Origin of the sequence: Rhizobium sp. NZLR10 (assembly GCF_019685125.1) — a bacterium.
GTDB lineage: Bacteria > Pseudomonadota > Alphaproteobacteria > Rhizobiales > Rhizobiaceae > Rhizobium.
Genome location: NZ_JABDWE010000013.1, coordinates 56838 through 113620, shown reverse-complemented (window position 1 = coordinate 113620; position 56783 = coordinate 56838). Strand labels below are relative to the sequence as shown.

Annotated in this window: 52 protein-coding genes and 1 tRNA gene (2 of these 53 cut by a window edge); 25 read left to right on the top strand and 28 right to left on the bottom strand. The window is 61.5% G+C overall.

Annotated elements, in window-relative coordinates:
- The 3 genes from HJB82_RS19910 to HJB82_RS19900 form a co-directional block, all read right to left on the bottom strand.
- Positions 1–1883, bottom strand: partial view of an acyl-[ACP]--phospholipid O-acyltransferase gene (locus tag HJB82_RS19910; protein WP_221141122.1) — the 5' portion only. It extends 1513 nt beyond the left edge of the window; only the first 1883 of its 3396 coding nucleotides appear in the window; the start codon lies at positions 1881–1883; the stop codon falls past the left edge of the window.
- 93 nt (positions 1884–1976) lie between these two features.
- Positions 1977–2258, bottom strand: a complete 282-nt coding sequence (locus HJB82_RS19905) for a YiaA/YiaB family inner membrane protein (RefSeq protein WP_003588051.1) — start codon at positions 2256–2258, stop codon at positions 1977–1979.
- Between the two features lie 49 nt (positions 2259–2307).
- The gene (locus HJB82_RS19900) at positions 2308–2994 is read right to left on the bottom strand and encodes a PspA/IM30 family protein (protein ID WP_221116947.1); all 687 of its coding nucleotides are present in this window, start codon (positions 2992–2994) and stop codon (positions 2308–2310) included.
- Between the two features lie 112 nt (positions 2995–3106).
- Here HJB82_RS19900 and HJB82_RS19895 point away from each other — a divergent pair, with 112 nt between their 5' ends.
- The 4 genes from HJB82_RS19895 (at position 3107) to HJB82_RS19880 (ending at position 6549) form a co-directional block, all read left to right on the top strand.
- Entirely contained in the window at positions 3107–3712 is a 606-nt protein-coding gene (locus tag HJB82_RS19895) for a TetR/AcrR family transcriptional regulator (protein ID WP_221141119.1), read from the top strand.
- A 422-nt stretch (positions 3713–4134) separates the two neighbouring features.
- Complete coding sequence (locus tag HJB82_RS19890) at positions 4135–4365, top strand: type II toxin-antitoxin system Y4mF family antitoxin (RefSeq protein ID WP_221141116.1); 231 nt, start codon at positions 4135–4137, stop codon at positions 4363–4365.
- Positions 4362–5630, top strand: coding sequence for a type II toxin-antitoxin system HipA family toxin (locus HJB82_RS19885; protein ID WP_221141114.1), 1269 nt, complete (start codon positions 4362–4364; stop codon positions 5628–5630). The genes HJB82_RS19890 and HJB82_RS19885 overlap by 4 nt, the downstream gene beginning before the upstream one ends.
- Positions 5631–5769: 139 nt before the next feature.
- Positions 5770–6549: an SDR family NAD(P)-dependent oxidoreductase gene (locus HJB82_RS19880; protein ID WP_221141105.1), complete on the top strand. Its 780-nt coding sequence runs from the start codon at positions 5770–5772 to the stop codon at positions 6547–6549.
- 2 nt (positions 6550–6551) lie between these two features.
- Here HJB82_RS19880 and HJB82_RS19875 read toward each other — a convergent pair whose 3' ends face one another.
- From HJB82_RS19875 to HJB82_RS19850, 6 genes are all read right to left on the bottom strand, one after another.
- Positions 6552–8795, bottom strand: a complete 2244-nt coding sequence (locus HJB82_RS19875) for a DUF262 domain-containing protein (RefSeq protein WP_221141103.1) — start codon at positions 8793–8795, stop codon at positions 6552–6554.
- A 217-nt stretch (positions 8796–9012) separates the two neighbouring features.
- On the bottom strand, positions 9013–12201 hold the full coding sequence (locus tag HJB82_RS19870) for a type I restriction endonuclease subunit R (protein ID WP_221141100.1): 3189 nt from the start codon (positions 12199–12201) through the stop codon (positions 9013–9015).
- A gap of 39 nt (positions 12202–12240) precedes the next feature.
- Complete coding sequence (locus HJB82_RS19865; RefSeq protein WP_221141099.1) at positions 12241–13509, bottom strand: FRG domain-containing protein; 1269 nt, start codon at positions 13507–13509, stop codon at positions 12241–12243.
- Positions 13506–14837, bottom strand: a complete 1332-nt coding sequence (locus HJB82_RS19860) for a restriction endonuclease subunit S (RefSeq protein WP_221141098.1) — start codon at positions 14835–14837, stop codon at positions 13506–13508. Before HJB82_RS19860 ends, HJB82_RS19865 begins: the two co-directional genes overlap by 4 nt.
- Positions 14830–16389 (bottom strand): class I SAM-dependent DNA methyltransferase, encoded by a 1560-nt coding sequence (locus HJB82_RS19855; protein ID WP_221141096.1) that lies wholly within the window; start codon positions 16387–16389, stop codon positions 14830–14832. The genes HJB82_RS19860 and HJB82_RS19855 overlap by 8 nt, the downstream gene beginning before the upstream one ends.
- Positions 16390–16547: 158 nt before the next feature.
- A tRNA-Gln gene (locus tag HJB82_RS19850) sits at positions 16548–16621 on the bottom strand.
- A 164-nt stretch (positions 16622–16785) separates the two neighbouring features.
- Between HJB82_RS19850 and HJB82_RS19845 the strand changes: the two genes are divergently transcribed.
- Genes HJB82_RS19845 through HJB82_RS19835 form a run of 3 tightly spaced genes read left to right on the top strand, consistent with a single transcriptional unit; the run spans position 16786 to position 19876 of the window.
- On the top strand, positions 16786–17703 hold the full coding sequence (locus HJB82_RS19845) for an MBL fold metallo-hydrolase (RefSeq protein ID WP_221141224.1): 918 nt from the start codon (positions 16786–16788) through the stop codon (positions 17701–17703).
- Positions 17700–18158, top strand: coding sequence for a thiol-disulfide oxidoreductase DCC family protein (locus HJB82_RS19840; protein WP_221141094.1), 459 nt, complete (start codon positions 17700–17702; stop codon positions 18156–18158). The genes HJB82_RS19845 and HJB82_RS19840 overlap by 4 nt, the downstream gene beginning before the upstream one ends.
- Complete coding sequence (locus HJB82_RS19835) at positions 18155–19876, top strand: SDR family oxidoreductase (protein WP_221141092.1); 1722 nt, start codon at positions 18155–18157, stop codon at positions 19874–19876. The genes HJB82_RS19840 and HJB82_RS19835 overlap by 4 nt, the downstream gene beginning before the upstream one ends.
- Before the next feature lie 920 nt (positions 19877–20796).
- On the opposite strand, the gene HJB82_RS19830 is transcribed toward HJB82_RS19835, so the two are convergent.
- On the bottom strand, positions 20797–21705 hold the full coding sequence (locus HJB82_RS19830) for a DUF1499 domain-containing protein (protein WP_221132229.1): 909 nt from the start codon (positions 21703–21705) through the stop codon (positions 20797–20799).
- 367 nt (positions 21706–22072) lie between these two features.
- Here HJB82_RS19830 and HJB82_RS19825 point away from each other — a divergent pair, with 367 nt between their 5' ends.
- Positions 22073–22462 (top strand): hypothetical protein, encoded by a 390-nt coding sequence (locus tag HJB82_RS19825; RefSeq protein WP_207583270.1) that lies wholly within the window; start codon positions 22073–22075, stop codon positions 22460–22462.
- 29 nt (positions 22463–22491) lie between these two features.
- On the opposite strand, the gene HJB82_RS19820 is transcribed toward HJB82_RS19825, so the two are convergent.
- Complete coding sequence (locus HJB82_RS19820; RefSeq protein ID WP_207583269.1) at positions 22492–22737, bottom strand: hypothetical protein; 246 nt, start codon at positions 22735–22737, stop codon at positions 22492–22494.
- A gap of 103 nt (positions 22738–22840) precedes the next feature.
- Here HJB82_RS19820 and HJB82_RS19815 point away from each other — a divergent pair, with 103 nt between their 5' ends.
- Together HJB82_RS19815 and HJB82_RS19810 are read left to right on the top strand one after the other, a co-directional pair.
- Positions 22841–23035, top strand: coding sequence for a hypothetical protein (locus tag HJB82_RS19815; protein WP_221141090.1), 195 nt, complete (start codon positions 22841–22843; stop codon positions 23033–23035).
- Between the two features lie 366 nt (positions 23036–23401).
- A complete protein-coding gene (locus tag HJB82_RS19810) occupies positions 23402–23677 on the top strand; it encodes a hypothetical protein (RefSeq protein ID WP_221132230.1) in 276 nt (91 codons plus the stop codon).
- Between the two features lie 45 nt (positions 23678–23722).
- Here HJB82_RS19810 and ppdK read toward each other — a convergent pair whose 3' ends face one another.
- Positions 23723–26431, bottom strand: a complete 2709-nt coding sequence (gene ppdK / locus HJB82_RS19805; RefSeq protein WP_221132231.1) for a pyruvate, phosphate dikinase — start codon at positions 26429–26431, stop codon at positions 23723–23725.
- A gap of 643 nt (positions 26432–27074) precedes the next feature.
- Here ppdK and HJB82_RS19800 point away from each other — a divergent pair.
- The 3 genes from HJB82_RS19800 to HJB82_RS19790 are packed head-to-tail and all read left to right on the top strand — an operon-like array spanning position 27075 to position 31133.
- Positions 27075–27959 carry a hypothetical protein gene (locus HJB82_RS19800; protein WP_259669777.1) on the top strand — a complete coding sequence of 295 codons (885 nt, stop codon included), beginning with the start codon at positions 27075–27077 and terminating at the stop codon, positions 27957–27959.
- Positions 27956–29035: a toxic anion resistance protein gene (locus HJB82_RS19795; RefSeq protein WP_221141088.1), complete on the top strand. Its 1080-nt coding sequence runs from the start codon at positions 27956–27958 to the stop codon at positions 29033–29035. Before HJB82_RS19800 ends, HJB82_RS19795 begins: the two co-directional genes overlap by 4 nt.
- Positions 29028–31133 carry a hypothetical protein gene (locus HJB82_RS19790; RefSeq protein ID WP_221141086.1) on the top strand — a complete coding sequence of 702 codons (2106 nt, stop codon included), beginning with the start codon at positions 29028–29030 and terminating at the stop codon, positions 31131–31133. The genes HJB82_RS19795 and HJB82_RS19790 overlap by 8 nt, the downstream gene beginning before the upstream one ends.
- A 62-nt stretch (positions 31134–31195) precedes the next feature.
- Here the strand turns inward: HJB82_RS19790 and HJB82_RS19785 are convergent, their stop codons facing one another.
- From HJB82_RS19785 to HJB82_RS19765, 5 genes are all read right to left on the bottom strand, one after another.
- Positions 31196–34657: a chromosome segregation SMC family protein gene (locus HJB82_RS19785; RefSeq protein WP_221141084.1), complete on the bottom strand. Its 3462-nt coding sequence runs from the start codon at positions 34655–34657 to the stop codon at positions 31196–31198.
- A gap of 102 nt (positions 34658–34759) precedes the next feature.
- Positions 34760–35530: a DsbA family protein gene (locus HJB82_RS19780; protein WP_405049050.1), complete on the bottom strand. Its 771-nt coding sequence runs from the start codon at positions 35528–35530 to the stop codon at positions 34760–34762.
- Between the two features lie 155 nt (positions 35531–35685).
- The gene (locus HJB82_RS19775; protein ID WP_183696222.1) at positions 35686–35955 is read right to left on the bottom strand and encodes a type II toxin-antitoxin system RelE/ParE family toxin; all 270 of its coding nucleotides are present in this window, start codon (positions 35953–35955) and stop codon (positions 35686–35688) included.
- Positions 35939–36163, bottom strand: coding sequence for a DUF6290 family protein (locus HJB82_RS19770; RefSeq protein WP_207583263.1), 225 nt, complete (start codon positions 36161–36163; stop codon positions 35939–35941). Before HJB82_RS19770 ends, HJB82_RS19775 begins: the two co-directional genes overlap by 17 nt.
- 70 nt (positions 36164–36233) lie before the next feature.
- Positions 36234–36731, bottom strand: a complete 498-nt coding sequence (locus HJB82_RS19765) for a DUF721 domain-containing protein (protein WP_207583262.1) — start codon at positions 36729–36731, stop codon at positions 36234–36236.
- 108 nt (positions 36732–36839) lie between these two features.
- On the opposite strand from HJB82_RS19765, the gene mutY reads away from it, so the two are divergent.
- From mutY to HJB82_RS19750, 3 genes are read left to right on the top strand one after another with little or no spacing between them, the layout of a single operon-like run.
- Positions 36840–37943, top strand: coding sequence for an A/G-specific adenine glycosylase (gene mutY, locus HJB82_RS19760; RefSeq protein ID WP_221141082.1), 1104 nt, complete (start codon positions 36840–36842; stop codon positions 37941–37943).
- Positions 37944–37945: 2 nt separating this feature from the next.
- A complete protein-coding gene (locus HJB82_RS19755) occupies positions 37946–38560 on the top strand; it encodes an HAD family phosphatase (protein WP_221141080.1) in 615 nt (204 codons plus the stop codon).
- Positions 38561–38564: 4 nt separating this feature from the next.
- Positions 38565–38930, top strand: a complete 366-nt coding sequence (locus tag HJB82_RS19750) for a nuclear transport factor 2 family protein (protein ID WP_221141078.1) — start codon at positions 38565–38567, stop codon at positions 38928–38930.
- Positions 38931–39049: 119 nt separating this feature from the next.
- Here HJB82_RS19750 and HJB82_RS19745 read toward each other — a convergent pair whose 3' ends face one another.
- The 3 genes from HJB82_RS19745 to HJB82_RS19735 all read right to left on the bottom strand — a co-directional run bounded on the left by HJB82_RS19745 (position 39050) and on the right by HJB82_RS19735 (position 41005).
- A complete protein-coding gene (locus HJB82_RS19745) occupies positions 39050–40204 on the bottom strand; it encodes a site-specific DNA-methyltransferase (protein WP_221141076.1) in 1155 nt (384 codons plus the stop codon).
- 124 nt (positions 40205–40328) lie between these two features.
- Positions 40329–40679: an antibiotic biosynthesis monooxygenase gene (locus tag HJB82_RS19740; RefSeq protein WP_221132238.1), complete on the bottom strand. Its 351-nt coding sequence runs from the start codon at positions 40677–40679 to the stop codon at positions 40329–40331.
- Entirely contained in the window at positions 40676–41005 is a 330-nt protein-coding gene (locus tag HJB82_RS19735) for an NIPSNAP family protein (RefSeq protein WP_221132239.1), read from the bottom strand. Before HJB82_RS19735 ends, HJB82_RS19740 begins: the two co-directional genes overlap by 4 nt.
- 71 nt (positions 41006–41076) lie before the next feature.
- On the opposite strand from HJB82_RS19735, the gene HJB82_RS19730 reads away from it, so the two are divergent.
- Positions 41077–41763, top strand: a complete 687-nt coding sequence (locus HJB82_RS19730; protein ID WP_221141074.1) for a helix-turn-helix transcriptional regulator — start codon at positions 41077–41079, stop codon at positions 41761–41763.
- Positions 41764–41924: 161 nt separating this feature from the next.
- Here HJB82_RS19730 and HJB82_RS19725 read toward each other — a convergent pair whose 3' ends face one another.
- From HJB82_RS19725 to HJB82_RS19715, 3 genes are read right to left on the bottom strand one after another with little or no spacing between them, the layout of a single operon-like run.
- The gene (locus tag HJB82_RS19725) at positions 41925–42587 is read right to left on the bottom strand and encodes an NADPH-dependent F420 reductase (protein ID WP_259673842.1); all 663 of its coding nucleotides are present in this window, start codon (positions 42585–42587) and stop codon (positions 41925–41927) included.
- 5 nt (positions 42588–42592) lie between these two features.
- A complete protein-coding gene (locus tag HJB82_RS19720; protein ID WP_221116916.1) occupies positions 42593–43534 on the bottom strand; it encodes an SDR family oxidoreductase in 942 nt (313 codons plus the stop codon).
- A 52-nt stretch (positions 43535–43586) separates the two neighbouring features.
- Positions 43587–44222: an NADPH-dependent F420 reductase gene (locus HJB82_RS19715; protein ID WP_207583251.1), complete on the bottom strand. Its 636-nt coding sequence runs from the start codon at positions 44220–44222 to the stop codon at positions 43587–43589.
- Positions 44223–44381: 159 nt separating this feature from the next.
- On the opposite strand from HJB82_RS19715, the gene HJB82_RS19710 reads away from it, so the two are divergent.
- Entirely contained in the window at positions 44382–44960 is a 579-nt protein-coding gene (locus tag HJB82_RS19710) for a TetR/AcrR family transcriptional regulator (protein ID WP_221116914.1), read from the top strand.
- Positions 44961–45136: 176 nt separating this feature from the next.
- On the opposite strand, the gene HJB82_RS19705 is transcribed toward HJB82_RS19710, so the two are convergent.
- Entirely contained in the window at positions 45137–45736 is a 600-nt protein-coding gene (locus tag HJB82_RS19705) for an NADPH-dependent F420 reductase (protein WP_221141072.1), read from the bottom strand.
- Positions 45737–45812: 76 nt separating this feature from the next.
- Positions 45813–46547, bottom strand: coding sequence for an SDR family NAD(P)-dependent oxidoreductase (locus HJB82_RS19700; RefSeq protein WP_221141070.1), 735 nt, complete (start codon positions 46545–46547; stop codon positions 45813–45815).
- 220 nt (positions 46548–46767) lie between these two features.
- Between HJB82_RS19700 and HJB82_RS19695 the strand changes: the two genes are divergently transcribed.
- The gene (locus HJB82_RS19695; RefSeq protein WP_207583247.1) at positions 46768–47661 is read left to right on the top strand and encodes a LysR family transcriptional regulator; all 894 of its coding nucleotides are present in this window, start codon (positions 46768–46770) and stop codon (positions 47659–47661) included.
- Between the two features lie 143 nt (positions 47662–47804).
- Here HJB82_RS19695 and HJB82_RS19690 read toward each other — a convergent pair whose 3' ends face one another.
- Both HJB82_RS19690 and HJB82_RS19685 read right to left on the bottom strand, forming a co-directional pair.
- Positions 47805–48227: a hypothetical protein gene (locus HJB82_RS19690; RefSeq protein ID WP_221116910.1), complete on the bottom strand. Its 423-nt coding sequence runs from the start codon at positions 48225–48227 to the stop codon at positions 47805–47807.
- A 387-nt stretch (positions 48228–48614) separates the two neighbouring features.
- The gene (locus HJB82_RS19685; protein ID WP_221141068.1) at positions 48615–48833 is read right to left on the bottom strand and encodes a hypothetical protein; all 219 of its coding nucleotides are present in this window, start codon (positions 48831–48833) and stop codon (positions 48615–48617) included.
- Positions 48834–49195: 362 nt separating this feature from the next.
- On the opposite strand from HJB82_RS19685, the gene HJB82_RS19680 reads away from it, so the two are divergent.
- Both HJB82_RS19680 and HJB82_RS19675 read left to right on the top strand, forming a co-directional pair.
- Positions 49196–51022, top strand: a complete 1827-nt coding sequence (locus HJB82_RS19680; RefSeq protein WP_207583243.1) for a methyl-accepting chemotaxis protein — start codon at positions 49196–49198, stop codon at positions 51020–51022.
- Between the two features lie 165 nt (positions 51023–51187).
- Positions 51188–51877 (top strand): HAD family hydrolase, encoded by a 690-nt coding sequence (locus HJB82_RS19675; RefSeq protein WP_207583242.1) that lies wholly within the window; start codon positions 51188–51190, stop codon positions 51875–51877.
- A 195-nt stretch (positions 51878–52072) separates the two neighbouring features.
- Here the strand turns inward: HJB82_RS19675 and HJB82_RS19670 are convergent, their stop codons facing one another.
- Complete coding sequence (locus tag HJB82_RS19670; RefSeq protein ID WP_207584265.1) at positions 52073–52714, bottom strand: hypothetical protein; 642 nt, start codon at positions 52712–52714, stop codon at positions 52073–52075.
- Positions 52715–52990: 276 nt separating this feature from the next.
- Here HJB82_RS19670 and thrC point away from each other — a divergent pair, with 276 nt between their 5' ends.
- The 4 genes in view from thrC to HJB82_RS19650 are tightly spaced (at most 26 nt apart) and all read left to right on the top strand, a layout consistent with a single transcriptional unit that may run on beyond the window.
- The gene (gene thrC / locus HJB82_RS19665; protein WP_221141067.1) at positions 52991–54415 is read left to right on the top strand and encodes a threonine synthase; all 1425 of its coding nucleotides are present in this window, start codon (positions 52991–52993) and stop codon (positions 54413–54415) included.
- Between the two features lie 3 nt (positions 54416–54418).
- A complete protein-coding gene (locus HJB82_RS19660; protein ID WP_207583240.1) occupies positions 54419–55717 on the top strand; it encodes a pitrilysin family protein in 1299 nt (432 codons plus the stop codon).
- Positions 55718–55743: 26 nt separating this feature from the next.
- Positions 55744–56358, top strand: coding sequence for a GNAT family N-acetyltransferase (locus tag HJB82_RS19655; protein ID WP_207583239.1), 615 nt, complete (start codon positions 55744–55746; stop codon positions 56356–56358).
- On the top strand, positions 56355–56783 hold the start of the coding sequence (locus tag HJB82_RS19650) for a sensor domain-containing phosphodiesterase (protein ID WP_207583238.1). The gene runs 2484 nt beyond the window's last position; the window shows 429 of its 2913 coding nt (coding positions 1–429); it begins with the start codon at positions 56355–56357; the stop codon falls past the right edge of the window. Before HJB82_RS19655 ends, HJB82_RS19650 begins: the two co-directional genes overlap by 4 nt.

Genomic DNA, 56783 nt, shown 5'->3' with positions numbered 1-56783 from the left:
GTCGATGAGGTGTCGGCAGTCTGGAACATCAGGTTCGACATCACCTGATAAAGTGCTGCACCCGCCGCGGCGCGGCGCTTGCGGCCCTTCAGCTCCGGCGGCACTTCGAGCTTCACCGGCTCGAGAATGGTGACCTTGACCTTGGGAAACAACCGGCGGCGGATCTTGCCGTTGTCGAGATAGGAGAGATAACTCTTCTCCAGCCCGTCGATCCTGACCGGCACGACCATCGAGCCGGTCTTGTCGGCGACCATGGCGGCGCCATCATAGACCTTCATCAAGGTGCCGGTCACCGTCAGCCGGCCCTCGGGGAAGATGCCGATCGGGTTGCCGTCCTGCACCACCTTGATCAGCGAACGCGTCGCCATCGGCTTGGTCGGGTCGAGCGGCAGGAACTTGCACATTTTCAGGAAGGGGCGCACCCACCAGGCCTGGGCGATCTTGTAATCGACGGCGAAGGTCGGCTCCTCCTCGGTGATGGCAAGCGCCAGCGCACCATCGAGCAGGCTGACATGGTTCAGCGCAATGATCGGCGCGCGGCCGGCCTTCTTGATATTCTCCAGGCCCTCGACCTCGAGGCGCATGAAGGCGCGGAACAGGATCGAGATGAAATCGCGGAAGGGATTGGTCGGCAGCGTCTTCAGCATCAGCCAGGCGACGGCGAAATTGATGATGCCGAGGCCGATCAGGATCTGAGGAATGGAGGCGCCGAGCGCCTGGATGGCGGCGACGAGGCCGAGGCCGACGGTGATGAACAGCGCCGACAGCACATTGGCGGCGCCGATGACGCGGGCGCGGCGGTCCTCATGCGCCCAGGTCTGCAGCGCGGCGAAGGTGGGAACGGCGATGAAGGCGCCCGAAATCGCCATGCCGGCGAGATCGATGGCGACGCGGATGGTATTTTGACCGGCAAAGAAATCGGCAATCGTCGTTGCGTGGACAGCCGATGCCAGGCCCCAGAGGTTCCAGGCGAGGTCGAGGCTGAAGAGGCCGAGCAGCGCCGTTCCCACCGGGGCCGGCAGCAGCACGATGCGGCCTGACGACATCCAGGCGGCAATGCCCGAGCCGACGGCGACGGCGATGGCAAAAACGGTGAGATAGGCGGGAACGACCAGTTCGGAGCCGCCGAGCAGCTCGGTCACCATGGTCGGCAGGATCGACAGCACGAAAGCGCCGACCAGCCAGAACCAGCAGTTCATCAGCGCCGAACGCCACAGCCGCTTATCCCTACGGATTTCCATCACCAGCGTGTAGCTGGAGCGGATGACATTGCGGTCGATCTGCAGATCCGGCGCCTTCGAGCCGGTGGGAGGGACCATCCGGCTGGCCAGCCAGCAGAGCACCGACAGCCCCATCATCATCGAGCCGAACAGCAGCACATTGTCGCCGCTCGAGAAGGCGAGCGCGGCGATGATGGTGCCGGCGAGGATGGCGATGAAGGTGCCGCCCTCGATCCAGGCATTGGCCTTCGGCAGGTCGCGGCGTTCGAGGTGATCGGGCAGGATGCCGTATTTGATCGGACCGAACAGCGCCGAGATGACGCCGAAGCCGAAGAGGGCCGCCATCAGCACAAAGATCGAGGAAAAGCCGAGGCCGACCACGGCAAGCGCGGCAATGCCGATCTCGCAGCGTTTCAGCAGTTCGGCGATCTTCGCCTTGTCGTGTTTGTCGGCCAGCTCGCCGCCGAGCGCCGACAACAGCAGGAAGGGCACGATGAGGATGACGCCGGCAAGCGTCACCAGGGCGGCGCCCTCGCTGGCCGACATCTTGAAGAGAATGAGGAACACCAAAGTGTTCTTCAGAAAATTGTCGTTGAACGCGGTCAGGAACTGGGTCCAGAACAGCGGCGCGAATTTCCTGGATGTCATCAGCTTGTTTTGCACGGGCGCTTTCCTCTATCGGCTGGCAGAGAAGGCCACAGAGTTGTTACGCAATGGTTGAGTGCGAAAACAACTCTGCGCTGTGGTTAACGAAGGTCAATCTTCGTCGCTACGATTGAATTTGACGAGCAGTTTTTCGGTGCGGGCATCCTCGACCTTGCGGATCAACTTTTCGGATTCGGCATTGTCGCGCAGCGTCTTGGTGATGTTCACCGTGGTCTGCACCAGCATCAATATGCCCATGGCGAGATAACCTTTGCCCCAGAGATCGAGCGGCATCATGTACAGGCCGAGCGCCAGCATGAAGGCGGCCGAGCCGAAGGAGATGTAGGAGAAGCTGACCCAGCTGGAGGAGTGTTTCTGGAAACTGTCGTTCATGATCGTAATCCCTATGTTCGATGGATTGGATGGTTGGATGGATGCGGTTTCAAGCGGCCGGGGTGATGCGGCTCTTCAGCCGGGCCAGCACGTCATCGGCGGATGAGTGGAGGGCGGCGCCGCAGCCGGCATTGGCAAGCTTTTCGATGATACCGGCCGGGCGGATCGAGCCTTCCATCTCCTTCAGCGCGGCCGCCGTCAGCTCGTTCTGGCTCTGGCGGATGCGCAGGCGGGCCAGCGTCTCCTCGGCGTCGTCGAGCGTCGCAAGGCCCGGACCGGCGACGACGACATCGAGCTTCTGCGCCTCCTGCGTCGCCCGGGCCAGCCGCTCGCCGCGCTGCAGCGCCTGCAGCCGCGCCTCGGAGGCCCGGACGATCGCCTTCAATTTGTCGATTGATGTGGTGAACTGGGCCTGCGCCTGTTCCGAGGCATCACGCTCGGCTTCGAGAAAAGCGATCGCCTCGGCCGCTTCGCGGGCCAGCCCGTCATTGCCCTTGGTGAGCGCCGCACAGGCACGGATCTCGAGATCGGCGATGCGGGCGACGATCGTTGCGTGCTGTGCCTTCTCCTGCTCGTTCTGGGCGATGGCGACGGCAACGCTGCGGCGCGCCGACTGGATCTGTTGGGCGGCATCACGGATCTGCTGGGACAGCAGCGGCACGGCGTGGCGATCGGCAAACGCCTGTTCGGCATCATGCGCCCTGCCCCGCAACAGAATCGAAATCAGTTTGAACATTTGCTTCCTCCGGTTTATGAACGTTGTTCACGAGTGCTGTTATGGCAGAATCATGAACAACGTTCAAGATAAATTTTGAACGACGTTCAAAAAAATCGAAGTGGAATGGTGAATGGCCGGCAGACGAGAAGAAAAACGCGAGGACCTGAAGGCGCGGCTGATCGAGGCGGCGCGCGACCGCATCGCCCGCGACGGGCTGACCAACCTCAGAGCCCGCGACATCACCCAGGACGCCGGCTGCGCACTCGGCGGCCTCTACACGGTGTTTGCAGATCTCGGCGAACTGGTGATCCACGTCAACTCGGCGACGCTGAAGGCGCTGGAGGCCAGGCTGACCCTGCCCGAGGCCAGGGATAAAAGCCCGACCGACCGCCTGCGCAACCTCGCCCAGGGCTACCTCGCCTTCGCCGTCGAGCACCGCAATCTCTGGAAAGCCCTGTTCGACCACTCCCCCCCCGACACCAGCCCGACGCCGCAATGGCACCTCGACGAACACCTCTTCCTGATGGACGTGATCGCCGAACCGCTGGCCGAACTGCAGCCCGACATGCCCCCCGAAGACCGCGCCATCCGCGCCCGCACCCTGTTCGGCGCCGTGCACGGCGTGGTCAGCATCAGCCTGGAGGGCCGCTTCGTCGGATTGCCGCTGGCGCGGCTGGCACGCGAGGTGGACGAGCTGGTGCAGACCATTGCAGCCGGGGCGGGGCGGCGGCGGTGATGGCGGGTGAGTGCGGCCGGCGTGGGTTTGGCAAGAGTCCTCCTCCCCTCCGTCGTCCTCGGGCTTGACCCGAGGACCCATGCCCGGAGCGGAAACTCCTCCCCAAAATGCCCCTCACCCTAACCCTCTCCCCGTAAACGGGGCGAGGGGACGTGTTACGCGAGACGTTGGAGAGAAACGGAAAGGCCGCGGCATATCCCCTTCGCCCCGCGAGCGGGGAGAAGGCGGCGGCAGCCGGATGAGGGGCTGGGCCTCGCCAATCTTCCGCGCCGGATGTCGCGCCTGCCAAAACCACTACCCATCTTACCGAGCGGGGAATTTCGCGGCCTCAACCCATTCCATATCGTCAAAATATCCCGATCGGTAAATTCCCCTGGACGCCCGCCGAAATTCCATTATATTTTCCCGATCGGGAAAATCACGTGTCGAAACAGATTAAAACTCCAGCCGATATCGGCGCCCTGGTTCGAAGCACGCGCAAGGGGCAAAACCTGCGGCAGGACGAGCTTGCCGGCGTCGCCGGCGTCGGGCTTCGGTTTATCGTCGATCTCGAAGCCGGCAAACCCACGGCGCAGATCGGCAAAGTCCTGCAGGTTCTGCAAACGCTCGGCTGCTCCATCGACATTCTGGCGCCCGGCGAGCGCAGACGATGACGGACAGGATCCTCAACGTCTGGTGGGGCGGCCGCATTGTCGGTCAATTCACGCAGGACCGACACGGCGATATCGGCTTTGCCTATGCCGAAGGCTGGCTCGGCGATGATGATGCGCTGCCGCTCTCGGCCTCTCTCCCGAAACGACCGGAGCGATTTTCCCGCCGGGAATGCCGGCCGTTTTTCGGCGGCCTGTTGCCCGAGGAAAGCCAGCGGATAGCCGCCGCGCAAGCCCTGGGCGTTTCTCCCGCCAATGACTTTGCGCTTCTCGATCACCTTGGCGGCGATGTCGCCGGTGCATTGCAACTGCTTGCCGAGGGCCAGGAGCCCGCGGAAACCGCGACGACTGCAGATCGCCAATCCGCGCCTTTGGACGAAGCCGGCATCGTTCGGGTGCTGGAGGCGCTTCCCGTGCGCCCTTTGCTGGCCGGCGAGGAAGGCTTGAGACTGTCGCTCGCCGGCGCGCAATCCAAGGTGCCGGTTGTTCTGATCGACGGCCGGATCGGCCTTCCCCTGCCTGGCCAGGCGACCACTCATATTCTGAAGCCACCAATAGCGCGCTTCAAGGCGACGACCGAAAACGAAGCTTTCGTGATGAGGCTCGCAGCCGCCATCGAGCTGGATGTCGCAGCGGTCGAACCGCGACATGTGCGGGAACGCCCGTTTCTTCTGGTCGAACGATATGACCGCGTCCGCGACGCCGGCGGCCTGGTTCGCCGCATCCATCAGGAGGATTTCTGCCAGGCGCTCGGCGTACCGTCGGAAACGAAATATGCGAGCGAAGGCGGGCCGACCTTCAAGGATTGTTTCGAATTGCTGAGACGGATTTCGGCAAGACCGGCGGTCGATGTTCTGAAGCTGCTGGACGCTGCCATCTTCAACCTGATCGCCGGAAATGCCGATGCCCACGGCAAGAACTTCTCCATCCTTTACGATAGCCAAGGCCCGCGGCTGGCAAAACTCTACGACCTCCTCTCCACCGTGATTTATCCGGAGCTGTCGCCAAAGCTGGCAATGAGAATCGGCAAACGTGCCACGCTCGCCGAGATGGATGCGGAGGGCTGGCAGGTCTTTGCGCGAGAAGCCGGCGTTGGCACTCCGCTGCTGCGCCGCCGGGTAAACGAAGTTTGCGACAAGGTGATAACGCTGACCGGCAAGGTCGCGGACGAGCTTGCAGACATATCGCCCGATCGAGACCCAATCGATGAGATCGCCGGCTTGATAGCAGGCCGGGCCGCAGCAATGAGGTTGACCTCGAAAGATTGAGGAAAGCAAGGAATTGCCGCCCGATGTCGCGGCTCTTGCCGATCGCTCACCTCAATCTCCGTCGTTCTCGGGCTTGACCCGAGGACCCACGGCCAAGCACTCTATGCCCCCACACGCCATCACCGCCAACGGAGACATCATGAGCCGCATCTTCATCACCGGTTCCACCGATGGCCTCGGCCTCGCCGCCGCCCGCACCCTCATCAGCGAAGGCCACGACGTCGTCCTGCACGCCCGCTCCCGCGAACGCGCCACCACCCTCGCCGAGATTTCGCCCAGCGCCCTCGGCATCGTCATCGGCGATCTCGCCAGCGCCGCCGAAACCCGCTCGATCGCCGAGCAGGTCAACGCCATCGGCCGCATGGACGCCATCATCCACAATGCCGGCATCTACCTCGAGCGCAGCCGCGGCGAAACCTCGGAAGGCCACGCCAAGACGCTGGCGGTCAACACGCTCGCCCCCTATCTCCTCACCGCCTGGATCACCCGGCCCCACCGCCTGATCTATCTCACCAGCGGCATGCACCGCAGCGGCACGGGCGCCCTTGACGATATCGACTGGAAGAAGCGGCCATGGGGCGCCAGCCAGGCCTATTCGGAAAGCAAGCTCTACATCGCCACCCTTTCCGCCGCCGTCGCCCGCCACTGGCCGGATGTCTTCAGCAATGCGGTCGATCCCGGCTGGGTGCCGACAAAAATGGGCGGCGCCGGCGCGCCCGATGACCTCGAAATGGGGCATCTGACCCAGACATGGCTCGCGAAGAGCGATGCGGGAGCCGCGAAGGTGAGCGGCGGGTATTGGTATCATCGGCAGCAGCGGGAGGCGGCGGCGGAGGTCAGCGATACGGGGTTTCAGCATGCGCTAATGGAGAAGCTTGCGGAGCTCACTGGTGTTCAGCTGTTTGGAGCGCGCGGGTAAGGCTACTGAAAGCGCTGTTTCACATAGTCTGTAATCGAATTTCCTGTAAGTTCCGCGGTAGCATTTCCGCCACGGACATAGAAGCGCTGTTGGTTGCCGTCCTTCACAAAAGCCGGCTTGGGTCCAACCTCGCAACGCACAGCTAACACGCGCTCCCCGTCTTGCTCATCAAAATGCAAATGAACGTATGGAAGAAACACGTCCCCTATCCTATCCTTGATAAGATTGACCAAGTGCAATCCCATTTTATCTTCATTGGGAAACCCGTCCGAAGAAATCCCAATAATCGTCCCATCATCAGACACGCCAATTAGCAAAGTACCGCCTTTAGCGTTAAGAAAGCCGCAAATCGTTTTAAGAACGGAGAGATGCATTTTTTCATCCGCCTGCCCTGTGTGAAGATTGACCCTTAGCGTTGATTTGAATTCCACTGCGCCGGACTCGCCGCCAGAAATTAGGGTTGCGACGGGAACTTGGATGGGAGCAGAAGGTTTCGTTCCTTGTGTCAGGAGCTCCCAAGCCTCCCGCACGACTTGCGCCATTTTCAACCGACGAGCGATTAGAAACTCATTGTAGGGCATCTCCCACCAATGAGGAGGCAGGGCGTGGAGCTTGTTAATGCGCTCTCGCTCGGCCGGCACCATACCGGCAATTAGCGTCGGAACGTATTCCGAAGGCGCTTTCTTTCCAATCTTAATATTAGTGGGCCATTCAACAGCTGCAAAGTTCGCGATCTGATTGATCATTTTCAAATCAGATAGTCCGTTTTCCTCAAGGTATCCCCGTGGAAACAGGTGGTGCTGTTCCAGCGACGCCCTCGAGCCCTGAACCGCAGGATCTACAACAGCGTTGATCTTGAGTGTGCCGAAAAGTATCGGTGCATCAAGCATGATAAGCGCTGCTTGATACGCAAAAAGAGACGGACTTCGCGAGGCAGAAGTGGCGAGTTGACTGGGCAGGGTTATATCCCAGTAATCATTCGTCAGTGTGGTGGCGCATATATCTCGTAATCTTGCGACGAACACATCTCCACTTGGGAGATCGCGAAGCATTCCGAGATCGGCCTCGAAGCGTGTTTCTGGTGAGTTTGTGAAACGCCCTGTCATGGCCGCCATGAAGAAGAATTCAGCTATCACCTGACGCATGTCGGTCCGATGGACCGAATAGTCGCGAATTCCCATGAGATAGAGGACGTAACTAAAGATGATCGCGGCTTCCGAACTGATCATCTTCTGACCCCGGTAGCCAGCCAGCTTGAGCGCGTTAAGAAAATGATGCCAGTTTCCAACACTCAAAACTGTCTTTTGAGCATCGCGCATCAATGCAAACTGATATTCACGCTTTTCAGAACTATCTTGCCCAGTCCCGGCATCTCTTCCGCGTAATGCTCCGTAGACATTTTCCAGGCGCGCCCGCTTCAGAGCCAGCCCGACAGTTGCTCTAAGCATTTGATCTGGAGATGGTTTTATGAAGTGATTGAATGGTGATGATTGTCCATCACTGGGCATTGATGCTTTCAACGAAAATTCTTCAAGTTCCTTTCTTCCCTTCTCCCAGAACACTGACATGAGCGTCATAATAAAGTCGGCTTGATTTAGAGATTTACCTTTTCCATTTATCCGCACAAATACTTCGGCTATGGTCTCTTCATCTACCGACGACGGTAGTGTTAGAGCAACAAAACTATAATTCAAAAGATTCCTTAGGTGGTCAATTGCCGCCTCTATCTTCTCTTGGTCGCTCTCGGAAAGCTCGCGAATTTCTAACAGCTCAGCAATGAACGTTTTTCGATAGGCACTTGGCCTAAACTCCGCTCCCCAGAGAACCGAAATATCCGGAATGTATGCTCGGTCCTTCTTAATAGCCGCATCGGCAACATCAAATCGCTCGGACAACGGGTTGAATGCGATCTGAATTCTTTCCTTCTTGAAACTTGAGCGAAGAACTTCGCCTCCCTTAACTACAGCGTAGAGCGAGGTCAGGCGCTGTTGCCCATCCACGATTGCAAGCTCTGGCACAGCCTGCTTCGCGTCGGTACCAATGCTCCGGAGACCATTCTCCGCCCCGGTTTTCCAGAATAGAAGGAAGCCAGCAGGATAGCCGCGATAAAGTGAATCGAATAGGTCCCGAACGTTTACGTTCGGCCAGACAAATGGACGTTGCAACTCAGGCAGGCCGATCTTTCCTCTGTCTATATCCTCAATAAGTGAAGAGATAGGAATATTGCTCGTGGTGAATATCGGCATGGTGGCCCCAATCGGTAAGTAACGCAGCCGAAACGAGATGATTCGCGCGATGATTGCAAGAGGAGTGGCGTGTTCAGGCTATGGAGCTGGTGCAGACGATTGCGACGAGGGGCGACACTGGCGACTTATCGGGGGTTACCGCGTTCCTGCTCAATGTTTGCCAGCAGGCTTTTCTTTGCTAGTAGCTGTCGTTTTGTGGATAGGCAGCCAAGTTACCCTAGTTTTTCGCCGAAATTTCCCTCAATAGCAATTCGGCCTGAGCGAGCACCGTCTGCACTGCCTCCTGCTCCAAATCCGGCGGATAGCCGAACCGCTTCAGAATACGCTTCACTAGAATCCGCATCTTCGCTCTAGCGCTTGCCTTGTGCTGCCAGTCGACTGTGACCGAGCCGCGCATCTGCTCCACGAGCTCGTGGGCAATTATGCGCAGTTGCTCGCTGCCCATCGCTTCGACCGCGCTCTCGTTGCCTGCTAAGGCATCATAGAAGGCAATCTCTTCCGGCGTCAGTCCAAGCTCTTCGCCACGAGCAGAGGCGGCCTGCATTTCCTTTGCCAAGGCAATCAGTTCTTGGATCATCTCCACCGTGGAGATGGCATTGGCATGGTACCGGGCAACGGCTTCCTCGAGTCTTCGGGAGAAGGTTTTCGCCTCGACCACGTTGGACTTCGAACGGCTCTTGATCTCACCGTTCAGCAGTTTTTTCAGCGCCTCCAGGGCGAGGTTCTTTTTCTCCATCTTCTGGACATCGGCAAGGAACTGGTCAGAAAGGACAGAGATATCAGGGCTGTCGAGGCCCGCAGCTTTCAAGATGTCGATGATCTCGGCATTGGCCACAGCCTGATTGAGAAGCTGCTCGACAGCCAGCGATTTCGCTCTGTCAGAGATCTTGCCAGTAGCCGTCGTCTTGACGAGGGCTGCCCTGACAGCTTGGAAGTATCCCACTTCATCCCTGATCTCGGCAGCGTCATCGCTGGCGGATGCAAGGGCATAGGCCTTGCTCAATTCCAGAACAGCATCCTGATATCGCCGGTGGGACTGCTTCTTAGCTTCCTGACTCTCGACTTTCGCGGCTTCCGCCTGCTGCCACTTCAGGATCCAGTCAATGCCATCTGCGAGGGCTCTGAGGCGCTCGAAGGGCTTGCCCGATATGCCGAGACTATAATCGTGACCGGCGAACATACCCCGGACGATCTCGTATTTCTCCAGGAGGAGCGCGACCGCCTCTTCCTCATCGATCCCCGTCTTGTCGCGGTCGGACTGAGAATACTGGGCAAGCGCCTTTTTCAGGTTGGTGGCGATGCCGATGTAATCCACGACCAGACCACCCGGCTTTTCCTTGAACACACGATTGACGCGGGCGATCGCTTGCATGAGCCCGTGGCCTCGCATCGGCTTGTCGACATACATTGTGTGCATGCAGGGCGCATCGAACCCCGTCAGCCACATGTCGCGCACGATGACGAGCTTCAGCGGATCCTCAACTTTCCTGGCCCGCTTGGCGAGATCGTCGCGCCGCCGCTTGTTTCCGATATGCGGTTGCCAGTCGAGCGGGTCGGAGGCCGAGCCGGTCATGACAATCTTGATAGCGCCCTTGTCGTCATCATCGGAATGCCATTCGGGACGGAGAGCGACAATCTCCTTATAGAGATCAACGCAGATGCGGCGGCTCATACAGACCGCCATGGCCTTGCCCGGCAGGCCTTCGATCCGCTTTTCCAGATGTGCAACGAGGTCTGCGGCAACTTGCTTGAGGCGTTTGTCCGCGCCCACCAGCCGCTCAACCGTGGTCCACTGGGCCTTCTGCTTCTCTTGCTCGGTCAGGGTATCATCTTCAAGCATCGCCTCGATCGCAGCGTCGATCTTTGGCTTTTCATCCTCATTCAGCTCTATCCGGGCAAGGCGGCTTTCATAGTAGATCGGGACAGTTGCGCCGTCCTCGACTGCGCGGCTGATGTCATAAATGTCGATGTATTCGCCGAAGATGCGTTGGGTGTCCACATCACCATCTTCGATCGGCGTTCCGGTGAAGCCCATAAAGGAGGCGTTGGGCAAGGCCTGACGAATGTAGTGGGCGTAGCCGTAGCGACGCCTGCCGGTCTCTCGATTGAGCTTTGAATCGAAACCGTACTGGCTGCGGTGTGCCTCATCAGCCATGACGATGACATTGCGTCTATCCGTCAGCAGGGGGAAGACCTCTTCGCCCGCTTCCGGCGTGAACTTCTGGACGGTGGTAAAGATCACGCCACCGGATGCCCGGTCCAAAAGTTTCCGGAGCTCATCACGGCTGTTCGCCTGTTCCGGTGTCTGGCGGATGAGGTCCTTGCACAGGCTGAAGGTCCCGAAAAGCTGGTCGTCCAGATCGTTGCGGTCGGTCAGCACGATCAGCGTGGGATTTTCCAGATCGCGAGACCGGACGATCAGGCCGCCGAGGAAGGCCATCAGCAGGCTTTTGCCCGAACCCTGTGTGTGCCAGATGACGCCGATCTTCCGGTCACCCTCCGGCTTCACGGCTTTGATAGCGCTGGTGATTGCCTTCCGCGCCCCGTGGAACTGGTGGTAACCGGCAATTATCTTGAAAGGGCCGTCGCCTTGATCTCCGAAAACAGTGAAATCACGGATCAGCGCGAGAAAGTGCTCCTTATCGAACACGCCGCGCAGCAGCGTGTCCATCTCATAGGGGCCATGAGGCGTGAAATCGCCGTCGGCTCCTGTCACCGAACGCCAAGGCATGAAGCGCTCTTCATCCGCCGTCAGTGAGCCGATCCGTGCCAGCATCCCATCAGACGCTATCATGACGGCATTGGTGCGAAAGAGCGACGGGATTTGCTCCTTGTAGGTTTGAAGTTGCTGGTAGGCCTGATCAATGGTGGCGTTCTCGCTAGCAGCGTTCTTCAGCTCGATGATGCCGAGCGGCAGGCCGTTGACGAAAACCATCACGTCCGGCCGTCGTGTATGCTTGCCCTCGGCGACAGTGAACTGGTTGGTGACGAGAAATTCGTTGTTCTCCGGATGCTCGAAATCGATCAGCCAGACTTTGTCCCCCTTCACCTCGCCATCGCCGATGCCGAATTCCACATCGACGCCTTCGGCAATCAGGCGATGAATGCGGCGGTTCTCTTCCACCAGCAACGGCGTTTCCGTGATGGAAAGCTGGCGGATTGCCTGTTCGCGAGCGTCAGCGGGGATGTTCGGGTTCAAACGCTCGAGGGCTGCCGAGAGGATGTCGGCTAAAAGCAGGTCGCCATACGCCAAACGGGCCGGGGCACTGCCATCTGGTGAGATAACGGTGCTCGGCTGGTAGATGTAGCCAAGGTCTTGGAACGTGGAGAGCACGACTTCTTCGACTAGCCCTTCGGAGAAGCCGCCTCCGCTACTGACGTTCTGCACAAAGTCGTAGGCGACCATCCTCTCAACCCCTACTGTCAAATCTCCAGCCCTCTACCGCTAAATTGAGGAATAGAAATTCATAATTTCCCTCAGTACATGATCACGCCGGTCTTCGGGAATCTCGACTGCTGCCATCATTTGGCGAAGCCTTGTTCGAACCCTTGCGCTTTTGAATGATGATTTTTGCCAATCTACTGATGCTTCATTCTCAAATCGATAATCGAGTTTGTCTGCCGCATTCTGCCGCATGGCGTCATCATATTCTGGCAATAGCTGATCCAAGATATTCTTGACGCGGCTGACACGGTCAGCATCGCTCTCGACGGGTGCCAAATTGATTGGCGCGAGCACATACGCCGCTTTGTGCTGCTCGCGCTCTCGGCGCTCTCGTTTCTCTTCCTCCAGCAGCCTTTCCAGCCAGTCATTGCAGTAGAGTGATGCCCCTTGGGCGTCTGGAAATAGACTACCGTTGTGAATATTCATCTTGCGCAGCATATCCAGGCATCCCAAGCGGTCGACGTTCGGAATATGAATCTTGCAGATGTATTGCTTGATCTGATTTGCCAGATCATCCGTGAGCTCGTATTCCCGCACCCTCTCCTCGGTCGAGGCATCAACTCCTTCGAGAGTGCGAGTAACCGGCTCCGACACAATGATCTCTTCATCCATAAGGCGATCAATGATGAAGGCCGCAAGATTGTCCTCGCCACTTGGTGTCAGTGTGAAGAGCCCAGCCTGGTTCACCAAGCGTGTGTTGTTATGTCCCCTTGGCTCGCGGAACAGCCTGTCCTCTACGAACTCGTCTTTAAGGGCTGTCATGTTGATGCAGAAGACCGCCCTGGATGGATTATCTTCTGGGTCATCGGCGCGATTGAAGGCAAAATACAGGGCTACAAACGGCGAGCGCGTCCAATCAAGCAGAGGGGTATATAGCCCATGATGCTGTCCAATAGCCCACTTTTCGATTTCAGCATGGTCATCGTCAAACATACTGAGGTCATATCCCCGCCCGCGCATCGACAACTCGAACTGTTCGAGCAACCATTGGCGTTTCGCCACCGGAATTGCACCACCATTAAACTGGCGAGCGAGGGTAGAAGCCAAGGGCCAGTCAGAACCGCGTTGACCACGATAAATCATTTCCCTGGATGCGCGCCGATGATCCGGATCGCGCATTACATCGATAAATTTTTCCCAGCTTTCAACCCGGCAAGAAGGAACCAGTCCATCAATGCTCGACGTGTCTTGCTGAAAGTAAGGCCAAAGAGGTAGGGAATCCAAATGCTGACGAAGAGCGTCGGGGTCTTTTCGCTGCGAAGGCATCATTGGCTCGCCTCAATCACATCCTCAGCATCTGACAGGCGGATTTCGCCAGACATGAGCTTAGAGAGGAGAAGGTCGCGCGTGGCGGCGAGGGTGCGGCTTTCGAAGAGTCTGTTCACGAGCAAATCTATAAGGGGGGTGACCAGTGACTCGAAAGCCGCCTCCACAGGCGTCGGCGCGACGGCTATTTCCAGGCGCTTCATGTCTTCTTTAGTGACATGCCCAAGGCCCGTTGTCTGCTTGTTACGGGCCAGTTCGGCAAACTGTAACATCAAAGCTTTGAGCAGGACATAAAGTGCGGCTTTCGAGCGGACGCCATTTTCACGCACCGCGAAAATGTGTTGGTTGAGCCATGCGTCTCCACCAATCCAAACGAAAGCATCGATTGATGTATCCGGATTGCCTGACCACGAAAACAGTAGCTCCCCGTCAGAGATCCGATATCTCTCCCCCAATGCTGTATTCGTACGCTTGGTATTGCTCGTGACACCATTTTTGAGCTCGGCGATCTTCACGACCGGAAGCGCGTCCAGAGCATCGCTGAAATGCATGTTCTTGTACGCAGCACCATTGATCCAATTCGCCTGATCCAAAAGCGATTTGCTTTTCCACCCCTCCGGCAATCCGTTATCGCCATGAGTGGCAGGAAACAAATCGGCGAGGGCTTGCGCCCGGTCGGCATCCTGCACGAGGCTGCCCATGATCTCCACTGAGTCTGTTGCGCCGTCCAACTTGCGGCGGGTAGGGCCGAAATCGACGAACCAGTCGCGGAAGATCGCTTGCGCCATCGCCTCCAGCGTCTCGTTCATCCGCCGGTTCAGTTCGATCTTGTCGTCAAGGGAGCCGAGGACGTCAGCGATGGCACGTTGTTTCCTCAGATCTGGCAGCGCTACAGGGAATGAGGGGAACTCCTTGAGAGCTATCCGATCAACGGTCGCTCCGAAGACTGTCCGGCTCCGCAGAAAATCCTGAAACAACGGTGACAAATAGTAGTACAGGAAAAACTTCGGGTCGAGTTTACCTCGATCCGTGCGAACAAGTCCCATGCGCCGACCCAAGCAACACTCGAAGCCTTCTGGAATGATGGCCGCCTGACCAAGCCTTGTTTCATACGAAAATACCACATCCCCCGGCTGAGGTTTCACCCTGCGGGTCCATGACGCAAAGTCTTCCGGTGTGACGTGACGCGTTTCCCCTAGATTGATCCGTCCATCTTGTAACGCTCCGATACCAAGAAAAATCGGGCCTGCCGTGACTGTTTTAGGGGTCGCATGTGGGCCGTCAAATATCTTCGCGACATCTCCGATCGCGACGGTGGGCCACTCAGTCATTGTGAATGATCCCGCCTAGAGCCGCTTCGATATGTTTCTCAAGGTCTCGCCCTTGCTGGAATTGCCCGAGCAAGGTCTCCCTCAGTCCCTCGAACTTCTCCGCAAACGAAATTCCATCATCCTCCGCATCCGCCGCGCCTACATAGCGCCCTGGCGTCAGCAGATGGCCGTGCTCGCGAACCGACTTCAGATCGGCCGATTTGCAGAAACCCGGCTCATCTGCATAGTCTGCCCAACCATTTTTCGCTCGTGTTTCCGCCTTCGAGCGCCAACGATGATAGGCGCCCGTGATCTTATCGATATCCTCTGCCGTAAACTCGCGGCGAACCCGGTCCACCATGAAGCCCAGCTTGCGGGCATCGATGAAGAGGATTTCGCCGCGCCGGTCGCGGTGGCCATTGGCGCTCTTATCGCGGGCTAGAATCCACAGGCAGGCAGGGATCTGGGTCGAATAGAAGAGCTGGCCCGGCAGCGCCACCATGCAATCCACCTGATCTCTCTCGATCATCTCCTTGCGGATGTCGCCTTCACCGGATTGCTGAGATGACATGGAGCCATTGGCCAGCACCACACCCGCCGTGCCGCGTGGGGCAAGATGGTGGATGATGTGCTGCAGCCAGCCAAAATTGGCATTGCCGTTCGGCGGCCTGCCAAACTTCCAGCGGGCATCTTCCGCCAGCCGCTCGCCGCCCCAATCGGAAATGTTGAAGGGCGGATTGGCGAGGACGAAATCAGCCTTCAGGTCCGGCAGTTCGTCGCGGTGGAAACTGCCCTCGTTGTTCCAGCGGATATCGGCATCGATGCCCTGGACGGCGAGGTTCATCTTGGCCAGACGCCAGGTGGTGTGGTTGATCTCCTGGCCATAGACGGCGATGTCGTTACGCCGCCCGCCATGCTCCTCGATGAACTTTTCCGATTGCACGAACATTCCGCCCGAACCGCAGCAGGGGTCATAGACGCGGCCCTTGTAGGGCTCCAGCATTTCGACCAGGGTGCGCACCACCGAGCGGGGCGTGAAGAACTCGCCACCGCGCTTGCCTTCCGAGCCGGCGAAACCGGAAAGGAAATATTCGTAGACCCGGCCCAGCAGGTCTTTTGCCGTGTCCTTGCTGTCATGCAGCCCGATGTTGGAGAAAAGATCGATCAGTTCGCCGAGCATGGTCTTGTTCAGGGTGGGCCTGGCATAGTTTTTCGGCAGAACACCCTTTAGCCCCTCGTTCGACGGGAAGCGCTCGATGGCCTCCATCGCCTCGTCGATCAGCTTGCCGATCTCCGGCCGCTTGGCATTGGCCTGCAGAAAAGGCCACCGCGCCTCCGTGGGCACCCAGAAGACGTTCTCCGCAAGGTACTCCTCCGGGTCTTCCGCATCGGCATATTCGTCTGCCGTTAGCTTGGCGTGAAGCCCCTCGAAGGCATCGGAGATGTATTTCAGAAAGATAAGGCCGAGCGCCACATGCTTGTATTCCGACGGCTCCAGATTGCCCCTGAGCTTATCTGCAGCCTTAAAAAGCTCGGCCGTGAAGCCGAGGTCACCATTATTCTCTTTTGCCACGCATGCGCTCCCAATAATTGGGCCGACGATAGCAGCGAAGCAGGCTGTGTAAAGGACGAAAGGCAAGCCTCAGTTGTTCATAGATGATCTACCGGTTAGGTGTACCGCCGCGGCAACATATCGCCCTTAAGTGTCTGTTTTATCGAAATTAACAAGATTGGCTGGGGCGCCTGGATTCGAACCAGGGATGACGGTACCAAAAACCGTTGCCTTACCGCTTGGCGACGCCCCACCAGAGCTTTCGGCGGAAACCGCCTGCTCAAATCGACGCCTGATTAGCAAAGCTCTCGGTCCGTCACAATGACTAAGTTGCGCCTCAAGCAGATTTATGCGCGCGCGGGGCGGTGGGCCGTGCTAGGAATTGGCGGTGTCATCGGCCTCGAGATCATTGCCTTCATGGACAGTCCCGCATTCGACCTCGTCTTCGAGCCGGCCTATGGGCGGGCCGTGCCGGTGGCGCCAGGGGTCGAGCGGATTACGGCGAACAATCCCGGGCCTTTCACCTTTTTCGGCACCAACAGCTATATCGTCGGCGGTTCCTCGGTCGCGGTCATCGATCCCGGGCCGGAGGACGAGGCGCATTTCCAGGCGCTGATGGCGGCGCTGGCCGGCCGTGAGGTGACGCATATCTTCGTCAGCCACACCCATCGCGACCACTCGCCGCTCGCCCGCCGGCTGCGCGCGGCAACCGGGGCGGTGACGGTGGGCCAGGGGCCGCACCGGCCGGCAAGGCCGTTGCGCGCCGGCGAGATCAATCCGTTTTCCGAAAGCTCCGACATGGCCTTCGTGCCCGATATTTCGATCGGCAACGGCAAGACCATCAAGGGCGACGGCTGGGTGCTTTCAGGCGTGCCGACGCCGGGGCACACGGCCAATCATGCCGCCTTCGCGCTGGACGGCGGCGATCTGCTGTTCACAGGCGATCATGTCATGGCCTGGTCGACCTCGATCGTCGCGCCACCGGATGGCTCAATGGCCGATTACATGGCCTCACTCGACAGGCTGATCGCGCGCGAGGATGGGCTGCTGCTGCCCGGCCATGGCGGGCCGGTGACGGAGCCGGCCAGCTTCCTCCGCGCGTTGAAGGCGCACCGGCTGGGGCGCGAGCAGGCGATCCTGACGCGCATCCGGGCGGGCGACCAGGGGATCACCGAGATGGTCAAGGCGATCTACAGCGATACCGATCCGAAGCTGCATGGGGCGGCCGCCCTTTCCGTGCTCGCCCATATCGAGGACCTGGTGGAGCGCGGCGAGATTGCCGCGGATGGGCCGCCTTCGCTTGCCGCCCTCTACCGGCCGGCAGCAGGGAGATGAGCCAGCAGATGGGCGCCGCTTACAGCTATCGCGACGATGCGGATGTGCCCGATTTTGCCGATGACCGGCCGCTGATCGTCTTTGATGGCGAATGTGTGTTCTGCTCCGGCTGGGTGAAATTCGCGCTGAAACACGACAAGCAGCGGCGATACCGCTTCCTCGCTGCGCAGACGCCGCTCGGCGCCGCGCTCTACCGGCATTATGGGCTGGATGGGCGCGACTACGAGACCAATATCCTGATCGAGAACGGCCGCGCCTTCTTCAAATCCGACGGCTCGATCCGCATGGTCGCCGGCCTCGGTTTTCCCTATTCGCTGATCAGGCTTTTCCGGCTGCTGCCGCGGCGGGTGGCCGACACGCTTTATGAATTCATCGCCCGCAACCGGCTGAAGATCGCCGGCCGGCAGAGCTGCATGGTGCCGACGCCGGAGCAGCGCAGCCGCTTCATCGCATGAGCGGCGACAGGCTTTCGCTGCTGATCATCGGCGGCTACGGCACGTTTGGCGGCCGGCTGGCGCGGCTGCTTGGCGATGAACCGCGGCTCAGACTGCTGATCGCCGGGCGGTCGCTTGAAAAGGCAGACGATTTCGTTGCGGATCTCAGAGCCCCGAAAGATGGATCCGAGGGCTTGGGAAGCAGCAATCTGGGGGCGACGCTACAGGCCGTGCGCTTCGATCGTGATGGCAATCTGGCGGAACAGCTGACGCGGCTGAGGCCGGATCTCGTCATCGATGCCTCCGGGCCGTTTCAGAGCTTCGGGGACGACCCCTATAAGGTGGTGCGCGCCTGCATTGGCCTCGGCATCGATTATGCCGATATCGCCGACAGCACCGGCTTCGTCGCCGGCATCAGCGGGCTCGATGCCGCGGCGCGCGCCAAGGGCACTTTCGCGCTCTCCGGGCTCAGCAGCCTGCCCGCCCTCTCCTTTGCCGCGCTCGAGGCGATGGCGCCGCAGTTTTCCCGCATCGAAACTGTGGCGGCCGGCATCGCCCCGTCGGCGCATGTGAAGATCGGCCTCAATGTCGTCAGGGCGATATCGACCTATGCCGGCAAGCCGGTGGCGGTGCTGCGCGAGGGGCAGCCGGCCACCGGGCGCGGGCTGATCGATGCCATGCGGGTGACGATCGCTCCGCCTGACGTGGCGCCGCTTCGCAGCCGGAATTTCCTGCTGGTGGATGCACCTGACCTGGCGCTGCTGCCGCAGCGTTTTCCCGGCCTGCAATCAAGCTTCACCGGGGTCGGCACCGAGCCGCAGGGCCTGCAGCGGCTGCTCGGGCTTACGGCGCGGCTCGTCAGCCTCCGGCTGCTGCCGTCGCTGCTGCCATTGTCGCGGCTGATGCAGCGCGCCAGCCACCGCTTGGCGATCGGCAAACATCGCGGCGGCATGTTCGTGCGCTTGGGCGGCATCGATCATGCGGGGCGGCGGCTGACATCGGACTGGCATCTGATTGCCGAAGGCGATGACGGGCCGTTCATTCCGGTCATCGGCGTCGAGGCGCTGGTGCGCCGGCTGCTTGCCGGCATCCGGCCGGTGAGTGGCGCGCGGCCGGCGGCCGGCGAATTGCAGCTTGCCGATTTCGAAACGGCCTTCCGGCGTTTTCGGATCACCTCGGGCATCCGGCTGGACCATGCGGAAGAGCCGCAGCCGCTCTATCGGCGCATCCTCGGCGACGCCTGGCAGAGCCTGCCGCCGGCGCTGGCGGCGATCCATGCGGGCGGCACGCGCCTCGCCTCCGGCCGGGCGCGGATCGAGCGCGGCAGCGGGCTCCTCGCCCGGCTGATCGCCGGCATCATCGGCTTTCCCGCCGCTGGCGAAGATGTGCCGGTGGCGGTGCGCTTTGCTGCCGATGGTGAGAGGGAGATCTGGACGCGCAGTTTCGGGAGCAAGACCTTCCGCAGCTGGCAGGCCGCCGGCACCGGCCGCGACCGCGACCTGCTCGCCGAGGTCTTCGGGCCTTTCCGGGTGCTGCTGGCGCTGGTGCCGGAGGGCGAGAGGCTGCGGCTCATCGTGCGCGGCTGGCGCTTTTGCGGCATCCCGCTGCCATTGTTCCTGGCGCCCTGCGGCGATACTTACGAGGAGGAGCGGGATGGGCGGTTCTGTTTCCATGTGGAGATCGGCGGGCGGCTGACCGGGCTGGTGGTGCGGTATACGGGGTGGTTGGTGGTGGAGTGAGGGGAGGACGCGACACCTCCCCACTCCCCCGTGGGTCCGAAAGACGGGGCGAGACCAAAATGCGCGGAGCGTAAGCGAAGGCGGAGATGCTGGCGCGACTTCTCTCCAGCCTCATCCTGAGGTGCGTAGCCCACCGGGCGAAGCCTCGAAGGACGGGGCGGGCCACCGGTCCTGCCACATGCGGATGCGGCTGAGGGAATTCAGCCACCCGCCCTCGTCCTTCGAGGCCCCGGCGGGGCACCTCAGGATGAGGGCTGATCGTTGTGCGGGCCGGCTGGATCGAAAGACAGAGGCGCTGCCCTATCAAAGCCGCGAATGCGCTGAGCGAAGGCGGAGATGCTGGCGCGACTTCTCTCCAGCCTCATCCTGAGGTGCGTAGCCCACAGGGCGAAGCCTCGAAGGACGGGGCTGGCCACCTGTCTTGCCACATGCGGATGCGGCTGAGGGAACCACCCGCCCTCGTCCTTCGAGGCCCCGGCGGGGCACCTCAGGATGAGGGCTGATCGTTGTGCGGGCCGCCTGGATCGAAAGACAGAGGCGCTGCCCTATCAAAGCCGCGAATGCGCTGCGCGAAGGCAGAGATGCTGGCGCGACTTCTCTCCAGCCTCATCCTGAGGTGCGTAGCCCACAGGGCGAAGCCTCGAAGGACGGGGCTGGCCACCTGTCTTGCCACATGCGGATGCGGCTGAGGGAACCACCCGCCCTCGTCCTTCGAGGCCCCGGCGGGGCACCTCAGGATGAGGGCTGATCGTTGTGCGGGCCGGCTCGGTTGTGTGATACGGCGCGACGTCGAGTTTGTGGCACCGTAACGGACCTGAATCTGCCGCACCCTCTCCCGGCCCTTCGCTTTGGGCTCAGGGCGTTCGCCGCTGCAATCGATTCACTGGATCGATTGCTGCCGCCTCTGGCGGCACCGCGGCTCACCCACCCGCAATCCCCAGCAATTCGGAATCCAGCGCCTTCAGATAATCGCCGGCGATGTCGGCGCTGAAGCCGAGGTCGTGTTGGCCGTAGCGGGAGGCGACGCGGATGTCGACGAAGGTGGTTTCGGCCTCTTCGCGCAGCCGGATGAGGATATCGAAGCGCAGGCCGAGGATCAGCGTGCGGTTGGTTGCCTGCAGCGTCACGCCGTTGGCGCCGCGGATCAGCTTGGCGACATCGTCGTCATAGGGGCGCGGCGTCGGCACGGGCACGATATCGGGCGCATCGGCGACGGCAGCATCATCGCTCGGCTCAGGCTTGGCCGGCCGGTCCTCGGGGTCGCGGTCGGGCTCGGTATCGCCGGTGGTCCGGATGATGGTGAAGCCGCGCAGCTTGGCGACCTTGCGCACCGCCTCCAGCACGCGGTCGAGTGCGCCCTCATAACGCCGGCCGGTCAGCTCGGGATAGGCGGTCATCTGCTTTTCACGATCCTCCGGCATCACCGGATTGCGCTTCAGCCAGATCTGGTCGGCTTTCGGCGGCGACAGCCAATCCGGCACCGAGACCGGATCGGTGGAGACGTCGTAGATATCCGGCAAGGTCAGATAATGCTCGGTGGCAAAGGCGCCGAGCGCTAAGGGAAAGGCGGCGTAGATCAGCGCGGCGAGTGCGGCCAGCCCGCCTTCGGCGCCCGTCATCCAGAGGCTGCGCAGCCCGACGGCGGCCAGCAGGGCGGCGAGCAGCGCGCCGCCGGCGGCGGCGATCAACAGCAGCACCAGATAGGGGGTGGCGAGGCCGCCGAAACGATGGGCGACCAGCACCGCCAGCGCCAGCACCAGGGAAAACGCCCCGAGCAGCCGCGAAAAGCGGGCGGCGTTGGAAACGGGACGGTCGAAACGGATGGCCATCAAACTTACCGGTTGCTCGTCAGCGCCGCGCCTTCAACCACGCAAATCGCCATACCCCTGTTTAGAGCATGATGCCGAAAAGTGTGAAGCGGTTTTCGGACGACATCATGCTCTATTTCTTTGATTTAAATCCGGATTCAGATTTTAGGCCAGCCCGGCCTAAAATCATCCGGATCTGGGCAAGATTCGGCTGAATTGAAACTGTTGTCTCGGAATATCAGCTGGAATTCACCAGCGAAGACCATGACGAGACCATGATGAAGTCCGGGGCGAAGACGGGGCGATTCCATAAGCCCTTGCTGATATGTTAAAAAAGGGCCATTCTGCCGCGGTTTCATCTCCGATTTTAAAGGCAAGGAGAGACGGGATGATTTCAACCGAGATAGCCGCAAGGCCGCAGGCGTCTGCGCTTGGCGGGATCGACCACAGCGAGCCGATGCTGCCGATGGAGCTCGTCGAGCTCGAACTTTCGCTCGAAGGTTATGCCGGCGGCGATGCCGGCTTCTGCGAGGCGGTGCGCCAGGCGGCGCAACGGTCGGGTGGCGAGCTGCTGTTCGACCTGCCGGCCGGGGGTCTTATCGAGGATTGCCGCCGCATCGCGGTGCTGCGCATTCCCGATGACGGCAGTGAGATGCGCGTCGTGCTGGCGCTGCTCGATTATGCCGGCACCGAAATCCGTATGCAGGCGCCGGATGAGCAAACCGCGCATCTGGTGCGTTTCGCCGAAGCTTTCATCGAAGTGCTGGAGCGGATCTAGAGCTTCGAAGCGTGATGCCGAGAGATGGGCTAGCGCCGCTCGGCCGCCGCTTCCGCAACGCTGCGAAAGGGAAACTTGCGGCCGCATTCGCACTTGATGACAAAATTTTCCTGGTGATTGGAAGGCCGCTGCACGCCAAAGCCGCGCGGCAGCCGATCGACCTTGAAATCCGGGTGTTTGCGCTTCGGATCGTCAACTTCCGAGGCTTCGGCAAAGCCCTCGTTGCCGCATTGCGGACAGTTCAGTTTTTTCGAAAATCGATCGCGGATGGCCATGCTCGTTCCAGTGTTTGCCGACCTCTCTTACAGAGGAATCTCCGGTGGCGAAAGTGGAACCATATGCGGGGGATGCCGTTCCTTTTTTGAAAAGGAGGCGATCATGCCCAACAGAGACCCGATGCCGATCCCCAATGCCGACACGCCGCGCGGCCCAACGCCGACCCCCGGCATTCCCGACCCCACCCAGCAAAAGCCGCCGCTGACGCCGGTGCAGGACCCGTCGGACACGAAGAACCCACAGGACCCGCTCGATCCGGCGCTGCTGCCGATCGGGGATCCGGCTGGGGCGGCGTGAGCGTCATCTTCACGCCCGCTCGCTCCTGTGCGGAGTGTCCCCTACCGAAGGATTTGGGCGCACTGTGACAGGCACTGGAACTTAGTAAACGCTGGGCCAATTGAGCACCCGGTGTAGTGTGTCCCTGTTCTCTGGCGACGAGTTTGACGGAAACGCCAACCACACTCTCCGTCATCCCAGGCCTTGAGCCTGGGATCCATACGGCTGCTGCTGATGGATGCGGCGTGGATGCTCGGCTCAAGGCCGAGCATGACGGAGGGTGGGATAGGCGGGAGAAACCGTTCACATCCACTACACGCCTCCCCGCCGCAGCTTGACGCCCGGACCCGAATGGCATTTCCTCAGGGAAAAGCAAGGAATACCCCGATGCGCCTTTCCCTCCTCATCACCATTGCCACCCTTGCCGCCGCGCTTTCCGCCTGCCAGACGATGACGCCGGAGGAGCGGCGGGCAGCGGATGAAGGGCGGTGCCTGAGCTATGGTTTCCGGCGCGGCACGGATGGGTTTGCCACCTGCCTGCAGCGCATCGATCTCGACCGGCGGGCCGAATCGCGGGCGCAAAGTGCCGAGATGATGCAGAGCATGGCCTGGGATCTCAACGGGCCCTATGTCTACCACGATCACTGGCACCATCATCATTGATCCCAGGCGCCCTAAGGGCGTCCGCGGGCACTTGCCGGTATCTGACTATTTCCCCCCGAGGTCTTTCAGACCTCCCGACCGGAAGTCTGAAAGACCTCCTGAGATGACCGCCTGCGCCGCCGCCAATCTGGCGATCGGCACGCGGAACGGCGAGCAGGAGACATAGTCCAGCCCGATCGTCTCGCAGAAGCGGATCGAGGCCGGGTCGCCGCCATGTTCGCCGCAGATGCCGAGTTTCATGTCGTTGCGGGTGCGCCGGCCGCGTTCGGCGGCGATGCTGATCAATTCGCCGACTCCGTCGAAATCGAGCGAGATGAACGGATCGTGCTCGATGATGCCCTTGCGCTGATAGGTGGGGATGAAGGCGGAGGCGTCGTCGCGCGAGATGCCGAAGGTGGTCTGCGTCAGGTCGTTGGTGCCGAAGGAGAAGAATTCGGCGGCTTCGGCAATCACATGGGCGCGGAGCGCCGCACGCGGCAGCTCGATCATCGTGCCGACGAGATAATCAATCTTCATGCCGGCCTCGTTCATGACCTTGCCGGCGACCTCATCGATGCGCGCCTTGACGTAATCGAGCTCGGAGCGCAGGCCGACCAGCGGCACCATGATCTCCGGCACGACGGCCGCCCCGGTCTCCTTAGCTGCGGCAACCGCCGCCTCGAAGATGGCGCGGGCCTGCATCTCGACGATTTCGGGATAGGAGATCGCCAGCCGGCAACCGCGATGGCCGAGCATCGGATTGAACTCGTGCAGCGCATCGACGCGCTGGCGAAGCGCTGCCGCCTCCATGCCCATGGCGAAGGCGACTTCGGCCACCTCGTCGTCGGTCTTCGGCAGGAATTCGTGCAGCGGCGGGTCGAGCAGGCGGATCGTCACCGGCAGGCCGTGCATGACGGTGAAGAGGCCGGTGAAATCCAGCCGCTGCATCGGCAGCAGCTTGTCGAGCGCCAGCCGCCTGCCCTTCTCGTCGACGGCGAGGATCATCTCGCGCATGGCATGGATGCGCTCGCCCTCGAAGAACATGTGCTCGGTGCGGCAAAGGCCGATGCCTTCGGCGCCGAAGGAACGGGCGGCGCGCGCATCGGCCGGCGTATCGGCATTGGTGCGCACCGTCATGCGGCGGGCGCGGTCGGCCCAGCCCATGATCCGGCCGAAATCGCCCGACAGTTCCGGCTGGATCATCGGCACCTCGCCCTTCAGCACCTGGCCGGCCGAGCCGTCGATGGTGATGATATCGCCCTTCTTCAGGGTGACGCCGATGCCGAGCAGCCGCTCGTTGCGCATGTCGATGCGCATGGTGCCGGCGCCGACGACGCAGGGGATGCCCATGCCGCGGGCAACGACCGCCGCATGGCTGGTCATGCCGCCGCGGGTGGTCAGGATGCCTTCGGCGGCATGCATGCCGTGAATATCCTCCGGGCTGGTCTCGACCCGGAGCAGAATGACCTTGCGGCCTTCGGCCTCGGCCTCGACGGCCTCCTCGGCGGTGAAGACGATGGCGCCGGTGGCAGCGCCCGGCGAAGCCGGAAGCCCGGTGCCGATCACCTGGCGGGTGACACGCGGATCGATCGTCGGATGCAGCAGCTGGTCGAGGCTTGATGGTTCGATGCGCAGCACCGCCTGCTCCTCGGTAATCACCTTCTCGTCGACCATATCGACGGCGATCTTCATTGCCGCCCGGGTCGAGCGCTTGCCGGAGCGGGTCTGCAGCATCCACAGCTTGCCGCGCTCGATGGTGAATTCGATATCCTGCATGTCGCGGTAATGGATCTCGAGTTCGGTGCAAATGCCGCAAAGCTCGCGAAACGCCTCCGGCATCAGCTTTTCCATCGACGGTTTTTCCGAGCCGGAGGAAATCCGGCCCTCCTCGGTGATGCTTTGCGGCGTGCGGATGCCGGCAACGACATCCTCCCCTTGCGCATTGACGAGGAATTCGCCGTACAGCGCCTTCTCGCCGGTCGACGGGTTGCGGGTAAAGGCAACACCGGTGGCGGACGCATTGCCGAGATTGCCGAAGACCATCGCCTGGATGTTGACCGCCGTGCCCCAGGCTCCGGGAATATTGTGAAGCTGGCGGTAGGTGACGGCGCGTGCATTCATCCAGCTGGAAAAGACCGCGCCGACGGCGCCCCAGAGCTGCACCTCGGGATCCTGTGGGAATTCCTGCTCCAGTTCCTCCTCGATCAGCCGCTTGTAGAGAGAAACGATATGCTGCCACTCGGAGGCGCTGAGTTCGGTATCGAATTCGTGACCGAGCTTGGCCTTCTCGTCTTCGAGGATTTCCTCGAAGGCGTCGTTGCCGAGACCCATGACGACATCGGCATACATCTGGATGAAGCGGCGGTAGCTGTCCCAGGCAAACCGCGCGTCGCCGGCATCATGGCCGAGCGCCTGCACGGTCTCGTCGTTGAGGCCGAGATTGAGCACGGTGTCCATCATTCCCGGCATCGAAACACGGGCGCCGGAGCGCACCGAAAGCAGCAGCGGCTGGCTGCCGGCGCCAAAGCGGCGGCCGGTGATTGCCTCGATGCCAGCAATGCCGGCGCGCACCTCGACCTTCACAGCGTTCTCGATATGGCGGCCGTTCTTGTAATAGGTGTTGCAGGCATCGCCGACGATCGTCAGCCCCGGCGGAACGGGAAGCCCCAGGGCGCACATTTCCGCGAGATTGGCGCCCTTGCCGCCGAGAATCTCGTGATCGCGCGCCCGGCCCTCAGCCTGCCCGTCGCCGAACGTATAGACCCACTTGGTCATCTTCCCCCCAACACCAAACCGGGATTAGCTTAATCCGTTGGTGTTGAAATGAAAATCGACAAATGCGGCGAAATGTTGCGCTGCACAATAAATCTTCGGCACGGCCGCGGTCGAAACGATTGAAAGCCGGTGGGAACAAGAAAAAGGTACAAAAAAAGCTTTGCGGGACTGCAACAATGTCCCGCAAAGCCTTGTTTCCGTCCGGCCAGGAAAACCGGACGGGGGGTCCCACAACCCAGGAACGGTTCAGCTTTTTGAAAAAGGAACCGCTCTGACCATCATCTTACGCAACTCCGGGGAAAACAGATCTGTCCTTCCCTGGAATTACTCTAACGGCTTCCGGTTCTTGCCCTCGCCCGGAAAACCGCACGCAAATTCGACAATGCGCAACGCTTGATTGCCAGCTTTTCAGCTGGGTAATTAGGTTGCGTCGAAACAACTTCTAATGCAAGTCAGCGAAAAGAGCATCACCCAAATGGGGTACAGGCGGCAAGAGAGCCGACCTTTTTTGGTGTTTATTCCCAGTTTTCTGATTTCACGCAATTTCTGGGCGCAAAACCGCGTCACGGCTTTGCTGAAATTGCGCCGGCCAGGCTGGAATCATGCTCGGCCCTAAGTGACAACAGGGGGCGCCTGGCTCCGAATGCTGCCAAGCGGTGAGCAGCCGACGCCGACATTTTTGATGCCAGTAAAAGGCGCACAACCAAATTCATTCAATTTTCAATGTTCCCGCCGAAATTGTCTTTCAGAAGATTTGCATTCTTTTGAGCTCAGTATTGCGATGGCCTACGGCACCAACCATTCTTATCCCGCTCCGAACAATGTCGAAGAGCAGCCTGCTTCAGCAGTAATCGACGACGACGCGGTTGCGGCCCTGGACGTGGCAGCTCGCTCACCGAGGATGGATAATGACATCCTGAGTTCGGCGCCGGCTCGCGACATCCGCAGTTCAGCGAGCGAGCTGATCGAAATGCTCGAGGACATCGATCTCCAGAAGATGTTGCGGAAGCAGGGCCTGATCGGTCGGTTCACCGGCGCAGCCGTCGAAGCCCGCCTGGGCTTCGAACTTGCAAGCCACAGGGTCGCCGATGTGTTCCGGCAATTGAGCCGGGCTGCGCAGGCTGGGGGGCGCATAAGGGGAATTCTCGACAGAACGCGACTTGAGCTCATCGACGAACAGGCGCGTCTTGCCGGCGTGATCGGGGACGCCAAGAAGTTGCTCATTTCGCGGTCGAGCGGTTCAGACCTCGCTCTCGTCGCCAGATTTGAGAGACGTCTTGCCAACATCATCGCGATCGAGGCTGCCAACACGCTGACGATTCAGCAGATCGAGCTGTCTGCGAGTGTGCTTGCTTCACTGCTCGACCGATTCACCGACATTGAAACACTGCTGTTGCCGCTCTGGCAGCGAAATGCGCTGGCGATCATTCATGGCGAAGCAATCACACCGCGCAGTTCCGTCGTGACTGCGTTTCTCGATGCTCACAGCAATCTCATAGGCTTCCTGAAGAAGGTTGGACAAGAATGATGAAAGCAGCATTGCCACTGCACGACGCCTCCAGTGCGGTCGCCAGCGAACATCAGGTGGATCCGGACGTCGCGCGTCTGGCGGCCACCATTGATCTGTTCTCGGCCCTCTCGATCCAGCAATTTGGCCACGAAGTCGCCGAGCGGTCATCCCAGTATGCCGACGAGATTCTCGGAACGGCGCGCGCAACCGACCTCGACGACACCGGGGCTCAGTTGAACGAGATCGTGCTCGCGGCTCAACAGTTCAATCTGTCGTCACTCGATAACTCGACTGGACGAATTCCCATCATCGGCGGCCTTTTCAAGCGGATCGCGCGATCAAAGGAACGTGCCATCGCTCGGTTCGACACCGTCAAAGGGCAGGTAGACAAGCTCGTTGCGCAAATCGAGACAACGGCCCAGACGCTGTCGCGGCGAAATCATGACTATCAGCTCATGTACGAGGGCGTTCGCGTTGAGTATGCAGCACTCGGCAAACATGTCGAGGCCATCGAGATTCGGCTTCACGACATGGAAGACGAGATTGGCCGCCAGAACAGTGGATCCGGTGATCTTGCCTCGAGCGAGCACCTCGCCGTCCTCGAAGCAAATCGTCAGCAGCTTTCGAAGCGTGCGGACGATATGCGTGTCCTTCAGCACGCGGCGATGCAGACCCTGCCGATGGTTCGCATCATTCAGGCAAACAATCTCGCGCTCGTCGACAAGTTCCAGACGATCCGCCAGTTAACCTTGCCGGCGTGGAAACGCGCATTCATGCTGGCCCTGACCCTGGACGAGCAGAAAAGCGCCGTCGCTTTGGCAGACACCATCGACAATGCGACGAACGCCATCATGCGCAGGAACGCCGAGCTGCTGCACCAGAATTCGGTGGCGACGGCGAAATCCAACCAGCGCCTCGTCGTCGATGTGGAAACGCTCCAGCACGTCCATGATAAAATCCTGCTGACGCTGACCGACGTTCGCGATGTCCATGAGAAGGGTGCGACGGACCGCCGTCAGGCGATCGGCGAGCTGGAACGGCTTCGCAGCGAGATGCTGTCCAGCGTGAAAGCCGCTGGAGTTGCCGGTGGCTGACGCCTCGGCTTTCGGCAAGCGGGTGCTCGGCTCAGCTTCGTCTGAGCCGGCTCCCATATCGGGAAAGATCGATCAGACCGGTGAAGAAGAGCATGTCGGATTGGGCCGTCGGTCCAATCTGCTGTCGTTGCTGGCACAGGGATCGGCTTTCGCCGCCTTCATGCTGCTCTTCGCCGCGGCCTATGCATGGCCATCCGATCCGACCGACCTGCGGATATTGCGCGGCTCGATCTATGTGCTCGACGGCTTCACCAATGCCCTTGGCCTGTCAGGCGTCAAATCCACGGACTCTTCAGTTCCGACCGGGCTCTGGACGCTCCCCGATTACGTGCACTATGTCTCCTTCATCATCGCCCTTGCGACGGCAGGAATGATCATCAGGGGGCGTTGGTTTTTCACGGGCCTGGCAGTCGCGTTCTTTCTGATACGATGGGGATTGTTCGGGCGGGCAGAATTGCTCGCGCCCTTTGCGTTCGCCTTGTTTGCATTCATTGCCCTGATATTTCACGCTCCGCTTTCCCGCCGCGCGATCATTGCCATTATTGTCGCCGGCATTCCGGGTATCCCGGTTGTCGGCAGTCTGATGTATGACCTTTCCCGGGATTTCAGTGCTCGTCCGACCTATGAAAAATACCGGGTGATCCGCCCGTCCGATTTGCCCGCAAGCGTCTACCAGGCTGCCGCTGATGCGAACGGAGATCACCTAGTGCAACCGGATGGAAATGCGAAGATCATGTCGTATTTCCTGGCGCAAGCGGAGGCTCTTCGTGGCAACAGCGCTGCTGCCGCGGCCGCACTCGACAAGCTGGAAACAAGCGGCTTCCTTCTGAACAATTTCGACCAGGCCCGTTTTCAGGCGATACGGAACTTCGCGCTGGCCTCCGGCGGTTTTGGGCCGCAGGCTCGCGAAAAACTCCTGGCCGACAATGCCGCTCAATCGCAAAAGGCATACTTGCTGCTTTCGGCCGCACTCATCTTTGCCATCGCCGCGCCACTGACAAATGGGCTCGGCTGGTGGATTGCGCGCCGGAGCCGAAGGATTTTGTCGATCGAGCGCGAGCTGGAACAGCGCCGTGCCAACCTGCCGGGCGCGGTCAAACGCGCGGCAGGCGTGTTCGGCAGCCGCATCGCCAATAAACTGCCAAAACCGTTTTCGATTGCCAACGGCGAGCGTGCGATCGAAGCAATCGCCTCACGCGCACGCGGTTACCTTTTGTTTGTCTTTGGTCTTCTGGCCTTTGCGGCGCTGTCAGCTTTCGGCGCCTATTGGATCTGGCTGCCTGAGGCGACTGATAACACCGCCTTCCATTTTGTGGCGCTTGCCGGAAGCGCGGCCGATTATGCGCAGCAGAACGGCGTTGCAGTTATCGCCGGCGCTGAAGACTGGACGGTCGGGCCCATATTGCTGAACTGGCTCAAATATCCGATATGCCTTGCCGCGATCGTTCTTGCCACGCGCCGATCGCGATATCTCGGCGCGGTGGCCGCGATGACTTTTGTCGCATTCTTCGCAATCGATGATTATCGATTTGCCCAGCACTCTTTTCGTGAAGCCCTATCCCAGCAATTCTCGCAGCGTCTACGTTCGGAGCTGGATCTTGCTGCCGGCCGGGCGAACGGCGGGCTCATAGTGCCCTCACAGCCCGTTACCGACAGTTTCCGCGGCCTGGACGTCAATCTTCGTGGATCAATCGCGGCAGAAAACAAGTCCGCTTCCCCCGCTGCGCCGACGGAGATCGATGCTTCGCTCGCGGCCTATACGCTTGCACAGATCGCCTATCTCGAGGGGAATGTCGTCGATGCCGCGAAATTCCTCAACCAGGTCAGCGAGATGAAGGTTTTGTATGCCGGCGTTCATTGCGAGCGCTTGGCGCTGGTGCGGGATTGGGTCTCGGCCAACGGCTACACTGCGAATGCGATGAATTGGCTCAATGCCGATTTTCCATCGCTGGTGCGGCGGTTGGGACGGTGGCTGCTGACGCTTTCCATCGGAAGCTTGGGGCTCGCGGCTGTTGTCACATCCTTTGTCGCAATCGCCGTTGCGCGACGCCGCCGGATCGAAGCCCTCCTGGAAGAGCGCGGCCGATATCAGCTTTAGACCGGAGCTCGGCTTCGATCGTCAACCGACGCCGGCAATCAGCCCGGCCGCGGGGAAGAAATTCAGGCGATCTCGCGCAGGCGTTCGGCGGTCTGCAGGTCGACGGAGACGAGGGTGGAGACGCCCTGCTCGGCCATGGTGACGCCGAAGAGGCGGTTCATGCGGGCCATGGTGATCGGATTGTGGGTGATGATGACGAAGCGGGTTTCGGTCGACGCCGCCATTTCATCCATCAGGTTGCAGTAGCGCTCGACATTGTGGTCGTCGAGCGGCGCGTCGACTTCGTCGAGCACGCAGATCGGCGCCGGATTGGTGAGGAAGACGGCAAAGATCAGCGCCATCGCCGTCAGCGCCTGTTCGCCGCCTGAGAGCAGCGTCATGGTCTGCGGCTTCTTGCCCGGCGGCCGGGCGAGGATTTCGAGCCCGGCTTCCAGCGGGTCGTCGGATTCGATCAGCTGCAGCTCGGCGGTGCCGCCGCCGAAAAGATGGGTGAACAGCCGCTTGAACTGGGCATTGACGATGTCGAAGGCGGCGATCAGCCGTTCGCGGCCCTCGCGGTTGAGGCTCTGGATGGCGCCACGCAGCTTGCGGATCGCGTCGATGACGTCGTCGCGTTCCCTGATCAGCGCTTCGAGCTTGTCACTCAGCTCCTTCTGTTCCTCGTCGGCGCGCAGGTTGACGGCGCCGAGCCGCTCGCGTTCGATCCTGAGGCGCTCCAGCTCGCGCTCGACCTCGCGCGGATCGGGAAGCGCCTGCATGGCCGGACGCCCGGTCAGCTGCAGCGCTTCGTGCGGGGCGACATTCAGGACCTCGCGGATGCGGCTTTCGCCTTCCTGGCGCTTCTCGCGGGCGGAAACCAGGCGCTCCTCGGCGCGGCCGCGGCGTTCACGGCATTCGGCAAGTTCCGACAGTGCGGTCGTCGCCTTCTGGTCGGCCTCGCGCTGGATGCGTTCGGCCTCGGCCAGAAGATCGCCGGCGTTGCGGCGCGCCTCCTCGGCCTTCTGCAATTCGCTCATCAAAGCGCGGCGCTTGTCGTCGAATTCATCCGGCGCCAATTCGAGCTCGGCTGCCTCTTCACGCGCCTCTTCCTCGCGCTCGCGCAGGGTGGCGACCTGATCTTCGCCGCTTAGCGCGCGCTGGCGCCAGGTCTCGCGCTCCTGGCCGATCGCCAGGATGCGGCGCTGGCGGGCCTCGTTTTCCCGGGCAAGGCTTTCATGGCGGGCGCGGCTTTCGGCCAGCGCGCCGCGATCGGCCGCCACCTCCGCCTGCTGGAACCGCAGCCGCTCGTCGATCGCGGTGAGATCGGGCGCGTCCTCCAGCTCGATGCGGGCATTCTCTTCCTGGATGGCGACCTCCTCCAGCTGCGCGCCCAGCTGGCTGACCGCCTCACTGACGACATCGCGGCGGCGGATCAGATCGCCGGAGGCCCGCTCGGCGGCTCCAAGCGCATCGCGTGCTTCGGCGAGATGACGGGAGGACAGCCGGCTCATGTCGCGGGCCTCGGCAAGCCGTCGTTCTTCGCCGCGGATCGCATCAGCGGCGGCGGCCTGCCGCTCCTCGGCTTCGGCAAGCACGTCGCGGGCAAGGGCTGCCTCGCCTTCGAGCTCGGCCAGGCGGTTTTTCTGGGCAAGGCGAAGGGCTGCAGCGCTCGGGGCGTCGGCGCCTGTCACGTGGCCGTCCCAGCGGTAGACGGCGCCGTCTTTCGTCACCAGCCGCTGGCCGGGCTGCAGCGCCGCCATCAGGCGCTCTGCGTCCCCTTCCCCGACCAGGCCGATCTGGCGCAGGCGGCGGGTGAGTGCGGCGGGCGCGCTGATATGGGCAAGCAGCGGCGTGACGCCGGATGGCAGTGCCGGGTCGCCAGCGCCATCGCCATTGTCAGACCAATGGGCCGGGGCCTCGGCAGCGAGCGGCGATTCCAGATCGTCGCCGAGGGCAGCACCGAGTGCTGTTTCGAAGCCGCGATCGACCTTCAGCTCATCGGCAACCGGCGGGAATTCGCCGGCAGCGGCACCAGCGGCGAGCATGCGGGAAATGGTGCGGGCCTCGGTTTCCAGCGCATTGAGGCTCGAGCGGGCCTGATCGACCGGCGCGCGCGCCAGCGCCTCGGTCTGGCGGGCGGCGGCAAGCGCCTGCTCGACGAGCTGGACGGCGGCTTCGGCGTCGGCGAGCGCGATTTCACCGGCCTCGACGATGGCGCGTTTTTCATCCGGGTCAGGCAGGCCGGCGATCTTGTCGCCGATGGTTGCGAGTTCGTGGTTGGCCTCATTCATCTGGCGTTCGAGGCGCATCCTGCGGTCAGCGAGATCGCGGATGGCGCGCTCCAGCTGGTTGCGGCCGGCAGCGGCCTCGGCGCGCTCGGCGGTCAGCTGGGTGAAGATGCGTTCGCTGTCGGCAAGTTTTGCCGCCGCTCCCTCGAAGGCCTCGCGGGTTTCCTCGGCATAACGGCCGGAATCGGCCAGCACTTCGGAAATCTCGGCCTCTTCGGCATCGAGCCTTGCCAGGATAACGGCATTGTCGGCGACTAGTCGCTCCTCGCGGCGGATATCCTCGCCAAGCTGGGCGAGACGGCGTGTCAGCTCGTCGCGGCGGCGCAGAATGCGGCCGACATCCTCCTCCAGCTGGCTTCGGGCGATCTGCAACCGCTGCAGAGCGGCGGCGGCGCGCGCCTCACCCTCGCGCAGTTCCGGCAGTTTCAGGCTGGCGATGGCCTGGTTCTTGGCCGCCTCCATCTGGGCCTGCGCCTTTTCGGCGACGACGACGGTCGCCTGGTTCAGCGCGCTGTCGGCCTCGGCCTCGGCTTCCTTGGCCTGCACCCAGCGGATATGCAAGAGCATCGCCTCACGGGCGCGGATATCGGCAGACAGCGTCTTGAAGCGGTTTGCCTGGCGGGCCTGCCGCTTCAGGCTCTCGATCTGGCTTTCGAGCTGCGAGGTGACGTCGTCGAGACGCTCGAGATTGCCCTCGGCGGCCCGCAGCCGCAATTCGGCCTCGTGGCGGCGGGAATGCAGGCCCGAGATGCCGGCCGCCTCTTCCAGCAGCTGGCGGCGGGCCTGCGGCTTTGCCTGGATCAGCTCGCCGATGCGCCCCTGCCCGACCATCGACGGCGAACGGGCGCCGGTGGAGGCGTCGGCAAACAGCAGTTGCACGTCCTTGGCGCGGCTTTCCTTGCCGTTGATGCGGTAGAGCGAACCCTGTTCACGCTCGATGCGGCGGGTGACCTGGATCTCGTCGCTGTCGTTGAAGGCGGCAGGCGCGGTGCGCGTTGCATTGTCGAGATAGAGCGCCACTTCGGCGGTGTTGCGGGCCGGGCGGTTTCCCGAGCCCGAAAAGATCACGTCGTCCATGCCGGAGGCGCGCATGTTCTTGTAGGAATTCTCGCCCATCACCCAGCGCAGCGCCTCGACGAGGTTGGACTTGCCGCAGCCGTTCGGGCCGACGACGCCGGTCAGCCCCCGCTCGATGATGAATTCCGTCGGCTCGACGAAGGATTTGAAGCCGACCAGGCGCAGCTTGTTGAACTTCATGCAGAAGCTCCGCGGCGCGGGGTGGGCAAGGAGCCGCACCGCAGCCACAAAAAAACGGGCGCACGGCTTTCACCGTCGCCCGTTATCGTCAAACGGATCGGTTCAGAGCAGACTGTCGATGAGCCCCGACAAGGTTTCAACCGGCATGTCTCCAGAGTAGCGCTTGCCATTGATGAGGAAAGTCGGCGTGGCATTGACGCCGAAATCCTTGGAACCTCTTTCCCGCACGGCGTTCACTTCATCCAGAAGCTTCTGGTTCGTCAAGCATTTCGTGAAGCTATCCTCAGTAAATCCGGCGAGCTTCGACATCTGCAGCAGTGCGCTGCGGCCGTCATCGGCGGCGGCCCAGACCTGCTGCTGCTTGAACAGCATCGAAACCATCGGGAAATATTGCTCCGGCGTGCTCAGCTGCTCCGGATTGGCGGGGCTGCAGCGGGCGAGCATGAAGGCGGCGGCGGCACGCGGGTCGAAGGGGAATTCGCGAATGATGAACTGCACCTTGCCGGCGTCGACATATTTCTGCTTGATCGCATCGAAGGTGGTGTTGTGGAAATGGGCGCAATGCGGGCAGGTCATCGACATGTATTCGACGATCTTGACCGGGGCGTCAGCCTTGCCGAGCGCCATCTCAGGCAGCGGGCCGGGCTTCAGCACTGCGGCCATGTCGACATCGCCATCGGATTGCGGCGTTTCGGCCGGCGATGTCGCCGCCGTCTGGATGGTGTCGACATTGGTGCCGTCGGCCAGGGTCTTGCCGGAGGACGAAGCATCGGCAGCGTCCTTGCTGTCGTTGCAGGCGACAAGCGCTGCGGCAGCTGCGGCGATGGCGATCCCACCCAGGAGGCGGCGTTTCGTCAGTTGCATTTCAGACATCTGCATGGGTTCCCCATAAGCAATGAGAGTGACGGCGTGACTGTGCGATATAACGGCTGGCGGCCGCTCACAAGCCACGGTTCACCAACTTCCTTCAAAGAATTGTGACCGTGATGGGACCGCTAGCCAAAATTGCGATCGATGCGTATGCGGATTCATCGATAGACATCGCGGCGGTTGCCAATCCGCACGATGAGGATCAGCACCGCCCCATCGTCGATGTTTGCGATCACTCGATAGTCCCCGACGCGATACTTCCAGAAATCCCCGAGTTCAGACCCCTTAAGCGCCTCTCCGATGGATCGTGGATCGTCCAACCTTGCAACGCGATCATTCAGGAATCGGAGTATTCGGCGAGCCGCCTCATGCCCAAGCTTCTCAAGCTCACGCTCGGCTGCCCGGTGAAACTCAATTCTCCAAACCATGACGCGCCATCAGCTCGGCCAGCGGCACGCTATCGCTCTCACCCCGACGAAGTTCTTCGAGGCGTTTTTCGGCGAGGTATATATCTTCGAGATCGTCGAGATGCTCGAGGATGGCCTGACGTGCATAGAAACTCTTGCTGCGGCCCGTGCGCTTGGCAAGTTCATCGAGCCGTGCTTCGATATCGGGCGGCAACCGCAAGGCCAGCATGATTTTTCTCCTGAATGCTATACACGTATAGCATCCTAAGGGCTGTATCGCCAGCCCGAGCGATCGAATGTCAGCGTTGAGTTCCCCGCTTGCCCATCACCGCGGTCCCTAAGCGCTGGATCGCCTGGCGCAGTTTGTCGCCCTCTATGCCTTCCATCATGCCTTCGAGCTTGCGGGCGGCTTCGCCCTTCAGCGGCGGCGGGGTGCGGGAGCGGCGGGCGGGGTTTGAGACCGGCTTCTGGACGATGCGGATCTGGTGGACGGCGGCAAAGCCGAAGAAGCTGTTGATGCGCTGGATGAGTTCACCCTGGGCATGGGTGAGAAAAAGCGCGCGCGCGCCTTCGCAGGCAATCGTCAGCACACCGGGGCGGAAGCCGCCGACCTCATTGCCGCCGCGGGCCCAGGCGATCTTTTCCGGGCGGGTGCAATCGGCAAAATCCTCGCCGGCGATTTCGCTCCATGAGCCGAGCAGGGCCGTGTTGATGCCGGCGCGGCGCGCCAGGACGGGATCGATCAGCCCGTTCGCCAGCTCGGAAATCTGCTTTGCACCTTTGCGTGGATAACTCATCGAAACCCTTGGATGCCCCTGCCAATCGCACAGGCAATTCGCATCACCGGCTTGATCGCGCGGCATTGCTTCGCCAAGTATAGGCACTTCCCCCGATCCCGGCAAATCATGACGCTCACGAAACCCGACACTCCCTCCGCAAAGCCCCTGCTCGACTGGTACGACCGCCACCACCGCGACCTGCCCTGGCGGGTCTCGCCCGGCATGGCGGCCGGCGGCGTCAAACCCGATCCCTATCGCGTCTGGCTTTCCGAGGTGATGCTGCAACAGACGACGGTGCAGGCGGTCAAACCCTATTTCTCCAGGTTTCTCGAACGCTGGCCTGCGGTGACCGATCTTGCCGCGGCCGAAAGCGACGCGGTGATGGCCGCCTGGGCGGGGCTTGGCTATTACGCGCGGGCCCGCAACCTGAAGAAATGCGCCGAAGCAGTGGCGAAAGAGCATGGCGGCGTCTTTCCCGATACCGAAGAAGGGCTCAAATCCCTGCCCGGGATCGGCGACTATACGGCAGCGGCCGTCGCGGCCATTGCCTTCAACCGGCAGGCGGCGGTGATGGACGGCAATGTCGAGCGGGTGATCTCCAGGCTCTATGCGATCGACACGCCGCTTCCGGCGGGAAAGCCACTGATGAAGCAGAAGGTGGCGGCGCTGACGCCGGCTCTGCGGCCAGGCGATTTTGCCCAGGCGATGATGGATCTCGGGGCGACGATCTGCACGCCGAAACGGCCGGCCTGTTCGCTCTGTCCGTTCCGCGGCGCCTGCGAGGCGCTGAAACTTTCCGATCCCGAGCTCTTTCCGGTTAAGGCGGCAAAGAAGGAAAAGCCGGTGCGGCAGGGCGCGGCCTTCATCGCGGTGACTGACGATGGCGAGATCCTGCTGCGGCGGCGCATCGACAGCGGCCTGCTCGGCGGCATGACCGAGGTGCCGACAACGGCCTGGACGGCGCGCCTCGACGGCGAAACCTCGGCCTCAGCCGCGCCCTTCGAGGCGGCCTGGCAGGCATGCGGCACCGTCATCCATGTCTTCACCCATTTCGAGCTCCGGCTGTCGATCTGGCGGGCGGCGATCGCCGGCAAGCCGAGAACGAATGGCGGCGGGGATGACGAATGGTGGGAGCCGGTTACAAATCTTGAAGCGCAGGCCCTGCCGACCATCATGAAAAAAGCGATCGCAGCGGCTATTCCACTCGCGTTCAAAACATCCAAGGGATGACCATGACCACCGAGATAAAACATATCGTTTTCGATATCGGCAAAGTTCTTATTCATTACGATCCGCATCTTCCTTTCAGCCGCCTCATTCCCGATGAGACCGAGCGCAACTGGTTCTTCGCCAATATCTGCACCCATGACTGGAACATCGAGCAGGACCGCGGCCGCACATGGGCGGAGGCCGAAGCGCTGCTGATCGAACAGCACCCGGCGCGTGAGGAGCATATTCGCGCCTTCCGCAAACACTGGCACGAGATGGTGCCGCACGCCTATGACGACAGCGTCGCGATCATGGAAGGGCTGATCGCCGAAGGACGCGACGTGACGATGCTGACCAACTTCGCCTCCGACACCTTCCGCGAGGCGCAAATGCGCTTCCCTTTCCTGAGCAAGCCGCGCGGCGTCACCGTTTCCGGCAATGTCGGCCTGATCAAGCCGGATCTCGCCATCTACGAGACGCACACGAACAGCTTCGGCCTCGATCCCAAGGCGACGATCTTCATCGACGACGCGCCGGTCAATGTCGAAGGTGCTGAGGCCTTCGGCTGGAATGCGGTGCTGTTTTCGGGTGCCGAGAAACTGCGCAACGATCTTGCCGCTTACGGATTGAAGGTCTGATCCCATGGCTTTCGACCCGGCAGAAGAAATCGAACGCTTTCATGCCGCCATCAACGCCCTCGATTTCCCCGCGATCGAGGCCTATTTCGCCGAGGACGCCACCTATGTCTCGAACGGCGTCGGCAGCCTTGCCGGGCGCGGGGAGATCATGGCCGCCTTCCGCAAGTATTTCGAAGACTATCCCGATCAGACGGCGGAAAATTCGCTGGTGGAGACGCTGACGGCCCAATCCGGCCGGGCGGTCTGGTCGCTTCGTGCCACCCACAGCCAGACGGGCAAGCCGCTGATCCGCGAGGGCGAGGAGACGATCACCTTCAATGGCGACGGGCGCATCACTCGGGTCGACGTCACCGATTACCAGGATTTCTGATTGCCGCATTCCCCAGCTCAAATAGAAGACGCCCGGGGCTCAAACCCCGGGCGCCTTGGCCTTCTTCCGCAACTGGAGGGAAACCGGAAGAAGGTATTTCGATCCGTCGAAGGTGCTGCTCACTTCACCTTTGCCAGATCACTGCGGATGGCGGACCTGAGATCGTCGATCGGGCGCAGGGACTGCCCGTCTTCGAAATGCCAGAAGGTCCATCCGTTGCATGCATCGAGACCCTGCACCTTGGCGCCGAGACGATGAATGGAGCCGGCCTCGCCGCCTGAAGCCACGGTGCCGTCGGCGCGGACGATGGCGCTGTAGCGGCGCTTCGCGTCGGTCAGCACCTGGCCGGGCTTGATCAGGCCGCTTTCGACCAGCACGTTGAAGGCGACGCGGACTTCGGCCTTCTTGCCGGTCATGACGGTCAGTTCCGCCTTGCCGAGCGGCTCGACGGCGGCGATGCGGGCCGAGGCCGCATCGATATAATCCTGTTCGCGCTCGATGCCGACGAAGTGGCGGCCGAGGCGCTTGGCGACGGCGCCTGTTGTGCCCGAGCCGAAAAAGGGATCGAGGACGATATCGCCTGGTTTGGTCGAGGCCATGATGACGCGGGCAAGCAACGCTTCCGGCTTCTGGGTCGGATGCACCTTCTTGCCGTCCTCGCCCTTCAGCCGCTCATTGCCATTGCAGATCGGGAACAGCCAGTCGGAGCGCATCTGCACGTCGTCATTGGCGGCCTTCATCGCATCGTAATTGAAGGTATAGCCCTTGGCCTTGGCATTGGGGCTTGCCCAGATCATCGTCTCATGGGCGTTCTGGAAGCGGCGGCCCTTGAAATTCGGCATCGGGTTGGTCTTGCGCCAGATGATGTCGTTCAAGATCCAGAAATTCAGATCCTGCAGCGTGGCGCCGACGCGGAAGATATTGTGGTAGGAGCCGATCACCCAGATCGAGCCTGATGGCTTCAGCACACGCCGGCAGGCCAGCAGCCAGGCGCGGGTAAAGGCATCATAGGCCTCGAACGAAGCGAACTGATCCCATTCGTCATCGACGGCATCGACCAGCGACTGGTCGGGACGATGTAGCGTTCCGCCGAGCTGGAGATTATACGGGGGATCGGCAAAGATGATATCGACGGAGTGGCTGGGCAGAGCCTCAAGGGCGCTGACGCAATCACCCTTGATGATCGTGTCGACCCAAGACCCCGACCGAGAATCCGGCCGGGAACCCGACCGGACGGAAGCCTTGAGGCCGGCAAGCGGAAAAACTGATGCCATTCTGATACTCACTCATACGCTTGACGCTTAACTCTCCGTTATGGTTACCCAACTTCGTTACCAAAGCCTGAAGCGGCGGCCGATTTCGGGAATTTATTGCTGATGACATCGCCCCTCCCCGTCCTCACGCCGCATCGTGCACGTTGCGGCTGTCGGCCGGCGCCTCGTCGCGTTCGAACATGCCGTAATCGCGCACGACACTGGCGATCCGCAGGCGGTAATCGGCGAAGATGCCGCCGCGGCCGGCCTGCTGGGCGGCGCGGTGGGCTTCGAGGTTGCGCCATTTTCGGACGGCCTCCTCGTCGCGGAAGAAGGAAAGCGACAGCAGTTTGCCGCGGTTCGTCAGGCTCTCGAAACGCTCGATCGAGATGAAGCCGTCGATCTTTTCGAGTTCGCCGCGCAATTCGCCGGCTAGATCCAGATATTTATGGCGCTCGCCCATATAGGGCACGACTTCGAAGATGACGGCGATCATGACAGCACCAGCTTGGCGTGAGGGGCGGAGACGTTTTTGAGGAAGATTCGATCCTCCTTGCGGATAAAACCTTCGCGCCTGGCGAATTCGTAATTTTCGCGGCCGAGCGGGTCGGCGGCCAGCCTGGCGCGATAGGCCTCGTAGGCGGTGAGGCTTTCGATATTGTAGACGCCATAGGCCGTGGTCGCCGACCCCTCGTGCGGACCGAAATAACCGATCAGATCGGCGCCATTCCTGGGGATGGCCTGACCCCAGTTGCGGGCATATTCGGCAAACGCCTCTTTCTTGAAAGGATCGATCTCGTAGCGGATGAAGCAGGTAATCATCGGTTTCTCCTTTTGCTTTCCATCCTTTTTCGCACATTGCCTGACGGCGATGCTTCGGTTACGATCGAAGTATGAAGGAAGGTCCGGACATTGCGCAGATCGGCGCGCTCATCGGCGATCCCGCCCGCGCCAACATGCTGGCGGCACTGACGGGCGGCCGGGCGCTGACGGCGACCGAGCTTGCCGGCGTCGGCGGCATCACCGTGCAGACGGCGAGCACACATCTTGCCAAACTCGAAGCCGGTGGCCTGCTTGCCCAGCGCAAGCAGGGGCGTCACCGCTATTTCACATTGGCCGACGAGGCCGTCGCCCGGCTGATCGAAAGCATGATGGGCTTTGCCGCCGGACGCGGGCATCTGCGCCACCAGCCGGGGCCGAAAGAGCCGGCGTTGCGCAAGGCGCGCATCTGCTACGATCATCTGGCCGGCGATTACGGCGTGCGCATGCTCGACAGCCTGATTGCTTCAGGCTCGATCGACGCGGTCGGCGACGGGTTGGCGCTGACCGAAAAGGGCGAAAACGATCTCAAATGCATCGGCATCGATGTCGGCGATCTCAGATCCTCGCGCCGGCCGCTCTGCCGCTCCTGCCTCGACTGGAGCGAAAGACGCGCCCATCTTGCCGGCAGCCTCGGCAAGGCGCTGCTGTCAAACTTCCTCGACAAGAGCTGGGCGCGACGCACGGCTGAAAGCCGCTCGATCCTCTTTACCCCGGAAGGCGACCGGCAGTTTCTGATGCTGTTCCCGATCGATGCATAGGTTTGCTGCGATCTGCAAAAAATTTCAACCGCCGTTCCGGCTAGCCGGAAAGCCGCCGTCGCCAGACAACTCCACTGGGTTGGTTGATGAGAACGACGTGAGAAACGACTTGCTCCCAGTGTTGTTGCGGACCTGCCGGTATGGACGTGGTGTCGGTGGATTCAGCCAAGATCGACGTTTATGGCGAAGTCCCAGGTGCCGGCGCCGTTTTTGGCCAGGCCGATCATCATCAGGCCGAGCGCCTCAAGCGTCTGGGCCATGTGCAGGCCGCCGACGTCGAACGGACGCAGCCCGAGACTTTCGAGGAAGGTCGAAACGCGCGCCTTCGCCTCCGCATCGTCGGCTGCGATGAACGCGTCGAGGCGTCCACCCCTGGCAAGTACGTGACCGAAGATCGTGTTGAACGCCTTGACGATGTGCGCGCCGGCGGGAAGGCCCTTGGCGGTCTCCTGCGCGCCAGAACTGTCGTGAGGGGTGACGAGGCCCGAGAGGTCAGGGGCAACTGGGTTGGCGATGTCGATGATCACCTTGCCGTCGAGCGCGTCCCCAAAGTCGGCCACCACCGCCGCCGCACTTTGGTACGGCACGGCGAGGATGACGATGTCGCCCGCCGGCGCTGTCCCGTACGCCCCTGTGGTCGCTCCAGCTGCGAGTTGGTCGGCGAGCGCCCGCGCCTTGGCGGGGTCTCGGCTGACAACCTCGACAGTGTGTCCGGCCTTGGCTGTACGGCCAGCGATCGCTGCGGCCATGGTTCCTGAGCCGATGATGCTGATAATGCTCATGTGCAGTCTCCTAAAGAGTTGAGTTATGCTCGTCGTGTCCAAGCTGGTCAGCCGGCGGGGAAATAATGGCCGTTGTCCAGGTCCTTGAGCAGGCCGGGCTGAGTGGGTTCCCAGCCGAGGGCCCGGCGGGTGATGGCATTGGACGCGGCGACGTCCAGCTTCACCAGATTCGCGAGGAACCCGAAAAAGCCTGGCAGCATCAGCTCATCCGCGGGAATCGGCACGGCCGGCAGGTTCAAGCGGCTGCCGATGGCTTCGGCGATCTCGCGGAACGCAATAGCCTCATCGGCAACCGCATGCCAATTCCTCCCGGCGGGGCTCTTCTCCAGCGCCAGACGGAACACGGCGGCGAGGTCGCGGGCGTGCACGGCCGACCAATTGTTTTTGCCGTCGCCGGGATAGCCGACAACGCCCTTCTCCTTCGCAAGCCCGATCAGTATCGGGAGGAAACCGGCATTGTCGCTCGTGCTGTGCATGATCGTCGGAATCCGTACGACCGAAGAGCGCACGCCTTGCTCGGCGAGACCGAGCACCGTCGTTTCGACAATGTTGCGAACTCGCAAGGTGCCCTTGAACTTCTCGCCGCCAGAGAGGGTGGCGTCCTCCTCGGTGGCTGGGCGGCCGAGATGTTCCCAACCCGGCGAGCCAATGCTCCCCGACGTGACCAGCGGCTTTCCGGTCCCCTTCAGAGCCTCACCGTATGCGAGCATGATCTTTTGCTCCGCGGCAGCCACCGCGTCGAGGCCACCGGTGGGAAGCAGGTCTTGCCGGTGCGCGACGTGGATGACGCCGTCGAAGTCTGCGGCCGCCGCTTTTAACCCATCGAGATCATCGAGGTCGCCGCGACGCACCTTGGCGCCAAGCGCGGACACCGCTTCCGCAGACTTGTCCGACCGGGCAAGCGCAGTGACCTCGTGACCGGCTGCGATAAGGTCGGAAATGATATACGGACCGGAATGGCCGGTCCCGCCAGTGACGAAAACGTGCATGTTACTGTTCCTTGTGGGTGATGTGATGCGGGAGTTGATGGTACCGGTTCACTCAGCCGAGAAGGCTGACGCCGATTGAGAAATTGGTGTGCTTGACGGAGTGGGTCATGAGGCCCAGCGACAGCAGGCAGGCGTGCTCCAGCGTCCGCGCCATAAGCAGCTCCCCGGTATCCATGGGGCGCAGTCCGAGGCTCTCGATGAACGCCGAGACGCGTGCCTTCGCCTGTGCGTCGTCGCCGGCGAGGAGCACGTCCAACGGGCGGTCCTCGACTGGACCGGCAGCCAGGACATGCGAGAACAGGGTGTTGAACGCCTTGACGACTACCGCATCGGCAGGGGCGGCCTTGGTGATTTCCCGTGCGCCGAAACTGTCCTCAGGGGTCACGAAGCTCGTGTAGTCGGAGGCAACGGGGTTGGTGATGTCGACGAGGAGCTTGCCTGCCAGCCCTTCGCCGTACTGCTTCACCACGTCGAGTACGGCGGCGTAGGGAACCGCAAGGATAACGATGTCTCCAGCCGGGGCAGCGCCAAACGTCCCTGTCGTCGCGCCGGCTCCGATCTGCGCGGCCAGCGCCCGCGCCTTCGCGGCGTCGCGACTCGTCACCTCGACGGTGTGTCCGGCCTTGGCAGCAAGCCCGCCGATCGCTGCAGCCATGCTGCCTGATCCGATGATACTGATCGTGCTCATGTTCGTGTTCCTCGGGCGTTCGCCATCATTTCGTGTCGGGCAGCGGCTCTGTTGCGATTTTCACAGATCCACCCTATCTGATGGATCACTGATCCAGGTGCCATAATTGGATCAGTGATCCATATATACGGATCACCGATCCAATTATCAAGGCAAGACATGCGAGCCGACGCTCAAAAGAATTACAGCCATCTCCTCTCGGTCGCGCGTGACGTCGTCACCGAGCATGGCGTCGATGCGTCGATGCGAGATATTGCCCGCCGGGCCGGCGTCGGGTTGGCGACGCTGCTTCGTCATTTCCCGACGCGAGAAGCCTTGTTCGAAGCCTTGTTGCGTACGAACCTGGACGCCCTGACACAGAGGGCAGGTGAACTCGAAACGTCTGACGCCGCTGACGAAGCGCTCTTGTCCTGGTTCCGCGAATGGGTAGCATTCGCCGAAAGCCATCAGGGCGTTGTCGCCCTGATGGCGGCCGCCCACACGAACCCGGACTCCGCTCTTTATGCTTCATGCGCAGCTGTGCACTCAGCGAGCGCGCGACTGCTGCTCCGTGCCCAGACCGAAGGTACGGCGCGCGCTGATATGAATGGGGACGACCTGTTCGGCCTGATGTCGGCGCTCGGCTGGCTCGTCGACTTACCCTCATTCGCGCCAAGGGCAGATCATCTCGTTCACATCATCGCGAGCGCCATCCTGACAAACCCGGCGAGCAACGGTATCAGGAAGGCGACTTGTTAAATCGCCGCCTATAGACCGCATCGAAGGCCAACTCCCCGCAATCGGCGGCAAGGACTAGCCTGCCGTCGATGCCCATCGTATCTCTCCGTTTTCCTTACGTGGAATTGTGTCCGAGCCAGGCGGACACGTTGTGACCCACGAGGCAGGATCGCATCAAAATTTGCGATCCTGATTGGTCAGTCGAACTTGACCAGGTCCTTAAAGATCAGTTGACCCCAGCTCTTTCCGCGCGCCTGCACGAGCAGTCCACCTTCCGAAAGCCCGCCAAGTTTGATCGGCGCAAAACCGAGACTTTCCGCAAGCGCACCAATCTCCATTGCGGCGTCGTCATCGTCGCTCGCCAGGAACACAACTCTCCTGCCACCATGTACGGCCGGATCTTGGTCAAGGACGGCAGCGGCCAAATGGTTGAAGCCCTTGACCAGTCGTCCACCAGTGAAGGCCTGCGCGACGAACTTGGAAGAAGGCTGTCCTCCCAGTTCCTCAGGAGGCACGCCGTAGGCATTTGTTTGATCGACGATCGTCTTCCCCTGCCAGGTGGGGAGTGCCTTTGCGACATCCGGGTGCGACTCGAAACGGACAGCCAAAAAGATGATGTCCGCCTTGACCGCTTCCGCCAGTTTTGTGGGAATGATGGTGGGTCCGATCGCGGCCGCAGCGGAAGCAAAGCTTTCCGGGTCGCGCGTGGTTGCAACGGATACTTCGATACCTCTACGGGCAAACGCCTTGGCCAGAGCCTGGCCGACATTGCCGAAGCCGATAATTGCGTAGCTCATATATATTCTCCTTGGGTTATCACGCGCCTCCGGCGCTCCGAACGATCGAATGGAGCGCCCGGCCGGGCGTAGTGCGTCAGAGTTGTGCTAGGCCGCCGTCGACGGCAACTTCGCTGGCGGTCATGAAGCTGCTGTCCGATGACGCGAGAAAGGCGGCCACCGCTCCGATCTCCGCCGGATCGGCCATACGCTGGAGCGGCGTCATCGAGGCGAAAACCTTCTGGCCCTCCTCGCCTAACGCTTCCTTTGCGAGTTCGGTCCCCGTCGCCCCGGGCGACAGCACGTTGACCCGGATGCCGGTGCCTTTCAGGTCCTCCGCCCAGGTCCGTGCCAGGTTGCGCACCGCCGCCTTGCTCGCGCTGTAGGCTGTCATCCCCGCGGCGCCCGTGGTGCCGGCGCTCGATCCGGTCAGGATGATCGAACCGCCCTCGCCCATCAGCGGCAGCGCCTTCTGGACCGTGAAGATCGTACCCTTCACATTGGTGTCGAAGGTTTCGTCAATGTGCTCGGCGGTGATCTTGCCAAGCGCAAGCTGGCTTCCCGCCCCGGCATTGGCGAAGACGATGTCGAGGGTCCCGCGCTCAGCCTTCACCGCTGCGTAGAGTCGGTCGAGGTCAGCCGTATCGGAAACCGAACCCATCACCGCGCGGGCATTAGGCCCGAGGTTTGCCACAGCGGCGTCGAGCGCTTCCTGACGGCGGCCGAAGATGAAGACGAACGCGCCTTCCTCGATGAAGCGCTTTGCGGCGGCGAGGCCGATGCCGGTAGCGCCTCCGGTGATGACGGCGGTCTTTCCATTCAGTCTAGTCATGTTGTGCATCCTTTGTTGGAACTGGTCGGAAGCCGGAGAAAGGCTTGAGGGGGCAGCGCACCGACCCGCCTTGTACGCCATGCAGGTAGGATGCTGAGAGCAGCGCTGTCAGTGTAGAAAGATGCACAAGCGTGGTGCATAATTACACCGACTGCTTTATATGAATGACGCTAATTGCACCGCCTCACGACATCAGCATTACGAGTTGGCCAGGAACACCATGACGATCGATTGGGACGACATTCGATATTTTCTCGCTGTGGCACGACACGGTTCTGTCCGCGCCGCCGCCGACCACCTCGAAGTCAATCACACGACGGTGCTAAGGCGCATCGCCCAGCTTGAAGCCCGGCTCCGCTCGCAGATGTTCGAAAAACTGCCGGCGGGCTATCGCCTCACTGAAGCTGGCAAACAGGTGCAAGAGTTTGCGGAACAGATGGAGGCTTCTTCTCATCTGTTGGTGAGCCGCGTGTCCGGCCGTGATCAAGGCGTGCGTGGTCCCCTGCGAGTCACAATGGCGCCCACGCTAGCGACACATTTGTTAATGCCTGACTTTGCCGCTTTTATGCGACAGCACCCCGAAATCGAAATGGAGATCCAGTCCTCTTTAGAAAATGTGAACCTGACAAATCGCGAAGCCGACGTGGCCTTGAGAGTCGTTTTTGACCGCAATTCGCTGCCACAGAACCTTCACGGCGTGAAAGGCCCAGACCTCTCCGTAGGTGTCTATATGTCTCGCGACCTGCTCGCGGCTTGGACGGCCGGCAATTCGGGCCACATCAGGTGGATAACGAAAAACGTAGAGGGCGTGCCCGAGTGGGCCCATGGCGATGCCGTCGAAATTACCGGAGCCCCGTTCCGAGTTCCAGAAGATGCAGCGCATCTCGAAGCGTTGCGCCTTGGCTTAGGGATTTCGGCGCTTCCCAGCTTCGTTGGAGATGCTGAGCCGCTGCTCGTCAGAGTTCCTGGCACAGGTCTCGGTCCCCATGGAACGCTCTGGGTGCTGACACAGGGCGAGACGCGAAAGACCAAGCGTGTCCGCTTGTTCACGGAGTACATATCAGAGAGACTGCGTGCTCATGCGGGTGTTCTTGCAGGTGACAAGTCTCGGTAAAATCTATCGTCCACATTCCATAAGCAGCGACGAATCTCGACCACTTTGCCCAATGTTTGAGGTTGACGAGTCATTCGCCGAAACCGCTTAATATGGCATCAGTCGATGGTCGGGACGTTTAGCATATGTTTCCCGACATCCTCTCACCGGACCCGATCCTGCTGGCGCACATGCGCCCGCAGCGCCGCGAGAGTGAGCGCCAGTGCGGCGTGATTGCTTTCGGCTTCACCCAGCACGTTTTCGCCTTCCTCGATCTCGCGCAGCTGCGCGCCGTAAAGCCAATCGTCAGATGTCTGGCGGCCGCGGGCCAGGTGCCAGACCGCATCCGGCCGGACTTCCCGGCAGAGATCGATGGCGTGATTGACGTCGTGAGTGAAGGGCCGCGCCATCAGGAAGCCGTGCTGCGACCTGATGCTGCTCGGCATGTAGTCGTAGGGACCGTCGAAATCGTTCGGCTCGGCCGGCCGGAATTGCTTCAACAAAAAGGCGCAGGTGATGAAGGCGTCGATCCGGCCGTCGGGCATATCGGTCTTTTCCAGGGTTTCGATGATATCCTCGATCGTCATGCAGTCTTCCTCTTGGTCCGTTCCTTGGCATGCCGCCTCTCCTCTTCCCATAGCGGCGGTGGCGTCCTCTTCCCCGAGCGCCATCTAGTGCAGGAGAATGCCAAAGGTAGTCCCGGGGCTGTGTCGAGCCGGTGATCACGCGGATTTCATCGATCTCGCACCCGCCTCGCTTGAGGTAACAGCCTGTCGCGCACGTCCTGGTCGAATTGTCTTCGCGTCGGCAATAGAGGTTGGCTGGCAGTCGGCATTGGTCGCCGGCTCTCGTAGTCCACGGGTGGAATCCTCCGTCAGCGCCGAGAGCATGGTGCCCAAGTGTGTGTGGTTTTCGGATGACGTCTGCTCTAACTCTCTGAATGAGAGCGGCATTCAGTTCTGGGCCGACCGGGCCTAAATGCAGCCCTTCTTCCTCATCTTCTTTTCTACCTTGGCCCTTCTCTCGGTCCCATCCCCGGCATGTTTTCCGCCACTCAGCCCGTTGTCCATCATCGCCTGCAGCTGTGCACAGCTTCTGTGGTGCTTGCCGCCCTTGGCGGTGACGTCGGTGGATGTGAAGATAAAGAGCAGCGCTACGGCTGCCGCCGATCGAGCAAGAGCTGACAGCCTCATGGTCCCTCTCCTATTGCCCTGGATGGTACGCCCAAGCCCGTGAGCCCGCAATGAGGATGGTGTCGCATGTGCCCGGCGAGAAGCCGGTCAAGAATACCACCAGTCAGAAGATCATCCTGCCGCAACAGTAGGTTAGATGGGCTCGCTCACCCGAACAAGGGCGGGCCCTTTGCCTCGGCACGAATGGCGCCCGGTGCTTGAAGCGCTCCTCCTCTGCACGATCGACCAGAGCATTCAACTGCTCATCGAATGAAGCAAAGAATACAACCCGTTGTTTTTACGCGGCTTAACGGCGTCTCGCTGAGAAATCATTAAGCATGTTCCGATATTCTCAGGTTCTACATTAACGTGAGAGCCCGGATATGGCGTCGATCCAAAACAAGATCATCATTGCAAGCGTTGCGATATTCGCCCTGGCGGGCGGCGCCACCGAGGTCGGCATCTGGTCTGCCTCCACCCTCTCGGCAAACAGCACCGATGTCGCGCAGTCGGCGCAAATCCTGCGCAATCACATGCAGGCCGATATGATGCATGACGCGCTGCGCGCCGACGTGCTCGCCGCCTTGCTGGCGTCGAACCCGGCAGCCGGCATCGACCCAGCCGCGGTAAAGGCGGATCTTGTGGAGCACGAGGCATCGTTCCGAGAGATGATTGACGGCAACAAGGCTCTTGTCTCCGACGGACAAACGAAAACGGTCCTTTCCGGCATCGAACGTCCCCTTCTCGTCTATGTGGAAAGCGCCACGAAGATGGTCGACCTTGCGAGCAAGGATCCGTCGGCCGCGTTGAAGGCATTGCCGGACTTCATGCAGCAGTTCTCGACATTGGAAACGGCCATGGAACAGGCCGGGGACCAGATCACCGCTGTATCGGATGACATTTCCAAGCGCAGCGCCGACATCAAGGCCTCGGTCGATATCGTTCTGAAGGCGCTTCTGGCCGCGGCCGCGTTGTTCGCCATTGGCCTCTATTTCCTGACCCGCAAGAGCGTCACCAAGCCGATCCTTGCGCTTTCCAGCGATATGCAGAAGCTCGCCGATGGTGACACGGCCATTGCCTGCACCGGCATTGGCCGCTCCGATGAAATCGGCACGATGGCATCGGCTGTCGAAATCTTCCGCCATGCAGCGATTGCCAACAAGCAATTGGAGCAGGACGCCGCGGCGGCTCGGTTGCAGGGCGAAACCGAACGGGTCACGGCCCGCAAGCAGGCTGAGGAGGATGCGGCCGAGCGGCTGCGGGTTGCGACATCGGGCCTTGCCGCAGGTCTGAAGCGGCTTGCCTCAGGCGATCTCGCCTTCCAGATCGAAGAACCGTTCGCACCTGATTTCGAGGGCCTCCGGCATGATTTCAACATGTCGATCCGGCAGCTCGATCAAACCCTCGGCGCCATCGCTGCTGCCATTGCGGCGATCGACGAAGGCACCAGGGAAATCGCGTCCGGAGCCGGTGATCTGTCGAAACGCACCGAACAGCAGGCAGCCTCTCTCGAAGAAACCGCAGCAGCGCTCGACCAGATCACCGCCAATGTCTCGAACTCCAGCAAGCGGACCGACGAGGCGCGCACCGAGGCGACCGATGCAAACCGCAATGCCGCCAAATCTTCCGAGGTCGTGTCCCATGCCGAAGAAGCCATGCGCCGCATCGAGGCCTCGTCGCAGCAGATCTCCAGCATTATCGGCGTGATCGACGAGATCGCCTTCCAGACCAACCTGCTGGCACTGAACGCCGGCGTCGAAGCTGCGCGCGCCGGAGAGGCGGGCAAGGGCTTTGCAGTGGTGGCCCAGGAAGTCCGCGAACTCGCCCAGCGCTCGGCTCAGGCGGCAAAGGAAATCAAAGGCCACATCCAGAAATCGTCGGTGGAAGTCGAAAGCGGCGTCAAACTGGTTCTCGACACCAGCCAGGTCCTGAGCGCCATCAGCGAGCAGATCGCCCGCATCAATCAGCACATGGATGCCATTGCCGTATCGGCAAGAGAACAGTCGACCGGCCTTGCCGAGGTCAATACCGCCGTCAATTCGATGGACCAGGTGACCCAGCAGAACGCCGCGATGGTCGAACAATCGACCGCCGCGTCCGGTCATTTGGCTCAGGAAGCCGCCAGGCTGCGTGAACTCGTTTCCCGGTTCAAGCTGCATGCGACCGCTTCGACGCAGTCCGGACGACGGGGTGGGCAGCTGGCGGCCTGACGGCTTGACGGGGGGCGATCCGGCAGCGACCACGGAGCCGGTCGCTTGCCGCATCGCAGCCATGCTTGGGATCCGGTTGAGCTTTGGCCGGGCTTCGTGTAAAGCCGCAGCATTCCCAGACAAGATCCGGACTTCCAGCCCAGACTTCCAGCAAGGCGTGAACATATGGACGGCTTCGACCTCATCATCTTCGACTGCGACGGCGTTCTCGTCGATTCGGAAATCATCGCCGCGGAAGTTGAATCCGCGCTTCTGACGGAGGCCGGATATCCGATCAGCGTCGAGGAAATGGGCGAACGCTTCGCCGGCATGACATGGCGCAACATCCTGCTGCAGATCGAACGTGAGGCGAGCATTCCGTTTTCGGCCTCGCTGCTCGAAAAGTCCGAGCAGATGCTCGACCTCAGGCTGGCCGCCGACGTCAAGGCCATTCCAGGCGTCGAATTCGCCGTCTCCAGGCTGCCGATGAAGCGCTGCATCTGCTCGAATTCGAGCAGCAAGCGGCTCGACATGATGCTGGGCAAGGTGGGGCTGAAGCCGCTGTTTGCGCCCAATATCTTCTCCGCCAAGGATCTCGGCCCCGACCGCGCCAAGCCGAAACCCGACATCTTCCTGCACGGCGCAAGCCGGATGGGCGTGTCACCGGCCAAGGTGGTCGTCGTCGAGGATTCCGTGCATGGCGTGCATGCGGCGCGCGCCGCCGGCATGCGGGTCATCGGCTTTACCGGTGCCTCGCACAGCTATCCCGCCCATGCCGACAAACTGACGGATGCCGGCGCCGAAACCGCGATCTCCCGCATGAACGACCTGCCGGGCGTCGTCGCCGCGCTGGCCGCCTGGGACAACGTTCTCTAAAGTCTGGGCGCCGAGCCTCTCCCCTCATTCCTGTGCTGGTCACAGGAATCCAGTGCGCCCAAGTCCTTGGGCGCGGGAGAGCGGCTTCATCGCATCAGAGTCGTTCACGGCGCCGACGCGCCGTGGCTGGATTCCTGTGACATGCACGGGAATGAGGCAAAGTGGGGCATCCGGCCCCCGGTCGCCGATATCGCTTTAGCTGTTCTTCTTGGTCTTGGCCGGCTGGGTGTCGAAGCCGACGTTGACGCGCACCAGCGCGCCGGAGCCGACAGGCATCTTGATGCCGTCCTTGCGGAAGATCACCTGGGTGCCCGGTGCGCCCGCCGGAATCTCGGTCGGGAATTTGGTGACTTCGGAATAGAGCACCGTCTCGCCGTCGACGACGGTGACGCGGATCGGCAGCGTCACCGGGCCGGGGGCGCCGGCCGGGCCGGTGATCAGGCGCAGCTGGGCAACGACGGTCATCGTCAGGTTCGTGTCGCTCAGCGAGCACTGGCGAGTGTAATCGCCGAACGAGGCCTGGAAAACGATCTGCTGCGGATCATCCTTCTTGCCCTTGGCATAAGTGCGGAAGATCGCATCCTGGTCGCGCATGAAGATCTGCGGGCAGGCGCCCTGGACGACGGGGGCGACAGCGCCCTGTGCCGTCGTGGCCGTGCCGATCGAAGGATTGTTCGAGGATGGGTTGGCCGGTGCCAGCGGCATGATCTGGGCGGTGCCGTTCGGCTGTGTAGGCGCCGACTTGCTGTCACCACCGGTGCCGAGCGTATCGCAGCCGGCGAGCAGGGCAAGGAGGGAAGCTGAGATAATGAGACGCGAGACCTTGCCGAGCACTATGTTCCACCCTTTGTACAAGCGTTTCTTGGAGGCCCCAGGTCTTTTCCGTGAGGCCTTTCACGACGGTTTGCGATGGTCTATATCAGCGGCGAAAACAAAAATCGATTGGGTACGCGCCGTTTTGATGCACTTTTCGCCGCCGGATGCGGGCAACTTCAACAAGATAACGGCGATGGTATGGCCTGAAGGCAGCCCCTTCTCGATTTCCGGGCCCGGTTTCCGGCAGTGCGGGCCACCGGTCAGCCCGACCGGATTTCCTCCAGCGATAGATCAAGGATGACGAACGTGGACTATATCTCGACCCGCGGCGAGGCCCCTGCCCTCGGCTTTTGCGACGCCCTGCTGACCGGGCTGGCGCGCGACGGCGGGCTCTATGTTCCCCGTGAATTTCCGAGCTTCTCCAAAAAACAGATCCGGGCGCTGCGCGGCAAGAGCTACCAGGAGATCGCCTTCACCATCCTGTCGCCCTTCACCAATGGCGAGATCCCCGAGGCGACCTTCCGGGCGATGATCGACGAGGCCTACGGCACCTTCCGCCATCCGGCGATCGCGCCGCTCGTCCAGACCGGACCGAACAGCTTCGTCATGGAGCTGTTCCACGGCACGACGCTCGCCTTCAAGGACGTGGCGATGCAGCTGCTGGCCCGGCTGATGGATTATGCGCTGGAAAAGCGCGGCGAACGGGCGACGATCGTCGGCGCCACCTCGGGCGATACCGGCGGTGCGGCGATCGACGCTTTTGCCGGCCGCGAGCGCACCGACATCTTCATCCTCTTCCCGCATGGCAAGGTCTCGCCGGTGCAGCAGCGGCAGATGACCACCTCGTCTTCAGCAAATGTGCATGCGCTTGCCGTCGAGGGCAATTTCGACGATTGCCAAAACCTGGTGAAGGCGATGTTCAACGACGCGGCGTTCCGCGACAAGGTCGGCCTCTCCGGTGTCAACTCGATCAACTGGGCGCGCATCATGGCCCAGATCGTCTATTATTTCACGGCGGCGGTCGCACTCGGCGGGCCGGACCGGAAGATCTCGTTCACGGTGCCCACCGGCAATTTCGGCGATATCTTCGCCGGCTATTGCGCCAAGCGCATGGGCCTGCCGATCGACCGGCTGGTGATCGCCACCAACGAAAACGACATTCTCGAGCGTATGCTGAAGACCGGCCGCTACGACATGAAGGCGGTCAAGGCGACGAGCTCGCCGTCGATGGACATCCAGATCTCCTCGAACTTCGAACGGCTGCTGTTCGAGGCCTATGGGCGCGACGCCTCGAAGGTGCGCGCGGCAATGGAAAGCCTCAAGCAATCCAACGGCTTCGAGATCGGCGCGCAAGCGCTGAAGGCGATCCGCCGCGACTTCCGCGCCGGCCGCGCCAGCGAGAAGCAGGTGGCCGAGACGATCCGTACGATCCATGCCGAGACCGGTTATCTGCTTGATCCGCATTCGGCGATCGGCGTCTTCGTTGCCAAGAAGAAGGAAAAGCCGAATACGCCGATGGTGACGCTTTCGACCGCGCATCCGGCGAAATTCCCCGCCGCCGTAAAATCGGCCTGCGGTATTGACCCGGCGCTTCCGACGTGGCTTGCTGATCTGATGCACAGGGAGGAGCGCTTCCAGATCATCGAACCGGAGCTCAAAGCCGTAGAAAGCTTTATCGGCAGACATGCCCGCGACAAGACGACGGCAGGCGCAGAAAGATAGCCAATGACAGTTGAGTGCACCCGGCTGAAATCCGGGCTGACAGTAGTGACAGAAACCATGCCGCACCTTGAAAGCGTTGCGCTCGGAGTCTGGATCAAATCGGGATCGCGTAACGAGACGGCAGACGAGCACGGCATCGCCCACCTGCTCGAACACATGGCCTTCAAAGGCACGGGGCGCCGCACGGCCCGCCAGATCGCGGAGGAAATCGAGGATGTCGGCGGCGAGGTCAACGCCGCGACGTCGACCGAGACGACCTCTTATTACGCCCGCGTCCTCAAGGACCACGTGCCGCTCGCCGTCGATATCCTTGCCGACATCCTGACGGAATCGGCCTTCGAGGAGGAGGAGCTGGAGCGTGAGAAGCAGGTAATCCTGCAGGAGATCAATGCCGCCAACGACACGCCCGACGACGTGGTGTTCGACCGGTTCTCCGAAGTCGCCTATCGCGACCAGACGCTCGGCCGGGCTATCCTCGGCACGCCGGAGACCGTCGTCTCCTTCACGCCGCAGCAGATCCGCGGCTATCTCGGCCGCAACTACACGACCGATCGCATGTTCATCGTCGCCACCGGCGCCGTGGAACACGACGAATTCCTGCGGATGGTCGAGGATCGTTTCGCCAGCCTGCCGAGCGAGCCTTCGGCGCCGCCGGTCATGGAAGCGGCGCGTTATATCGGCGGCAGCGTGCGCGAACCGCGCGACCTGATGGACGCCCAGATCCTGCTCGGCTTCGAGGGCAAACCCTACCACGCCCGCGATTTCTACTGCTCCCAGATCCTTGCCAATATCCTCGGCGGCGGCATGTCCTCCAGGCTGTTCCAGGAAGTGCGCGAGTTCCGCGGCCTCTGTTATTCGGTCTATGCCTTCCACTGGGGCTTTTCCGACACCGGCATCTTCGGCATTCATGCCGCGACCGGCGGCGAAAACCTGCCGCAGTTGGTGCCCGTCATCATCGACGAGCTGCACAAATCCGCCGATCAGATCCACCAGAAGGAAATCGAGCGCGCCCGCGCCCAGATCCGCGCCCAATTGCTGATGGGCCAGGAAAGCCCGGCGTCGCGCGCCGGCCAGATCGCCAGGCAGATGATGCTTTACGGCCGGCCGATCTCCAATCCGGAGATGATGGAACGGCTTGAGGGCATCACCATCGAGCGGCTGACGGATCTCGCCGGCCGGCTGTTCTACGACACGGTGCCGACGCTTTCGGCGATCGGACCGCTGGACCAGCTCGCACCGATGGAAGACATCACCGCTTCGCTTTCGGTCCCGGCACCGAAGACGATGCAGGCCGGCCGCTGAGCCGTTCGTCCTGCCGGGAGTGATCGATGCCAAAATCGGTGTTTCGGTTTCTGTCGCGGCAACCGGAAGCGGTGGAGCTGGAGAACGACAGATATCTGCTGCGCCTGCCGCGCTATCAGGATTTCAACCAATGGCACCGGCTGCGCGCCGAAAGCCGCAAGTTCCTGGAACCCTGGGAGCCGACCTGGCGGCGCGACGAGCTGACGGAGGGCGCCTACCGCGCCCGCGTCATCCGCGGCAAGCAGGAATATGCCTCGGGCCAAGCGGTGCCGCTGTTCATTTTCCTCAAGGAGAACCACACCCTCGTCGGAGGCGTCACCATCGGCTATATCAGGCGGGGTGCGGCACAAAGCTGCATGATCGGCTACTGGATGGGCGAACGCCATGCCGGCCAGGGGCATATGTTCGCCGCCCTGCAATTGGTTATTCCTTACATCTTCGCCGGGCTTGAGTTGCACCGTATCGAAGCAGCCTGTATTCCAGATAACGCGCGCAGCATCCGCCTGCTTGAAAAGGCCGGGTTTCAGCAGGAGGGTTATTTGCGCGGATATTTGAAGATCAACGGTCAGTGGCATGACCATGTGATGTTTTCACGTCTCGCCACCGATACGGATAACGGCAGGAAACCCGACAGCCGATGACCAGAGACCGCATGCTGCCCAAGTCACCGTCCGGACGAATGATCGCGGTGATCGCAGCCCTTTTCCTGGCAGTCTTCGCCTTGGTGGCGGGCGCTGCCCAGGCGGCCGAACCGGTGAAGATTTCCCGTGACGACACCGCGCTCGACCTGACCGCGACGACCGAAATCTACGTCAATCAGGGCGAGGCCTTTCAGGTTTCGACGGCTGCCGGCGCCGACGGTATCCGCCGCCGCATCGAGGTCAGGGCAAGCTCGGAGAACCACCAGGGTGACTGGGCGGTGTTTGCGCTTGCCAATGTTTCGGAGGAACAGCTCGAACGCGTCATCGTCGCGCCGCATTTCCGTCTGGTCAATTCCAAGCTGTTCTGGCCGGATCTCGGCTCGCAGCGCATCAGCGCCATCACGCCGAGCGAAGGTTTTGCGCTC

Bases quoted from the DNA above. Each gene is read 5' to 3' on its own strand.
- mutY (WP_221141082.1), top strand. From the start codon at position 36,840: ATGACGCTCACGAAACCCGACACTCCCTCCGCAAAGCCCCTGCTCGAC.
- HJB82_RS19655 (WP_207583239.1), top strand. From the start codon at position 55,744: ATGCCAAAATCGGTGTTTCGGTTTCTGTCGCGGCAACCGGAAGCGGTG.
- HJB82_RS19885 (WP_221141114.1), top strand. From the start codon at position 4,362: ATGACGGACAGGATCCTCAACGTCTGGTGGGGCGGCCGCATTGTCGGT.
- HJB82_RS19865 (WP_221141099.1), bottom strand. From the start codon at position 13,509: ATGATGCCTTCGCAGCGAAAAGACCCCGACGCTCTTCGTCAGCATTTG.
- HJB82_RS19770 (WP_207583263.1), bottom strand. From the start codon at position 36,163: ATGCTGGCCTTGCGGTTGCCGCCCGATATCGAAGCACGGCTCGATGAA.
- HJB82_RS19900 (WP_221116947.1), bottom strand. From the start codon at position 2,994: ATGTTCAAACTGATTTCGATTCTGTTGCGGGGCAGGGCGCATGATGCC.
- HJB82_RS19660 (WP_207583240.1), top strand. From the start codon at position 54,419: ATGACAGTTGAGTGCACCCGGCTGAAATCCGGGCTGACAGTAGTGACA.
- HJB82_RS19840 (WP_221141094.1), top strand. From the start codon at position 17,700: ATGAGCCAGCAGATGGGCGCCGCTTACAGCTATCGCGACGATGCGGAT.
- HJB82_RS19685 (WP_221141068.1), bottom strand. From the start codon at position 48,833: ATGAGGCTGTCAGCTCTTGCTCGATCGGCGGCAGCCGTAGCGCTGCTC.
- HJB82_RS19730 (WP_221141074.1), top strand. From the start codon at position 41,077: ATGAAGGAAGGTCCGGACATTGCGCAGATCGGCGCGCTCATCGGCGAT.
- HJB82_RS19820 (WP_207583269.1), bottom strand. From the start codon at position 22,737: ATGGCCATCCGCGATCGATTTTCGAAAAAACTGAACTGTCCGCAATGC.
- HJB82_RS19785 (WP_221141084.1), bottom strand. From the start codon at position 34,657: ATGAAGTTCAACAAGCTGCGCCTGGTCGGCTTCAAATCCTTCGTCGAG.
- HJB82_RS19690 (WP_221116910.1), bottom strand. From the start codon at position 48,227: ATGACGATCGAGGATATCATCGAAACCCTGGAAAAGACCGATATGCCC.
- HJB82_RS19870 (WP_221141100.1), bottom strand. From the start codon at position 12,201: ATGGTCGCCTACGACTTTGTGCAGAACGTCAGTAGCGGAGGCGGCTTC.
- HJB82_RS19740 (WP_221132238.1), bottom strand. From the start codon at position 40,679: ATGATCGCCGTCATCTTCGAAGTCGTGCCCTATATGGGCGAGCGCCAT.
- HJB82_RS19810 (WP_221132230.1), top strand. From the start codon at position 23,402: ATGCGCCTTTCCCTCCTCATCACCATTGCCACCCTTGCCGCCGCGCTT.
- HJB82_RS19905 (WP_003588051.1), bottom strand. From the start codon at position 2,258: ATGAACGACAGTTTCCAGAAACACTCCTCCAGCTGGGTCAGCTTCTCC.
- HJB82_RS19745 (WP_221141076.1), bottom strand. From the start codon at position 40,204: ATGGCATCAGTTTTTCCGCTTGCCGGCCTCAAGGCTTCCGTCCGGTCG.
- HJB82_RS19875 (WP_221141103.1), bottom strand. From the start codon at position 8,795: ATGCCGATATTCACCACGAGCAATATTCCTATCTCTTCACTTATTGAG.
- HJB82_RS19815 (WP_221141090.1), top strand. From the start codon at position 22,841: ATGCCCAACAGAGACCCGATGCCGATCCCCAATGCCGACACGCCGCGC.
- HJB82_RS19795 (WP_221141088.1), top strand. From the start codon at position 27,956: ATGATGAAAGCAGCATTGCCACTGCACGACGCCTCCAGTGCGGTCGCC.
- HJB82_RS19825 (WP_207583270.1), top strand. From the start codon at position 22,073: ATGATTTCAACCGAGATAGCCGCAAGGCCGCAGGCGTCTGCGCTTGGC.
- HJB82_RS19695 (WP_207583247.1), top strand. From the start codon at position 46,768: ATGACGATCGATTGGGACGACATTCGATATTTTCTCGCTGTGGCACGA.
- HJB82_RS19895 (WP_221141119.1), top strand. From the start codon at position 3,107: ATGGCCGGCAGACGAGAAGAAAAACGCGAGGACCTGAAGGCGCGGCTG.
- HJB82_RS19675 (WP_207583242.1), top strand. From the start codon at position 51,188: ATGGACGGCTTCGACCTCATCATCTTCGACTGCGACGGCGTTCTCGTC.
- HJB82_RS19835 (WP_221141092.1), top strand. From the start codon at position 18,155: ATGAGCGGCGACAGGCTTTCGCTGCTGATCATCGGCGGCTACGGCACG.
- HJB82_RS19830 (WP_221132229.1), bottom strand. From the start codon at position 21,705: ATGGCCATCCGTTTCGACCGTCCCGTTTCCAACGCCGCCCGCTTTTCG.
- ppdK (WP_221132231.1), bottom strand. From the start codon at position 26,431: ATGACCAAGTGGGTCTATACGTTCGGCGACGGGCAGGCTGAGGGCCGG.
- HJB82_RS19765 (WP_207583262.1), bottom strand. From the start codon at position 36,731: ATGAGTTATCCACGCAAAGGTGCAAAGCAGATTTCCGAGCTGGCGAAC.
- HJB82_RS19780 (WP_405049050.1), bottom strand. From the start codon at position 35,530: ATGTCTGAAATGCAACTGACGAAACGCCGCCTCCTGGGTGGGATCGCC.
- HJB82_RS19710 (WP_221116914.1), top strand. From the start codon at position 44,382: ATGCGAGCCGACGCTCAAAAGAATTACAGCCATCTCCTCTCGGTCGCG.
- HJB82_RS19720 (WP_221116916.1), bottom strand. From the start codon at position 43,534: ATGCACGTTTTCGTCACTGGCGGGACCGGCCATTCCGGTCCGTATATC.
- HJB82_RS19860 (WP_221141098.1), bottom strand. From the start codon at position 14,837: ATGACTGAGTGGCCCACCGTCGCGATCGGAGATGTCGCGAAGATATTT.
- HJB82_RS19735 (WP_221132239.1), bottom strand. From the start codon at position 41,005: ATGATTACCTGCTTCATCCGCTACGAGATCGATCCTTTCAAGAAAGAG.
- HJB82_RS19705 (WP_221141072.1), bottom strand. From the start codon at position 45,736: ATGAGCTACGCAATTATCGGCTTCGGCAATGTCGGCCAGGCTCTGGCC.
- HJB82_RS19750 (WP_221141078.1), top strand. From the start codon at position 38,565: ATGGCTTTCGACCCGGCAGAAGAAATCGAACGCTTTCATGCCGCCATC.
- HJB82_RS19845 (WP_221141224.1), top strand. From the start codon at position 16,786: ATGGACAGTCCCGCATTCGACCTCGTCTTCGAGCCGGCCTATGGGCGG.
- HJB82_RS19715 (WP_207583251.1), bottom strand. From the start codon at position 44,222: ATGAGCACGATCAGTATCATCGGATCAGGCAGCATGGCTGCAGCGATC.
- HJB82_RS19700 (WP_221141070.1), bottom strand. From the start codon at position 46,547: ATGACTAGACTGAATGGAAAGACCGCCGTCATCACCGGAGGCGCTACC.
- HJB82_RS19800 (WP_259669777.1), top strand. From the start codon at position 27,075: ATGCTGCCAAGCGGTGAGCAGCCGACGCCGACATTTTTGATGCCAGTA.
- HJB82_RS19880 (WP_221141105.1), top strand. From the start codon at position 5,770: ATGAGCCGCATCTTCATCACCGGTTCCACCGATGGCCTCGGCCTCGCC.
- thrC (WP_221141067.1), top strand. From the start codon at position 52,991: ATGACGAACGTGGACTATATCTCGACCCGCGGCGAGGCCCCTGCCCTC.
- HJB82_RS19755 (WP_221141080.1), top strand. From the start codon at position 37,946: ATGACCACCGAGATAAAACATATCGTTTTCGATATCGGCAAAGTTCTT.
- HJB82_RS19680 (WP_207583243.1), top strand. From the start codon at position 49,196: ATGGCGTCGATCCAAAACAAGATCATCATTGCAAGCGTTGCGATATTC.
- HJB82_RS19775 (WP_183696222.1), bottom strand. From the start codon at position 35,955: ATGGTTTGGAGAATTGAGTTTCACCGGGCAGCCGAGCGTGAGCTTGAG.